This is a genomic window from Streptomyces sp. NPDC059398 (genome assembly GCF_042751845.1).
In the GTDB taxonomy this organism is placed as follows: Bacteria; Actinomycetota; Actinomycetes; order Streptomycetales; family Streptomycetaceae; genus Streptomyces.
Genome location: NZ_JBHYWP010000049.1, coordinates 8,975 through 56,896, shown reverse-complemented (window position 1 = coordinate 56,896; position 47,922 = coordinate 8,975). Strand labels below are relative to the sequence as shown.

Sequence of the window (47,922 nt, the reverse complement as noted above, 5' to 3'; positions counted from 1 at the left end):
GGCCCCTGACCCGGTGCACGGCGGCGGGTGCAGTACACCAACGACCTTTCAGAATGCAGAGGTTGACGCCCAGTCATCCCTGGCCGTTGGCTCCTTCGCCGCCGAAGATGCTCCCGGCCGCCGAGCGCCGCATCGTCTCCAGCGCGTCGATCTGCCGCTGTGCCCGGCCGAGGAGCGTGTTCAGCCGGTCCGTGTCCAGTCGGCTGTCCTGCGGAGCCATCGCGAGCAGCGTGCGCCAGACCAGCGACTTCCCCTCGACGCCCAGCCGCAGGGTCTCCAGCTCGATGAGGGTGCTCAGCCCCGAGCGGCGGTACACGGCACCGTTCGGTTTGAGGCGTCCCAGCAGCTCGGCGGCCCGGCCGCCGTAGATCTTGTAGCGACGGGCGGGCACGCCGAGTGCGCCCATGAGTGCGAGCAGGCTCTCGCGGTCCTCGGCGATCTCCTCGGCGATGCGCCGCAGCTCCGGGCCCCGAACCGAGCGGCGGTGCTGGTCGGCGATACGCCGGGCGAGCCGGGTGCCCGCCGAGGCACCCATGAGGTGATCGTTCAGATAGATCCCGAGCTTGTCGGTCCGCATCCTGGCTCCTTTCCCGGCTGCTTCTTCCTGGCGCAGCCTTTCGCGCTGAGGTACCACCGTGTACGCGGGGTCCTCGGCAGAGGCGATACCGGCGGCGAAGACGCCGAACCGGGTGCAGGCCGAGCCCGCGAGCAGCAGCGCACCCGCGCCCAGTGCGGCGGGGCGGCTCCGGTGCCCGATGAGCGCGGCGCAGGCCGCCCCGCCGACGGTGAGGCCGCGCGCGGCCCGCAGCAGGGTGCCCGCGCGGCCGGTGCGGTAGGTCTCGGCGACCATGCCGAGCCGGCGCTCCGCCAGTCTCATCGAGGTCACATCGGCGACCGCCGCCAGGACGGCCGCACACCGGGCGGGAGCCGTCTCATGGACCGGCGACACCGCGAGGGCCATGCCCGATGCGGCCGCCGTCGCCGATGCCACGAAGACGTAGGGCAGTTCACGGTGGGCGCCGTGCCACGCGGGTACGGCGGTGTCCGCCGCGAGCACCGCCGTGTAGGCGGCCACGGCAGGCCCCAGGAGCGCGGCGCCGCCCGTCGCCGCCGCACCCGCGGCCGGCAGTCTCCTGGTCACCGAAGTCGCGGCGGCCGCGCCCGCGCAGGAGCCGTATCCGGCGAGCAGCCAGGAGCCGACGCTCATCGGGGAGGTCGGCTTGAACACGCGCAGCATGTGGTGGAAACGGCCGGGCCTGCCGAGGTCGTGGATGAGCGCGGCGGTGGAGAGCGAGAGCGCTCCGACGGAGGAGAGCTTCATGGCCCTCGTCATGGTGGTGCGGCCTGTCGCCTGGGCCGCGGCCGCCATCACCGACCCAGCACCCGCGAGACCGCCGAAGAAGAAGTACCCGGCGATGTCCGTCGCCGACCAGGACGGCGCCTTGATGACCGGCCGCCCGTAGTACGAGTCGAACTCGGCGCGCGGCACCATGAGTTCCTCGCCCCGCCGCCTGCGGCCGCCACGGCGCCCGCCGTCCGGCTGGAGACCGCGCGGGGACGCGGTGCGGCCGGGGCGCTCCCCGTGGGTGCCGTCCCTGGTCACGTCGGAGCCGTTCATCGGCGGGCCTTCCTTCCGGCCGTCGCCGCGAACGGCACGGCCTTTCTGCCGGCCGCCGCCGCGGCAGCGAACGACACGGCCACACCGCCGGCGAGGGAGAGTGCGGCGGTCGCGGCGTGCTTCCACATGGCGGGCAGATCGCGGGTGGTGACGACGGGCGCCGGCGGAAGCCCGTACACCTCGGGTTCGTCGAGCAGGAGGAAGAACGCCCCGTCACCGCCGACTCCGTCCCCGGGGTCGTCGCCGTAGAGCCGGGCGTCGGTCACGCCCGCCTCGTGCAGCTGGCCGACGCGCAGTGCCGCCCGCTCCCGCAGCTCGTCGAGCGGCCCGAACTGGATGGATTCCGTCGGGCAGGCCTTGGCGCAGGCGGGCTCCTGCCCGGCGCCGAGCCGGTCGTAGCACATCGTGCACTTGAACGCCCGTCCGTCGGTGGGGCGTTGCTCGATCACGCCGTACGGACAGGCGGGTACGCAGTAACCGCAGCCGTTGCAGATGTCCTCCTGGACGACGACCGTGCCGAACTCCGTGCGGAAGAGGGAACCGGTCGGGCAGACGTCCAGACAGGCGGCGTGGGTGCAGTGCTTGCAGACGTCCGACGACATCAGCCAGCGCACCCCGTCTCCCGGAGCGGGCTGTTCCGCTCCGCGTTGAGCCGCCGCGGGGGGAGTCTCCGTGCCGAGCAGGGGCAGTTCGGTGCGTCCTTCGGGCGACGGCACCGGCTGCTCGATGAAGGCGACATGGCGCCAGGTGGACGCCCCGAGCCCGAGGGTGTTGTCGTAGCTCATCCCGGACAGCGCGATGCCGTCCTCGGGAATCGCGTTCCACTCCTTGCACGCCACCTCGCAGGCCTTGCAGCCGATGCACACGGAGGTGTCGGTGAAGAACCCGACGCGGGGCGGTGCGTCGTCGTGCCCCGCGTCCCGGGCCGGGTCCGGCTCGGGGCCGCTGAGCAGATGGCGTGACTGGCCGGTCACCTCGGTCACTTGACGGTCTCCGTTCCGGTGCGGTCCGTGATGCCCGCCCTGACCCGGTACTCCTCCACCAGCTTCGGCAGCGCGGGCCCGCGTGGTCTGCGGCCCTCGATGATGTCGGCGGTCAGGGCCTTGTCCTCCTGGATGTGGGCGTTCGGGTCGAGCGACATCGCGACGAGTTCGTTGGCGGCGTCCCCGGTGGCCACCCCGTTCGGGCCCCAGTGGAAGGGCAGCCCGATCTGGTGGACCGTGCGGCCGTGGACGGTGAGGGGCCTGATCCGACGCGTCACCAGCACCCGCGCCTCCACGGCGTTGCGGGCGGTGATGATGGTGGCCCAGCCGCCGTTCCGCAGCCCTCGCTCGGCGGCCAGTTCGGGGGAGACCTCGCAGAAGAACTCCGGTTGCAGCTCAGCGAGATAGGGCGACCAGCGGCTCATACCACCCGCCGTGAAGTGCTCCGTGAGGCGGTGGGTCGTCACCACGTACGGATACACCCGGGCGCCCGGCTCGTCGCCGCTCGGGTGGTAGCGGTTGCCCTCGTGCGGCATCAGACGGCGCACGGGCGATCTGGGAACGTTCGGATGGAGTGCGTTCGGGAAGGGCGAGTCCTGGGGCTCGTAGTGGGTCGGCATCGGGCCGTCCTCCAGGCCCGCGGGGGCGTAGAGCCACCCCTTGCCGTCCGCCTGCATGATGAACGGGTCGTCACCGCGCAGCGCGTCCGGGCCGGTCGCCCCGTCCGGCGGCACATGGCCGGGCGCCCGGTCGGCGATGAAGTCCGGGACGTCGTGACCGGTCCAGGAGCGCCGGGCCTCGTCCCACCACACATAGGCCTTCCGCTCGCTCCAGGGCGTCCCGTCGGGGGCGGCCGACGCGCGGTTGTAGAGGATGCGCCGGTTCGCCGGCCATGCCCAGGCCCACTCGGCGGCCACCCAGTCCTGCTCGGTGTGGGGCTTCCTGCGGGCCGCCTGGTTGACGCCGCCGGCCCGGACCCCGCAGTAGATCCAGCAGCCGCACCGGGTGGAACCGTCGTCCCTGAGCTGGGTGTAGGCGCTCAGCGGGGAGCCGTCGGCCGCGTGTCCGTTGATCTCGGCCAGCACGGCTTCGGCGGAGGGCTCGGCGAGATCACCCTCGACGGGGTAGTCCCAGGTGAGGTCCTGGACGGGCCGGTCCGCCGGGTCGGCCGACCCCGCGAGCCGTTCCTTGATGCGCCGTCCGAGGTGGTACGTGAACCACAGGTCGCTGCGTGCGTCGCCGCCGGGTTCCACGGCGGCGTGGTGCCACTGCACCCAGCGGTTGGTGTTGGTGAACGAACCGGACTTCTCGGTGTGCGCCGCGGCGGGGAAGAAGAACACCTCCGTGGCGATGTCCTCCGTGCGGAGTTCCCCGGTCTCGGTCTCGGGGCCGTCCTTCCACCAGGTCGCCGACTCGATCAGCGAGAAGTCCCGCACCACGAGCCACTCCAGATTGGCCATCCCGAGCCGCTGGAGACGTGTGTTGGCCGATCCGACGGCCGGGTTCTCGCCCATCAGGAAGTAGCCCTTGCAGACCCCCTCCAGCTGCGCGAGCACGGTGTCGTACGTGGCGTGGGAGCCGGTGAGCCGCGGCAGGTGGCCGAAGCAGAAGTCGTTGTCGGCGGTGGCCGCTTCCCCGTAGTACGCCTTGAGGAGGCTGACGAAGTAGGCCCGCATGTCGCCCCAGAAGCCCTTGTCGGTCCTGGTCGCGTCGACGAAGGCGTCCAGGTTCTCGTGGGCGTGTGCGTGCGGCATGGGCAGATAGCCCGGCAGCAGGTTGAAGAGGGTGGGGATGTCGCTCGACCCCTGGATGGAGGCGTGCCCGCGCAGCGCCTGGATGCCACCGCCCGGCCGGCCGATGTTGCCGAGGAGGAGCTGGAGGACACTGGCCGCGCGGATGTACTGCGAGCCCACGGTGTGCTGGGTCCAGCCGACCGCGTAGCAGAAGGCGCTGGTGCGGTCGCGTCCCGAGTTCGATGTGAGGGCCTCGCAGACCTCAAGGAACGTCTCGCGGGGGACACCGCAGGTCTGCTCGACCAGTTCGGGTGTGTAACGGGCGTAGTGGCGCTTCAGCACCTGGTAGACGCACCGGGGGTGCTGGAGCGTCTCGTCACGGGGAGCGCTCGCGCGGGTCTGCGCGCCGCCCGAGCCGTGCGCCTCCGACCCGCCCGCCTCGCCGAGCCGCCGGCCGGTGTCGGGGCGCTCCTCCCGCGCCGCGTACTGCTGGTCGGGGTCGCCGGCCGGGGCCTGCACCTGCGCGCCCTCGTACTGCCAGCTCGCGGGTGTGTAGCGGTGGGCCTCCTCGTCCAGGCCGGAGAAGACGCCGTCCAGGTCCTCGGTGTCCCGGAAGTCCTCGCTGACCAGCGTGGCCGCGTTGGTGTACGAGAGGACGTACTCGCGGAAGTCCTTCTCCTCGGTCAGTACGTGGTTGATGACGGCGCCGAGGAAGGCGATGTCGCTGCCCGCGCGGATGGGGACATGCAGATCGGCGAGGGCGCTCGTCCGGGTGAACCGCGGGTCCACATGGATCACCTTCGCGCCGCGCGCCTTGGCCTCCATCACCCACTGGAAGCCCACCGGGTGGGCCTCGGCGTAGTTCGAGCCCTGGATGACGATGCAGTCGGCGTGCTGGAGGTCCTGCATGAAGGTGGTGGCGCCGCCCCGCCCGAACGACGTCCCGAGCCCCGCCACGGTGGAGCTGTGGCAGACGCGCGCCTGGTTCTCCACCTGCACGACGCCCAGACCGGTCAGCAGCTTCTTGATGAGGTAGTTCTCCTCGTTGTCGAGGGTGGCGCCCCCGAGACTCGCGATCCCCAGTGTCCGTGCGGTCCGCAGTCCGTCGAACTCCCACTCCCAGGTGCGGCGCCGGGTCTCCACCACCCGCTCCGCGACCATGTCCATGGCCGTCTCCAGGTCCAGCCGCTCCCACTCGGTGGCGTACGGACGGCGGTACAGGACTTCGTGGCGGCGGGCGTCACCCGTGGTGAGCTGGAGGGTCGCCGAGCCCTTGGGGCACAGCCGGCCCCGGCTGACGGGGGATTCGGGGTCGCCCTCGATCTGCACGACGGCGTCGTCCGTGACGTACACCTGCTGGCCGCAGCCGACCGCGCAGTAGGGACAGACCGACTTGACGACACGGTCCGCGGTCTCGGTTCGGGCCCGGAGGCCGGCGGTACGGGGAGAGGCGGCTGCGCTGCCCCGGCCGAGCGGGTCGGAGCCGGTGAGCTGCCGGTAGACGGGCCAGTCCCGGACCAGCCTGCGGATCCCCATCGTTGCCTCCTGCGGCTCTCGGTTCCCGTCATCAGCCTCACCTGACGGATCCGGTTCGGCAACGCGGACCGGTGGGAGCGGGGGGACGGGAACGGGGCCGTTCCCCCGGCTCGGGGGGACCGGCTACGCGTCGCTGTCCACCGTTGCGCCCGGGGTGTGTGCGACGACCCGGCCGTTCTCGATCAGCCGCCTGATCCCGTACGTGGCCACCGCGGCCACCGCCATCGCGGCGACCAGGAACCACAGTCCGGCGACCGCGGACCCGGTGCGGTCCACGATCACGCCGATGCCCATCGGGCCGAAGCCGCCGCCGAGGTTGCCGACGGCGTTGATCATGGCGATGCCGGAGGCGGCCTGCACCCCGGTCAGAAACCGTGACGGCAGGGACCAGAGCACCGGCTGACCGGCGAAGATGCACATCGCCGCGAGGCTGATGAAGGCCATCTGGAGCACATGGGCGCCGGAGGGGACCAGCGCGGAGCCCGCGAGGCCGAGGGCGCCGACGGCGGCGGTCCCGGCGATCCACGGGTAGCGGGAGCCGCTGCGGTCGGCGAGCTTGGGCACGGCGTACAGGCCGATGGCCACGAAGACGTACGGGACCGCGGTGACGAAACCTACGGCGGTCCCGGACAGACCGCCGAAACCGTCCACGATCGTCGGCAGCCAGAAGCTCAGCCCGTAGGCACCGAGCGGGAAGCACAGGTAGTACAGGGACATCAGGACCACGCGCCTGTCCCGGAGGGTCCGCAGCGGGGACTCGTGGGCCCCGTCCAGCGCGGTGCTCTCGGCAGCCAGTTCGGTGGCGATCCACTCCTTCTGGCCGGTCCTGAGCCAGCCGGTCTCCTCGGGGCCGCCGGGCAGGACGCGCAGGGTCACGAAGCCGAGGAGCACCGCGGGCACACCGGTCGCGACGAAGATCCACTGCCAGCCCTTGAGGCCGAGCACGCCATCGAGACCGCCGAGCGCGCCCATCAGCGGGTTCCCGATGATGAAGGCGAGCGGGGTGGACATCATGAACCAGCCCGTCATCCGGGCGCGGTAGCGGTACGGATACCACTTGGTCAGGAAGTAGAGGACCCCCGGATAGAAGCCGGCCTCGGCCGCGCCCAGCAGAAAGCGGGCGGTGTAGAACTGCCAGCCGCTGCTGACCAGCGCGGTGAGGGCGGTGACCAGGCCCCAGCTGATCAGGATGCGGGCGAACCAGCGGCGGGCCCCGAACCGTTCGAGGAAGATGTTGCTGGGCACCTCGAAGATCGCGTAGGCGACGAAGAAACACACCTGGCCGAGGGTGAACGCGGCGTTGGACAGGCCCAGTTCGCTCTGGAGGGTCAGCTTGGCGAAGCCGATGTTCGAGCGGTCCACATAGGCGACCAGATAGAGCAGGACCAGGAACGGCATCAGCCGCCAGGTCACCGCCTTCATCGTGGTGCGTTCCGTCGTGGTCTCCATGGCTTTCCTCCTGGGTGCGCTGGTCATCATCGACCCTTCCGACGCGTCCTCCGGACACGCCTGGACCGTATCGTGATTTGATAGCACCATTAAGGGGCGGCGGGACACGACTAGGTCACAGCCGCTGCCCACCGCACGGATCACGGCCCAGCACGGATCACGACACAGCACCGGCATATGGCCCAGCACAGGCTCACCACACTGAAAGGACCACCACATGGCACCGCAGCTACGCAGCGCCGCCTGGTTCGGGGACGGCGGCAAGAACGGCTTCATCGCCCGCCATCATCTGCGGGCCATGGGGCGCGGCGGCCACAATTTCGACGGCCGCCCGGTCATCGGCATCTGCAACACCTTCTCCGAGCTGACGCCCTGCAACGGCCATCTCCAGCTCATCGCGGAGGCGGTGAAGCGCGGGGTGCTCCAGGCCGGGGGCTTTCCGCTCGAATTCCCTGCGATGTCGCTCGGCGAGCCGTTCCTGCGCCCGACCTCCATGCTCTACCGCAATCTGGCCGCGATGGAGATAGAGGAGCAGATACGGGCCAACCCCATCGATGCCGTCGTCCTGCTCACCGGCTGCGACAAGACGACCCCCGCCGCCCTGATGGGGGCGGCCAGCGCGGGCGTGCCCGCGATGGTCTTCACCGGCGGCCCGATGCTCAACGGCCGCTTCCAGGGCCGAGCCGTGGGCTCCGGCACCGATATCTGGCGGATGACGGAGGAGCTGCGGGCCGGGACCATCACCCAGGAGGAGTTCACCGAATTCGAGTCATCGCTGAACCGCTCGGCCGGCCACTGCATGACCATGGGCACCGCGTCCACCATGGCCTGTCTGACCGAGGCCCTGGGCATGATGGTCCCCGGCGGCTCGGGCCTGCCCGCGGTCGACGCCCGGCGCGGCACGCTCGCCGAGGAGACCGGAGCCCGCGCCGTGGAGCTGGCGACCAGCGGCCTCACCCCGCAGCGGATCATGACGCGTGCGGCCTTCGAGAACGCCGTCCGCGTCAACGCGGCCATCGGCGGTTCCACCAACGCGGTGGTGCATCTGCTCGCCATCGCGGGACGCCTGGGCGTGCCGCTCACCCTCGGCGACTTCGACCGGCTGGGCGCCGAACTCCCGCTGCTGATCGATCTGATGCCGTCCGGCCGCTTCCTGATGGAGGAGTTCGCCTACGCGGGCGGGCTGCCCGCCCTCATCAACCAGCTGCGCGAACACCTCCACCCCGACACCGTCACGGTGACCGGCCGCTCGCTCCTGGAGAACTGCGCGGGTGCCGAGGTGTACGACCGCGAGGTCATCCGGCCCTTCGCTGACCCGGTGCTGCCCGCGGGCAGTGGTACGGCCGTGCTGCACGGCAATCTCGCCCCGGACGGCGCCGTCGTCAAGCAGTCCGCGGCTGACCCGCGGCTGCTCAGCCATACCGGTCCGGCCCTGGTCTTCGACTCGCTCGACGCCTATCTGGAGGTCGTCGAGGACCCGGACCTCGATGTCACGGCCGACACGGTGCTCGTCGTACGGAACACCGGCCCCCGGGGCTACCCCGGGATGCCGGAGGTGGGCAATCTCGCCCTGCCGAAGAAGCTGCTCGACGCGGGTGTGCGGGACATGGTCCGGATCTCCGACGCCCGGATGTCGGGGACCGCATTCGGTGCCTGTGTGCTGCATGTGGCACCCGAGGCGGCCGTGGGCGGCCCGCTCGCCCTCGTACGCACCGGGGACCGGGTCCGTCTCGACGTCCCGGGCCGCCGTCTCGACGTCCTGGTGGACGATGCCGAGCTGGAGCGGCGCAGGGACGGGTGGACAGCGCCCGAACCGCCCGCCGAACGCGGCTGGACCTACCTCTACACCCAGCATGTGACCCAGGCGGACACCGGTGTCGACCTGGACTTCCTGGTCGGCTCCACCGACTCCGCCCCGCCGCGCCACGCCTTCTGAGGAGCTGTTCGCCATGACCGACACACCCGAGGCCGGTACGTCCACGGCCGACAAGGCCAGGGCCGGCGCAGCCAGGACTGGTACGCCAAGGACGGGCACGCCCAAGAACGCAGAGGCCCTGGTGCGCGGTGTCTCGCCCGTGCTCGAAGTGCCCTTCCACGACAACGGCGAGCTGGACCCGGAAGGCTTCACGACCGTGGTCGACCGGGTGCTGGCCACCGGGGTCAGCTCGGTGATGTTCCCCGGATTCGCCGGAGAGTTCCACAAACTGGACGGCGCTGAGAGGGAGTTGCTCACCGGGCTGCTGCTCGGCCGCACCCGGGACGAGCCCGGCGTCGCCGCCATCGTGTCGGTGCCCGACCATGCGACCCGGCATGCGGTCGCCCAGGCCGAGTCCGCCGCCGGGCGCGGCGCCGACGCGCTCAATCTGCTGCCACCGCATTTCCTCGGCCCTTCACGCGAAGCCGTACTGGCCCATGTACGGGCGGTGCTCGCCGCGGTCGATCCGCTGCCGGTCGTCCTGCAGTACGCCCCCGCGCAGACCGGGACCGCTCTGGACGCCCCGACCCTGCACCGGCTCGCGGCCGAGCACGCCAACCTGCGCTGGGTGAAGGTCGAGTCCGCGCCACCCGGCCGCTTCATCGCGGCCCTCGCGGCGGGTGAGCGGCCGCTGCCCGCGCTCGTCGGCTACGCGGGTCTCCAACTGCCGGACGCACTGCGGCGCGGCGCGGTCGGAGTGCAGCCCGGCTGCTCCTTCACCGAGCTGTACGTCGAGCTGTGGCGCCGCTGGGAGGCCGGCGACGAGGACGGATGTGCCGCCCTGCACACCCGGATGACGCCCTTTCTCTCGTACTGGATGCAGAACGTGGAGCTGATCGTCGCCGCGGAGAAGGAGATCTCGGTGCGCCGCGGCTGGTTCGGCTCGGCGCACTGCCGGGCTCCCGGGCACCGCCTCGACCAGGAGGAACTGCGCATGATCGACCGCTTCTGCGCGGAATTCTCCTCTCTGATACCGGAGTTGGCACGATGAACGGGACCGGGGTCGTCACCTGCGGGGAGGCGATGCTGCTGATGGTCGCCGAGCCCGGCATCCCGCTGGAGCGGGCCACCGCCTTCCGGCGTTCGGTCGCGGGCGCGGAGTCCAATGTCGCGGCCGGTCTGGCCAGGCTCGGCCACCCGGTGCGCTGGCTCGGCCGGGTCGGCGACGATCCGGCCGGGCGGGCGGTACTGGCCCAGCTGCGGGCCGACGGCATCGACACCTCGTACGCCGGGACTGACCCCGGCGCGCCCACCGGGCTGCTGCTGCGCGACAGCCACCCGGCGAGGGCGATCGACGTGCAGTACCACCGGGCGGGCTCCGCCGCTTCGCTCCTCGGGCCCGAAGGGCTGACCCGGGAGATGCTGGGCGGCGCGGGCATCGTCCACCTCACCGGCATCACCCCGATGCTCTCGGACTCCGCACACCTCGCCACGCTCCGGCTCTTCGAGCTGGCGCACGAGGCGGGGGCCACGGTCTCCTTCGATCCGAACGTACGGCTGAAACTCGGCAGTCCGCAGCGGTGGCGCGAGGTCGTCGGGCCGCTCCTGGACCGGGCAGACCTGGTCCTCGCCGGCGAGGACGAGCTGGAGGTGCTCGGCGGGACGGGCCCGGAGCGGCTGCTGGCGGCCGGGGTGCGGACCGTGGTGGTCAAGCACCGCGACAAGTCGGCCTCCTGCCGTACGGCGGACGGGGCGTGGGAGCAGCCGGCCTTCCGGGTCCCGGTGACCGACCCGGTGGGCGCGGGGGACGCGTTCGCCGCCGGGTTCCTCTCCGGGGTGCTGCGCTCCGAGCCGTACGACGTGTGTCTGCGGACGGCTGCCGCCGTGGCGGCGCTCGTCGTGCAGTGCGTCACAGACACCGACGGGCTGCCCGGCCGGACGGGTCTTGACCGGGCGCTCGCCGCGTTCTCCGGCGGCGCCGAGGCCGTCCACCGCTGACCGTCGTTCCCAGGACCGTTCCGTACCCCTCTCGTCAGTCGTCTCTTCTTCCCAGGAGCAACACACCATGGACCACATGTACCGCTGGGAGACCGTCCGGGCCGTCACGGCTCAGCGCGTCTTCGGCATCGTCCGCACCGCCGGCCCCGATGAGGCGGTCGCCGCCGCCGACGCCGTACTCGACGCCGGGCTGCACGCGGTGGAGGTCGCCCTCACGACGCCGGGCGTGCTGAGCGCGGTGGCCCGGCTGACCGGACGGCGCCCCGGCGCCCTGATCGGAGCGGGCACCGTGCTCGACGCGGCCGCGGCGCGGGCGGCCGTCGAGGCGGGCGCCCGCTTCCTGGTCTCGCCCAGCCTCCACCCGGAGGTCATCCGTACCGGACACCGCTACGGCGTCCCCGTCCTCCCCGGCGTGACCACCCCGACCGAAATGGTGCGGGCCCTGGAGGAGGGCGCCGACGCCCTGAAGCTCTTCCCCGCATCGGCGGTGGAGCCGTCCTGGCTGCGCGATGTACGGGCCGCGCTGCCCCAGGCGCCCGTAATTCCCACGGGAGGTGTGACAATCGAGAACGCACCGGAGTGGATCGCGGCCGGTGCCGTCGCCTGCGGTATGGGCTCGGCACTGACATCGGGCGGGCCACAGGCGGCGGGGGAGCGGATCGCCGCCCTCCTGGGCCGCCTCGCGGCAGCCCGCTGACCACACCGGACCGGACACATCGGCAGACGGGGAACGACGTGGAGCTTCAAGGCCTGCACGGCCAGGTGGTCGACCGGATCGGCCAGTCGCTCGCGGCGGAGGAGATCCGTGCGGGCGAGGTGCTGCGCCTGGAGGACGTACAGGAGCGGTACGGCGTCTCCCGCACCGTGGCCCGGGAGGCCGTACGGGTCCTGGAGTCGAAGCGGGTCGTCACCAGCCGTCCCCGCGTCGGCATCACCGTACGGCCCGTCACCGACTGGAATCTGTACGACCCCCAGGTCATCCGCTGGCGGCTGGCCTCCCCGCGCCGGGAGACCCAGCTGCGCGAACTGGCCGAGCTGCGGGCCGCGGTGGAACCGTCGGCGGCCGCGCTCGCCGCGACGGGCGCGGGTGACGGGGAACGCCGCGCCCTGAGCGCGCATGCGCAGGCGATGGCCGGCGCGGCCCGCGCGGGGGACAGCCGGGGCTTCATCGCGGCCGACGCGGCGTTCCACCGGGCGCTGCTCACCGCGTCGGGCAATGGGATGTTCGCCCAGCTCTCCGAGGTGACCGAAGAGCTGCTCGTGGCGCGGCGGGAGCTGCTGCTGATGCCCGATCAGGTGGAGACGGACACGGTCCGCCGCCACCAGGAGGTCGCCGACGCCATCGCCGAGGGCCGCGCAGCGGATGCCGCCCGTGCGGTGAGTGCGGTCGTGGAAGCCGCCCGCAGCGAGGTCGAGCAGCTCCTGGAGGGCGGCTCGGCCTGTGCCTTGGGCGGCTGACGGCTCAGCTCCGGGACGCACGGCGGTCCGGCCCCGGGCCGCACGACGGGTCGGCGCCCGGGCCCTACGGCGGCTCAGCCCTACGGCGGCTCAGCCCTCGGACCGCACGGCCACCGGCGCCGCATCGGCGCCGGTGGCCTCCGACGTCTCGGCGGCCAGCCGGCCCGGCGTGGTGAAGCGGCCGGCCACGACCGCCACCACCGCACCCAGCAGCATCGCGCCGGCGATCACGAGCAGCGGCGCGTCGAAGGACCCGGTGGCGTCCTTGACGACACCGATCAGCGGGGTGACCGCGAGCCCCGCGACATTCGCGAAGGCATTGATGAAGGCGACCCCGGCCGCCGCCGCGACGCCGGTCATGAAGGCCGTCGCGCTGCCCCAGAGCGCGGGAACCGCGGCCCACGCCGCCCCGGTGGAGAGCGCGAGAAGCCGGCCACTCCCGGACCCGCCGCCACACTCGCGACGAGCAGCACACCCGAGACGGCCATCGGCACCGCCATGTGCAGCGCGTGCTTCCCGCGCCGGTCGACGGAGCGTGCGACGACCACCATGGCGACCACGGCCAGCGCATAGGGGACCGCGGTGAGCAGGGTCGTCACGAAGTCGCTCGGGTCACCGAAACCGCCCTGGATCACCTGCGGCATCCACAGGGTCAGACCGATGCTGTCGAACGAGTAGAGGAAGAAGAAGAGGGCGAGCAGCAGCACCCCGGGACTGGTGAGCGCCTCGCGTACGGAGACCGAGCGCCGCCCCGCGACCTCGGCGCGCTCCTGGTCGAGCCGGTCGGTGAGCCAGCGCCGGTTGCGCTCGGGCAGCCAGGCGGCGTCCTGCGGGGTGTCGGTCAGTGACTTCAGGACGATGAACCCGAGCAGTACGGCGGGCACCGCCTCGACCACGAACAGCCACTTCCAGCCCGGCGTGGAGAGCACGCCGTCCATCTTCATGACCAGACCGCTGAGCGGGGAGCCGATGACCGTGGCGAGCGCGGCGCCCACGTAGAAGCGGCCCATCGCCCGGCCCCGGTGGCTGACGGGGAACCAGCGGGCGAGGTACCAGATGATGCCCGGCGTGAAGCCCGCCTCGGCGGCGCCGAGGAACAGCCGTACGAGATAGAAGGACTGCGCACCCCCGACCAGGGCCATACAGCCGGAGACGACGCCCCACGAGATCATGATGCGGGCGATCCAGCGGCGCGCGCCGAGTCTGGCGAGCAGCACATTGCTGGGTACCTCGAAGACGACATAGGTGGCGAAGAACAGACTGGCGCCGAGCCCGAACTGAGCCGCGGTCAGCCCGATGGCCCGGTTCATCGTGAGGGCCGCGACCGACAGATTGGAACGGTCGATGTAGGCGACGAGGTAGCAGATGACGATCAGGGGCATCAGCCTCCTGGTCACCCGGCTCATCGTGTCGTGCTCCAGGCCGCCGTCGTCCCTGCCGACCGCGCTGTCCTGATCGGGGTTCATCGGCCCCCTCCGTCCGGGCTGCCGGTGTGCGACATATGCACACCGGATTCCAATGGTGCTATGATCGGCCTAATGGTGCGGGTGTGGGCCGCCCGTGTCAACGGCCGGGGTGCTCATGGAGGCCGACGGCTGACCGATGGCAGACGGAAGACAAGGGGCCGGGGATGTCGCAGACCGTGCAACGCGCCATGGAGATAGTGGAGTTCACCAGTGCGTCCCCGCGCACCCTCGCGGACATCTCCGAACGCCTCGGCGTCCACCGCACCACGGCCCTGCGTCTGCTCCAGACCCTGCACGCCGGCGGCCTCGCCCGGCGCCTGCCCGACGGCCGGTGGGGCGCGGGCGCCCGGCTCGCCTCGCTCGCCGCCCGCTCGTCCGGTCAGTTCGGGCTGCGCGACACCGCCCGGCCGCATCTCGCGGCGCTCCAGGAACACACCGGCCACACCGTGCATCTGGCCGCGCTCCGCGACGACTCGATCGTCTACATCGACAGCGTCTCGCCGCCCGGCCCGGTCCGCCTCTACGCCAGGATCGGCCGGGCCGTACCGCTCCACACGGCGGGCGTGAGCAAGGCGATCCTCGCGCACCTTCCGCCCGCCCACACCCAACAGCTCCTCGACGGCTGGGAATTCACCCTCCACACCGCCACCACACTCACCACCCGGGCCGCCCTCGACGACGAACTGGCGGCGGTCCTGGAACGCGGCTGGGCCGTGGACGACGGGGAGTTCGAGGAGTTCGTGCACTGTGTCGCCGTCCCGGTGCGCAACGCCCACGGCGAGGTGACGGCCGCCGTCTCGCTCACCGCGCTGCGCGCCCAGGCCGACCGTGCGGAACTGCACGGCCTGCTGCCCGAGGTGCGCCGGTGCGCCCGGCTGGTCTCGGCGGATCTCGGGTTCCTGCCCTGACGCTCCCCTTCCGCATACCCCGATCGCGACTCCCGGAGGATCCACGATGACCGCGCCCACCTGCGCAGCGCCCGCCGTCCATGTAGGCCCCGAGCCGGTGCCCGTACTGCTCGAAGCGGTACGGGCCGGGGGCGGGCGGCCCGTACCCCTGGCGGAGGCCGAGGCCATCGTCTACTTCGGCAGCGACGACCCGGCCGAGCTGGACGGAATGCTCCATGAACGCATCCGCTGGGTGCAGTTGCCGCATGCGGGGGTGGAGCGCTGGGCGGACGCGGGAGTGATCCGCGCGCAGCCGGTCTTCACCGCGGCCACCGGTTCGTACGGGGAGGCCGTCGCGGAACACGCCCTCGCGCTGATGCTGGCGGCGGCGCGCGGGCTGCACCGGCTGGCGCGGTCCCGCGAGTGGAGCGCCAACCTCACCCGGGAGTTCGCCGGTTCGGCCGTCGCCGTCGTCGGCTGCGGCGGCATAGGCCGCTCACTGATCCGGCTGCTGGAGCCGTTCGGCTGCCGGATCCTGGCGGTCTCCGACCGCGGCGAGGTCCCGGGCGCGGAGCGTACTGTGCCGCGTGCCGCCTTCCGGGAGGTGCTGCCCGATGCGGACTTCGTGGTGGGTGCGGCGCCCGCGACCCCCGACACCCGCGGTATGTTCGGGGCGGCGGAGTTCGCCCTGATGCGTCAGGACGCCTGGCTGGTCAATGTCGCCAGAGGCGGTCTGGTCGTCACCGCTGATCTGGTGGACGCGCTGAAGAACGGCACGATCGGGGGAGCGGCACTGGATGTCACCGACCCCGAACCGCTGCCCGCCGGACATGAGCTGTGGGGGCTGGAGAACGCGCTGATCACGCCGCACTGCGCCAACCCGCGCTCCTCGTACTGGCGTGGGCTCGCCGAACGGGTCGAGGCCAACGTCGCCGGGTTCGCAGCCGGCCGCCCGCTGGCGGGCACCGTCACCCCGGTGCGGGGCTTCTGAGACCGGGCTGGGTCCGGGGCCGATCCTGGGGCCCAGAGTGCAGGCGGACCGCGCCCACCCCATCGGCGTCGGCCGGCTGCGGACTTCTGCGGCAGGGCACAGCCTCAGCGGCGCCGACGCCGTACCAGACGGCGGAACGCCCGCGCTCCGCCCTCCGGTGTGGGCAGTGTGCCGGCGACCGCGTCCGCCAGGAGGGTGCCGACCGTCTCGGCCGCGCAGGTGCGGTTCGCGCCGATGCCTCCCGAAGGCCCGCGTTTGATCCAGCCCACGACATACGTCCCCGGTCTGCCGGGAACCCGGCCGCCCTCGTGGGGAACGGTTCCGGTGGTCTCGTCGAACGGCAGCTCCGCCTGGGGCACTCCGTGGTACCCGATGGCCCGCAGCGCCAGCCCGGCCGGTATCTCCGTCTCGCCGCCCCCGCCCCCGTCGCCGTCGCCATGGTCGCGGCCGTCGGTCACACGCACCGCGCGAAGGCTCCCGTCCCCGCGCATCTCCACCGGCGCGGAGTGGAAACGGAGGACGATACGGCGGCGCCCTGCCGGGTCCGGTGGCCGGGACCAGTCGACGGGCTCCCTCGCCACGCCCTGGAGCACCGCGGCCTTGTCCCCGGGCCCGGCCGCGTCGATCACGGCCCCGATCCGCTCGTCGTGGGCGTCCACGACCAGGTCCACTCCGGGAAGGTGCTTGAGCGCGAGCAGTTCGGAGCGGGTGTAGGCGGCGTCCCCGGGGCCGCGGCGCCCGAGCAGTACGACCTCGCGCACCTTGCTGCGGCGCAACTCGGCCAGCGCGTGCCCGGCGATGCCGGTACCGGCCAGCGACCCGGGGTCGGATGCCAGGATCCGTGCGACATCGAGCGCGACGTTGCCGTTGCCGACCACCACGACACGTTCGGCGGAGAGGGCGACGGCGTCCGGTGCGACCTCCGGATGCGCGTTGTACCAGGCGACGACCGTGGTCGCGGAGAGGCTGCCCGTCCGGTCCTCGCCGGGGATGCCGAGCCGCCGGTCGGTGGCGGCGCCCACGGCGTAGATCACCGCGTCGTGGTGCGCGGCGAGTTCCACGGCGGTGACGTCCTCACCCACATCGACGCCGAGGTGCAGTCGCACACGCGGGTGGGTGTGGAAGCGGGCGAAGGTGTCGCCGATCTTCTTGGTCGCCGGGTGGTCGGGAGCCACCCCGTAGCGGATGAGTCCGCCGGCCACCGGAAGCCGGTCGACGAGTGTCACCTCGGCCCGGGTGTGCAGCAGCAGATCCTCTGCGGCGTACATGCCGGCCGGCCCGGTGCCGACGATCGCCACCCGCAGCGGCCGGAAGTCCGCCGGCAGGACTCGCTCGAAGGACGGCCGGCCCCAGGCGTGGAAGTTCGGCCCGAAGCCGGACGCCCCGGGGGCCTCCGCTGTCTCAGCCTCCTGCGCCGGCCGTGTCCCGGGTCGTTCGAAGTAGGCCGCGTTGATGTCGGCGTACTCCTGCTGCCCGTTGGTCAGACTGTCCACCGGCAGGACGGCGTCCACGGGGCAGGCATCGACGCAGGCACCGCAGTCGATGCAGGTCTTCGGGTCGATGTACAGCATCTCCGTGCTGCCGAAGGCCCGCTCGTCGGGCGTGGGGTGGATGCAGTTGACCGGGCAGACGGCCACACAGGTGGCGTCGGCGCAGCAGGTCTGGGTGATCGCGTAGGCCATGTCGTCCGCTCGGCTGAAGGTCGTCAGATCAGGTGGGCGCGCTTGTAGAAGAAGAGTGCGGGCCTGGTGAGCAGCCCCGCCGAAGTCAGGAACTCCATCAGGCCCGAACAGCTCGACCGCATCATCGACTTGTGGTGCTCGTTCGCCTTCGCCTCACGGATGCCACGCTCCTCGTCGAGACCGGCGTTCGCGTAGACCTTCCGGTTCACCATGCTGGTGACGATGACGTAGGACGCCACCGCGATCAGGAGCGAGTGGATCTCGCGGCGCACCCGTCCGGCGCGGGCGAGGCGCTTGCGCGTCTCGTCGCGGGCGAACTTCATGTGCCGGGATTCCTCGACGACATGGATGTTGTTGATGGTGCGGACGAACGGCACGACCCGCTCGTCGCGCATCCAGTCGCGCTGCATGACGTCGAGTACCTCCTCGGCGACCAGGATGGCCGCGTACGCCGCCTCACCGAACGCGACCGTCTTGAAGAACCTGCCGAGTTCGACCGCGAGGCGGTGCGGGCGGTACGCCGGGGCCCGCAGTTTCTTCGCACCCCGGGCGAACATGATCGAGTGACGGCACTCGTCGGCTATCTCCGTGAGCGCCCACTGGAAGGTGTCGTCCGTCGGGTCCTTGGTGTAGATGTCCCGGAGCACCATCTGCTGCAGGATCATCTCGAACCAGATCCCGGTGCTGGCCACCGACGCCGCCTCCTGCCGCGTCAGCGCCTTGCGCTGCGCGTCGGTCAGCTCGTTCCAGTACTCCGTCCCGTACAGGGTGCTCCACTCCGGGCTCGCGCCGTGGAAGTCCTCGTCGAGCGGGGTTTCCCAGTCCACCTCGGTGAGCGGGTCGTACGAGAGCTGTGCGGAGGAGTCGAGAAGGCGCCGCGCGATGCTGTCCCCGGGGGCGGCATCGTCGGTCCCGGGCCGCGGGATGCTGAGGGTCATGCGGGGGCTCCTCGTCGGTCGAGTGCGTGAAGTGCCTCATCCACTGCTGCCTGCTGCCTGCTGCCATTACCACTAGTAACAGCATCGCTTGTTGACGGACCATATAACAAGAGTCGTCGACTGCCTACCCCTTGGTAACTGCGGTGTTTCCGCCGGAAGTCGGTTGATCCGGAGGTGAACTCCCGGCGTCCGCAGGGACTGCTCCCGGACTCTTCTGCGTACCGACCGGTCGGTACTGACCTGGCGTGCGGCGGGCACGCGGCAGGGCGTGCGGCTGACCGGCCGAAGGGAGGCACGGTGCTGATCGCACTCAGTGCCCAGCTGGAGCAGGTATGCCCAGGGGCGGGACCGGTACACGCCCCTGCCGGCACGGGCGTGACGGCGCGGTGGCCCCGTCCGCCTACAGATATCTGCTGAGCGCGGACCGGTGCTGCTGGAGAGCGGGGGACATGGCGACGCGGTCGTCCTGGAGGAGATTGCGCGCCATCGGACCGGCCGCCTTCTCGCCCTTGCCGAACGCCTCGGCGATGTGCTGTGCGTGGGCGGGCTTGAGGCTTTCGCCGAAGGGTGCTTCGTAGGGGTCGGTGACCGCCTCGATCAGGCACGGACCGTCGTGGGCCATCGCCTCGGCGAACACCTCCGCTGCCTGGGCGGGCTCCTCGATACGGAACGCCCGCAGGCCGCAGGCGAGGGCCACGCCCTGGAAGTCGATGGGATGCAGTTCACAGCCGTACTGCGGGTTGCCGAGCAGGGCGGTCTGCTCCCACACCTCAAGGGCGAGGGAGTTGTTGTGGAGCACGACGACCTTGATGGGCAGGTCGTACTGGGCGAGGGTGGCCAGCTCGCCCAGGCCCATCGAGAGCGACCCGTCCCCGGTGAAGGCGATCACCGGGCGGTCAGGGTACGCGAACTGGGCCCCGATGGCATAGGGGAGGGCCGCGCCCATGGTGCACAGGGTGCCGGAGAAGGAGTAGTTCATCCCCTTGCGCAGCCGCAGCCGGCCGCCCCAGGCGGTGACGCTGCCCGCGTCACCGGTGACGATCGCGCCGTCGGGCAGGGCTTTGGACAGCTCCCAGGTGACCACCTGCGGACGCATCGGGGTGCCCGATGAGGCGGCCTGCTCGCCGATCAGGTCCCACCAGGCCCGGTAGCTCTCCTGGGAGCGTTCCAGGAACGCCCGGTCGTCCTTGCGCTCCAGATGGGGGAGCAGGGCCTCCAGGACCTTCCCGGCGTGGCCGACCAGGCCGGTCTCGACGGGGTAGCGCATGCCGATCCGGTCGGCGTTCAGATCGATCTGCACGCCCCGGGCCTGGCCGGGCTGGGGCCAGAAGTCGTAGTAGGGGGTGGAGGATCCGACGATCAGGAACCCGTCGCACTCCTCGAAGGCCTGGTGCGAGGCACGGGTGCCGATCAGGCCCATGCCGCCGGTGGTGAAGGGGCTGTCGTCCGGCACACAGTCCTTGCCCAGACCGGCCTTGACGATCGGCGCCCCCAGTACGTCGGCGACCCGCTCCAGCACCTCGCCGGCGCCACGGGCACCGGCACCGGCACAGATCGCCACCCGGCGGCAGGAGTTGAGGACCCCGGCTGCGGCGATGATCTGCTCCTGCGGTGGCATCACCTCGAACGTCTGCGGAGCCAGGGAGGTGTGGCCGGGCACGTTCTTGTCCGAGGGGGTGTCCTGGTCCAGGGTCCAGGACTGCACGTCGATGGGGATCGCCAGATGTGACGGCGTGCGGTTCATCAGGGCGCTGCGTACCGCCAGGTCGGTGGCGGTGACCGCATGGGCCGGACCCATCACGCGCTCCGAGTACATGCACGCCTGCTCGAAGAGCCGGTCCGACGGCACATCCTGCAGGAAGTGGGCGCCGACCGTGTCGTGGTACGAGAGGCCGGTGATCGCGATGACCGCGGCCCCGTCGATGCGTGCGTCGTACAGGCCGTTCAGGAGGTGGAGCGCACCCGGCCCCGCGGTCGCCACACACGCGGCCGGCCGGCCGGTGAACTTCGCGTAGCCGACACAGGCGAGAGCCGCGTTCTCCTCATGGCGCACATGCACGAACGTCATCTCGGGGTGTGTGCGCAGCGCCTCGAAGAACCCGTTGACCTGGTCACCGCAGATGCCGAAGCAGGTATCGACACCCCAGGCAAGCAGCCGCTCGACGATCAGATCGGACGTGGTCTTCTCTGCTTTCGCCTGCGCCACGACGAGCCCTTCCGTTGTCGCCCGGCACACCGCTGCGGCGGGGCGCTCTCCTGCTCACGGTCGGCCAGGCAGGCGGTGGCCGCACCTGCAGAGCGCCCGTTCGGGCCGCGGCCCGCGTCGGGGGCACGGGCGCGGGGCGGTCAGCCCGCGGATGTCCGGGATGCGCCGAGGGGGGAACGGTAGTGGGCCAGGATTCCCTCGACGATTCCCATCAGGCGGCCCCCTGCCTGATCGATGCTTCCGTTGTGCGTGCTGACCTGCGCGCCTTCCAGTACGAAGGTGATCGCTGCCGCGGCCTGCCCGGGATCGCTCAGCCCGGCCTCGGTGCACATGCCGACCAGCCTGCGGGTCTGATGAGCCTTGTGCTTCTCGATCACTTGCCGTGCGGGATGGGAGCGGTCGGGCAGTTCGGCGATGGAGTTGATGAACGGGCACCCCCGGTGCGAAATCGCCGGCAATCCCTCGGCGATGAAGCGGGCCAGGCCAAGGATCTGCTCCTCGGGCCGGCCGGGATGCTCGGCCTCGACCCGGTCGAAGGCCGCCTGGTAGTCGGCGGCGACGATCCGGAGCCACTCCGCGACCAGCGCGTCCTTGGTGTCGAAGTGCCGGTAGATCGCCATTTTGGTGGTCTCGGCCCGCTCGGCGATCGTCTGCACACCCACCCGCCGGATCCCCTCGCTCTGGAAGAGCTCTTCCGCGGCGTCGAGGATGCGCTCACGAGGCGGAAGTTTGGCCACCCTGCTCGGTCTGCCGGCGCTTGCTGCCATGACTACTCCGTGACTTCCGGTCCGTTGTGGGGTCACCGATCTCTGCTGTTACGGTACCAGCCAGTGCCGCACGATACCGATGGGTATCGTATGGGACTCAAAGGTACCGTTTTCCGATGGGAGTGGCAGTGAGAATCACTGAGTACGTGGGCTTCGACGCGGTCGGGCTCGCGGAGCTGGTGGCCGGCGGCGAGGTGACCCCCGCCGAACTGGAAGCAGCCGCACGGGAGGCCACGCAGGCGGTCAATCCGCAGATCAACGCCATCGTGGAGACATGGCCGGCCGACGACGAGCCCAGTCCCGGCAGCGCACCGCTGGCCGGCGTCCCTTTCCTGATCAAGGACATCGCGGTCGCCATGGCCGGGAAGCGGATGGAGCTGGGCAGCCGTCTCACGGCCGGCAATGTCTCCGGCGCCGACTCCTCCCTGATGCGGCGCTTGCGTCGCGCCGGGCTCGTGACGTTCGGGCGTACCGCGACACCGGAGATGGCCTACAGCAACACGACGGAACCAGTGCTGTACGGCGCGACCCGCAACCCGTGGGACCCGGCGCGCAGCGCGGGCGGATCCAGCGGGGGCGCCGGTGCGGCTGTCGCGGCCGGCGTGGTCCCGATCGCGCACGCCACCGACGCCGCCGGTTCGATCCGCGTCCCCGCCGCCCATAACGGCCTGTTCGGATTGAAGCCCACCCGTGGCCGGGTCTCCGTGGGCCCCTACTTCGACGAGCTCTTCAACGGCCTGGTCGTACACGGCAGTGTCAGCCGCACCGTACGCGACAGCGCGGTCCTGCTCGACCAGATCCGCGGTCCGGAACCGGGTGACCCGTACTTCGCCCAGGAGCCGTCCCGGCCGTACGCGGAGGAAGTCACCCGCCCCCCGGGCTCGCTACGGATCGGTGTCCTCACCCAGGCATGGGGTGGGCGTCGCACGACCAGGCCGGTGGCCGACGCGCTCTCCCGCACCGTGCGTCTGCTCGAATCCCTCGGCCACCAGGTGGAGGAGGCCGAGGTCGGCCTCGGGGTCGACTGGGAGGAGTTCGTCCTGGCCAGCGCCCGTCAGTGGACGGCGAATCTCACGGCCTCGGTCGACGAGCTGGCCGCCGCCTTCGGCCGGCCCATCGACTCCTCGACCCTGGAGCCGCCCATCCTGGCCAGCTACCACTACGGGCAGCGGGTCACCGGCGCCCAGTTCGTCACCGCTCTTGAGATCCGCAACCGGATCGCCCGAAGCCTGGCCGGGTACTTCGGCACCCACGACATATTGCTCACCCCGACCGTGCCGGAGCTTCCCCTGCTCCTGGGCACTCATGCGGAGGGCGCGGAGGCACTGGACGGCCTCGGCTGGCTTCGGCACCTCCTGGATCTTTCGCCGTTCACCGCGGCGTTCAATGTGGCGGGCGCGCCCGCCATGTCGGTGCCGGTGACGGCCGACGCGGAGACGGGACTCCCGGTCGGCATGCAGTTCGCCGCCGGGTACGGGCTCGAAGGCCGCCTCTTCCGCCTCGCCGGACAACTCGAACAGGCAAGCCCCTGGGCGGGCCGGATCCCCACGGTGTGGGCAGGGAACCACACCGGCCACTGAGGAGTATTTCTGGATCCGGGAGGCCATGGGCTGGGCCATGCACTGAGCACGTGGGAGCCTCAGGTCGTGCATGCCGTCCGGCGCTCCCGGAATCCACTTCGCTCCCTCTCCACCCGCCCGATGGCCGCAGCGCCGCACATGTCCGCGACGCCCTCGTGGGAACAGCCGGGTTTTCTTGTGGAAGACGTATCGGTCGGACCCCCTCAAGGGGCCGTCGCGGACGGGGCCGCCGCGGATCACTGCCCCGGTCGCCCTCCCCGCGCTGTGCCGGGGAGCGGCCCGGAGAGCATACGGGCGGGATTCTGCCGGGTGAGGGTGCCGATCAGATCGCGGTCGACACCCCGTGCGACGAGCATCTCGGTGAAGACGGTGGGCACATGGATGAATCCGTTGCCGCCGTGCTGGGTCCACATCTGCTTGAGGAAGAGGTCGTGGCTGAGCAGGAGCTGTCCGGCGTGACCGTGGCGGACATGGCCGGCGACGGCGTCCGCGGTGGCGGTGGACGCGGGCGACTCGCCTTCCTTGGGGAACGTGACATCCATCCCGATCATGTCGAATTCGAGCCAGACGCCACGGTCCGCCACCGCCCGCTGGTAGCCGACGTCGGCGCCGGAGGGATCCATGTGCGCGAGGACGACCTTCCCCGGCGCGACACCGATCTCGTCGAGCACGATGTCGAGCACCTCGTGTGCCCGCCGCTGCCAGCCGGGCAGATGGACCATGAGCGGGACGGCGGGGTGGTCGAGCTGGGCGAGAGCGGCCGCGCGCAGCGATCCGCGCTCGGCCTCGGTGAACTGGGGGGACACTCCGATCTCGCCGATGACCCCGGGCCGTACACCGGAGTCCCCCACACCGTGGGCCAGCTCGTCCCGGATCGCGGCCGCCTGTTCCTCGACCGTACTGGCCGTGATCCGGCCGGCCTCGAACTTCTCCAGATAGGCACCGCAGCCCATGACGACGCCGATTCCGCTGCGGCGCGCCAGATCGAGGAGGCGCCGCGGGTCACGTCCGATGGCGGCGCTGGAGGTCGCGTCGACGATGGTGCCGCCGCCGACGGCCTGGAAGGCGGCGACCTCGCGGAGCACGTCGTCGACCGGCTTGGCCGCGATGTTGTCGGCGCAGCAGTACGGGTCGTGCCGCAGCGCCCAGGCGGACGCCGCGCTGACCGGCTCGTCCTTCAGGGCGGCGGAGAACCGGTAGCTCGGTTCGTCGAGAACGCCCGAGAGGTTGTTGAAGAGGTGTTCGTGGGGCAGTACGAGACCCAGCTCGGCCGCGGGCACCGCGCCGGTCACGGTCTGTACGTACGGCCGTCCTCCGGTGCCGGTCATGAGGCGGGCACCGGGGGCACGGAGCGGGAGGGGATCATCCCGATACCGGCCGCGACGAGGGCGATGACGGTGCCTATGACGGTCACGACGTGCAGGGGCTGGCCGACGGACGGGCTGATCAGATCGAGGATGAGCGAGCCCACCAGCTGCCCGGCGATCGAGGCGAGCCCGAGGAGGAGCAGGCCGAGGCCGCGTACGAGCAGGGCCATGAAGGCGATGGAGAGCAGGCCGAGTACACCGCCGGTGTACATCCACCAGGTGCCGGGGAGCGAGAAGCTCACCGAACCGGTGGAAGCGCGCACCAGCAGCCCGATCCCCAGGACGACGAATCCGACGAGGAAGTTGAGGCCGATCGAGACCAGCATGGATCCGCTGCCCTGGGCGACGGCGGAGTTGCCCGCGGGCTGCCAGCCCGCGAGCAGCCCGGCGGCGAACGGCAGGACCGCGAGCGCGATGGTTCCGGGGACCTGGAAGTTCGGCGAGATCGCGACGGCCGTCGCGACGATGGCCAGCAGGGCGCCCAGCCCGCGGGGGAGCGTGATGGGCTGCTTGAGCGTGGAGGTGGCCCCGAGACGGTCGCAGACCACGCCCGAGATGACGAGCCCGGAGATCAGCGCGATCTGGAAGACGGCGACGCCCAGGGTGCCCACGGTGATGCCTTCGGAGAGCACGACCGCCGCGCCGCACAGGCCCGCCAGACAGTTCCACCAGGGAATGGTGCCGTCGCGGAGCTTGCCGGGTACGTTCAGCGCCTGCCGGCGGGTCCCGGGGCGGGCGAAGATGATGACCGCCATGAGGATCAGCCCGGACCCGAAGGAGATCACGGCCGCGGCGTTGCCGTCGTCGATGTTCTTGCCCAGGGCGCCGTTGACGGTGGACTGCAGCGGGCTGAGCAGTCCGGCCAGGATGGTCGCCAGGACCAGTACGGCCGTGGTGGCGCGACGTGCGGTGCTGGCGGGTGGCGGGGGCAGTGTGTCCGGTCCTGGTCCTGTGGTGTTGAGGTTTGCCATCGTGTAATCGCTCTCCTTTGAGCCAGTATGTCCGACGGAACCGATGCGGTCTGGGGGCGTGTGGGCTGTCTCATAACGGGCGGTGGCGGGTGCCGCTGCCGCCCGGCGGTGTGCCGGATGGGCGGATGGCCCGGCGGGCGGTGGCCCGGCGGGCCCGGCCCGTCAGTGCTGCCGGTCCGCGGAGCCGGCGAGCCAGGTGACGGCCTGGTCGAAGAGCTGCCGGTAGCCCTTCCACTCCAGGAACTCGTTCGGGGCCCAGTGCGGTGAGATGTCCGATGCGAAGGCGAGCGTGCGCCCGGCGCCCTCCTCACGGACCGAGACCAGCGGGTGCGACTCGATCGTGGCGAGCACGCGTGCGTCCGGCTTCGCGGTGAGCCGCTGGTAGCCGAGGAGGATCGGCCACTCGGCCGCCAGCCCCGCCGTGACCTCGTGCGTCTCATCGGTGAGTGCGCCGCCGATGCCTTCGGGGCACTCCACGCGGTCGTCGTACGGGAGGATCTGCACCGGCAGGATGTCCTCGATCGGCGTCGCGTGGTAGTTGGCCTTGGCCTGGAAGCCCTGGAAGCTCAGATAGCCGCCGGCCATGGCGAGACCGCCGCCCTGCCGGACCCACTGGGCGAGGAGCTTGAGCCGGTTGGGGAACGGGCGCCCCTGGGCGAACACCTGCGGGTGGAGCAGCATCGAGTTGGCGCCGATGTCCGAAAGGATCACCACGTCGTAGGCGTCCAGCTTCTCCAGGGTCTCCGGGAAGTGGACCGCGACATCGTGCGAGAGCAGATGCGTGACCTCGTGACCCGCTTCCTGCAGGGCCTGGAGCAGCGGGGTGACGCCCACCTCCAGCTGGGCATGGGGGAAGGCGTCGTAGCCCTTGAAGTCGGTGGATGCGTTGATCCAGGACTCGCCTGCGATGAGTACGCGGCTCACACGTACCTCCTCAGAAAGATCGTGCGCAACGTTGCGCTGGTTTTGCGCAACCATAGAAGCGGGTCGATCCGACGTCAATGCCCTACCGTGAGCGCACTAGACTGCGGGAAAAGCGAGAGGGGTTCGGATGACGTTGACCAGCGTTGCGCAACATGCGCAGGTATCGGCCTCGACGGTGTCGCGGTACTTGCGCGGGCAGCTGAAGGTGCAGCCGGAGACGGCGGCCCGGATCGATGCCGCCGTGCGGGAGCTGAACTACGAGGTACCGGTGCCCGCCCCGTCCGGCCCGCGCGCCGGGCGCCCGCTCATCGCGCTCGTGGTGCCGGACCTGATCAACCCGTTCTTCGCGGACCTGGCCGAGGAGGTCGCCGCGGCGGCCGCCGCCGGGGGAGTGGCCCTCGTGGTGGGCATCACCGGCCAGCAGGCCCGGCGCGAGTCGCTCTTCAGCGACTTCGCCGCGTCGACCGAGGCCGTCGACGGGTTGATCTACGTCGGAATGCACCGCCAGAACCCCCGGCTGACCCGGGCGATCGCCGAAGGTCTCCCCGTGGTCCTCCTGGACGAGGAGGTCGCCAGCCCCTCCGAGCTGGACACCGTCGCCGTCGACAACTACAGCGGCGCCTACCAGGCCACGTCCTACCTCGTGCAGCTCGGGCACCGGCGCATCATGCACATCGCCGGCCCCCGTGAACTGTCCACCACCCGCGACCGGCTGCGCGGTTACCGGGACGCCATGGAACACGCCGGACTCGACGTCGACGAGGACCTCGTCCTGCACGGCCCGTACACCGAGCAGTTCGGCGCCAGCACCTTCCCCTACCTGGCGCGCGCAGCCCAGCCGCCGACAGCCGCCTTCGTGGGCAGTGACATCGTCGCGGTCGGCATTCTGGGCGCGGCGGAACTGCACGGACTGCGTATCCCGGAGGACCTCTCCGTCATCGGCTGCGACGGCATCCGTGTCGGTGAGTGGCTCCGCCCCAAACTCACCACGCTGCAGCAGCCCGTCGCCGACCTCGCCCGTACGGCACTCGAAGTGGTCCAGAACCGGATCGAATCCCCGGACGGCGCCCGGGTGACGAAGTCCTTCCCCCTGCACCTCGTGATCCGCGGCTCCGCGGTTCCCCCGCAGAACTGACGCGCAGCACTGATCCGCGGCACTGATCCGCGCCCCGCCCCGCAGTACCGACAGGAGACCTTCGCGTGCTTGACCCCGTTTCGCTGACCCAGCAGCTCGTCCGAGTGGACACCAGGGGCGGGAACGAGACGCCCGCCGCCGCACTCATCGCCCCGCTGCTCGCCGACGCCGGCTTCAGCGTACGGACCGAGGAACCGGAGCCAGGACGGACCAATCTCGTCGCCCGCTTCGGCAGCCGCACCCCCGTCACCCTGACCGGACACCTGGACACCGTCCCCGCCGATGCGTCCGGCTGGTCGTTCGACCCGCTGAGCGGCGACATCCGGGGCGGCCGGCTCCGGGGGCGCGGCAGCAGCGACATGAAGGCCGGTGTGGCGTGCATGGTGGCCGCCGCGGCCCACCGGGCCACGACCCACCCCGCCGAAACCGACGTACAGCTCGTCCTCACCTTCGGCGAGGAGACCGGCTGCGAGGGAGCGGCCCGGCTGGAGGGGCTGACGGCGAGTCCGGTGCTGCTGGTCGCCGAACCCACCGCGAACCGGATCGTCCTCGGTCACAAGGGTGTGCTGTGGCTGCGGCTCACCGCCGAGGGCCGCAGCGCCCACGGATCCCGGCCCGAACTCGGCGACAACGCACTGGCCAGGCTCGCCGCGGCGGCGGTACGGATCCATGACCACCAGGACTGGCCCCGTAGTGCGACCCACGGCGCGGCCACCGTCAACGTGGGCACCTTCCACGCCGGTGTCCAGCCCAACCTCGTCCCCGACCGCGCCGAGCTGATGGTCGACATCCGTACCGTCCCCGGCTTCAGCTCCGACGACGCGCTGCGGGCCATCGGACAGCTGGCCGGGCCCGGCACCAGGATCGAGCGGGTACTCGACCTGGACGGCGTGGACACCGACCCCGGCACCGCACTCGTCCGTGACGTGTCGGGCGCCCTGCGCCCCGCGCAGGACGCCGGGCAGCCGCAGTACGCCACCTACTTCACCGACGCCTCGGTACTGGCCGCGAAGGTGGACGCCCGTGCGGTCGTCATCTACGGCCCCGGCGACCCCGACCAGGCGCATGTCACCGACGAGACCTGCTCCGTGGCCGCGATCCCCGAGGCCGCCGAGGCCATCCACCGCCTGCTCGCCTCCTGGAGCCAACGGGAGGACGGCGCGCCGGGGCCCCGCTGAGCCGGTCCTGACATCCGCCCGGGGCGTAGGGGCGCGGGCCGTCGCGGATGCGCCCCGCGGAACGCGGCCGGGGCCCGGTCCGCGCGTAGGCGATCATGGTTCACCCGCACCCTGGGCCCCACTCGCCCGCTCCCGTAGCATGCCGGTGTGACCAGGCCCATTGAACTCGTGATATTCGACTGCGACGGCGTTCTGGTGGACAGCGAGCGCATCGCGGTCCGTGTGGACGCGGTGAGCCTGGCGGCGCTCGGCTGGCCGCTCAGCGAGGCCGAGGTCGTCGAACGCTTCGTCGGCCGCTCGCACGCCGACATGATCGCCGACATCGAGCAACACCTCGGGATCCGGATCCCGGATGGCTGGGAGGCGGAGCAGAAACAGCTGTACCGCACCGCCATGGAGGCCGAACTCACCTCTGTAGACGGTGTGGTGGAGGCCCTGGACCGGATCGGGCTGCCCACCTGTGTGGCATCGAGCAGCGGCCACAACGGCCTCCGCCACACCCTCGGTCTGACCGGGCTCTACCCCCGCTTCGAAGGCCGCATCTACAGCGCGTCGGAAGTCGCCAACGGCAAGCCCGCACCCGACCTCTTCCTGCACGCGGCACGGCAGATGGGCTTCGCCCCCGAGGTCTGCGCCGTGATCGAGGACAGCCGCTACGGCGTACACGCAGCCCGCGCAGCCGGGATGCGCGCGTTCGGCTACTGCGGCGGTCTCACCCCCGCGGAGTGGCTGCACGGGCCGGACACCGTGGTCTTCGACGACATGCGTGAGCTGCCCGCCCTCCTCGCCGCGGGATGAACGGCGGGACCGAGCCGCGGACCGCCGTGCCGGCCTCACCGCCCCGGACGGCGGGACCGCCGGGGTGCACGGCCGGGCCCCCTCACCGCGGACGGCCCGACGCCGCGCGTTAGCCTTGCAGACGTACCGGACACGGGGTGCCCCGCCCAGGGGCTGAGATCACACCCGCCGAACCTGAACCAGTTAGCACTGGCGGAGGGATGTCGCTCATGTCATTGCCACCTGCTCCGAGCAGCACGTCGGCCACAGAGAACCGGTCCGTCTTCGACGGCCGGATGCCCGCCGCCCCCGGCGACCTGCGGATCGAGGCACGCGGTATCGCGCCGGTGCCCGAGCAGCACCGCTACGGCCGCCCCGGCCGGCTGTTCACCGTATGGTTCGCGCCGAATCTGACCATGACGGGAGTCTTCACCGGCACCGTCGGAATCGCGCTCGGCCTGGACCTGCCCACCGCCCTGCTGGCCGTGGTGCTGGGCACCCTCGTCGGCGCCGTCCCCACCGCGTACCTCGGAACCTGGGGCAGCCGCACGGGGGCGGGCCAGCTGCCGCTGGCCCGGCTCGCGTTCGGCCGGTCCGTCGCGGTGCCCGGCCTGCTGCAGTGGCTCTCGTCGGTGGCCTGGGACGCCCTCATCGGGCTGTTCGGCGGTGACGCGCTCGCCCGGCTCTGCGGCTGGCCCTTCTGGCTGGGGGTGCTGGTGATGATGGCCGGACAGGGGTCACTCGGAGTACTGGGCTACGAGGCGATCCACCGGATGCAGAAGCTGATGACCTTCGTGCTCGCCGCCGCCTTCGTCGCCCTGGCGCTCCGGCTCCCCGGCAGCGTCCACAGCTCGTCCGGGAGCGTCCACGGCGCCGACCGCGCCGGTGCGTTCGTCCTGACGAGCACCATCGCCCTCAGCCTGGCCCTTTCGTGGGCGCCGTACGCCAGTGACTTCAGCCGTTACCTGCCGAAGAACACCTCCCGTACCCGTATGTTCTGGTACACGCTCCTCGGCGTCAGCGTCTCCTTCGTGGCCGTCCAGTCGCTGGGGCTGTGGGGGGCCTCCGTCTTCACCGACCAGACCGCGCGCGGGGTCGACGAACTGCTGGGCGGCGGTGTACTCGGCGCGCTGGGGCTGCTGGCGGTGGCGCTGGCCGCGCTGTGCAGCAACGCCATGAACGACTACAGCGGTTCGCTGGCCCTGCAGACCATCGGACTGCGCGTACCGCGCCCGCTGGCCGCCGCGCTCGCCGCCGTTCTCGGTTTCCCGCTGGTGCTGTGGATGCATGCCGCCGACACCGCCGCCCGCTTCCAGAACGTCCTGCTGTTCGTCGGCTACTGGATCCCCGGCTTCGTCGCCGTGGTGGCTGTCGACTGGTTCGCGCGGGCCCGTGCGGGCGAGCCGGTCGACCCGGTGGCGGAGAGCGGTCACCGGCGGTACGGCCTGTCCGCGCTGGTGGCGTTCTGCGCCGCCTTCGCGGCGGCGGTCCCCTTCATGAACACCGGCCTCTACACGGGTCCGGTGGCCGCGGCCCTGCACGGCGCCGACCTCGCCTACTACGTGGCGTTCCTCACCGCGCTCGCCGTCTACGCACCCCTCAGGCTGCGCCGCCCGGCCGCTCGGTAGCCGCCCGCGGAGCTGAAGTGCGGTGCGCGGACGGGCTGTTCGGGGAGGCGACCGGACGGGGCGCTGCGGCCCGCATCCCGCTGTCGGCCCCGGCCGGGAGGGGAACATGACAGAATCGGCAGCGTGTTCGGGATGGGGGATCCGGCTCCACGCCTGCGGGCGGGGCGGTTCATACGTGCGCGGCTGCTGCCGCTGCTGCTGTGTTTGTCGGCCGTCGCGGGGGCCACCTGCTTCGCCGTGGGCGGGGTGTCGTCCGAGGAGCGGCGGGACCGGGACTGGCGGGCGGCGGCACCGTGCCCGGCCTCGGCACCTGCCGATCCGCGCGCCGACTGCGTCACCACGCTGCCCGCGGTGATCGAGCGGACCAAGGCCGAGCTGGACCACGACAACCACAACGACTGGCTCTACTTCCGCGGCGATGAGCCGGTGGACCGGCTGAGCGTCGCCTACGACACCGCAGCCGCCTTCGGCCCCGGTGACCACGTCACCCTGACCTGGTGGCGCGGCGACCTGATGAAGGTCGCGAGCCGGCAGCACACTGCGAACGAGGACCTGCCACGTCCCGGCGGGATCGCCGGAGGCGTGGTCTTCCTGATCCTCGCGGCCGGTCTCCTCGCCGTCCTGCTGCTGGTGCGCCGGCCGCGCGACGGACGCCCCGTCACCCCCGGCGAACCGGCCCGGCCGGGCGTGTTCTTCTTCCCCGTTCCCCTGGCCGCCGCCGCTCTGTGGGCGGTACCGCTCGGCGGACTGCGCCCGGGGCGGGCCGTCGCGGTCCCAGTGGCCGCCGTCGGGGTGCTGACGGTGATCGCGCTCCTGGTCTGGGCCTGGCGGGCGACCGGCCGGATCAGACCGGTCGAACCGCGCCCGCTGCCCGAGGGGAAGGACGTCTTCCTGCCCGCCCGCTTCCTGCAGGACAGGCCGTACGATCCGGACCTCCTGGGCAGCCATGTCGTCCTCGGCGCCGGCCCGATGGCGGTGCTGCCGCACGGCGGGCCCGGCCGTCTCGTCGGCAAGGAGATACCCGAGGGGCGCTTCACCGTACAGGGGCTGCGGCGCCCGAAAAGCTCGGAGCGCAGAACACCGGCAAGCTGGTACGTCGCCGAACTCCTCGACTCCGGTACCCGGGTCCGCCTCACCGCGGCCCCCGCCGATCTGCTCCTGCTCGTACAGGAGTTGGAGCGCACCAGGCCGGCGCCGACCCGTACGGGGTGAGCTCAGGCGCGGATCCTCCGGGCCTCCGGCGCCGCGCTCAGCGGGCGGTCGCGGTGTGCGCGTTCTTCCTGCGCGCACGGTAGGCGGCAGCCTTGATCTTGTTGCCGCACGAGTCCATACCGCACCACTGCCGCCGCACCCCGCGGGACCGGTCGATGTAGACACGGGTGCACTGGGGATTGCCGCACTCCTTGAGCAGGGGGACGTCCGGCCCGCTGAGCAGCTCGACGGCGAGCCGGGCGACGGTCGACAGGGCCTGTTCGGGCGTGGCTTCGGTCCGGCGCCCCGCCCCGGTGAGCTGCGGTGTCGCGGGGGGCCTGCGGGCCGCCTCGTTCAGCACGTCGAGCGGGTCCCGGCCGAACGGCTCCCCGAGGCGGCGAGCCGTGATCAGCTCGTAGACGGCCTCACGCACGGCCGTCGCCTGCTGTACGTCGTCCTCGTCGCCCGGGGCGATCGCGTCGACGACGCCGGACTCCAGATACCAGGCGTCCAGCCGCTCCGGCGTCACGAACATCTCGAAGCGCGCGGAGCGGCGGGCCCGCAGGGTCGCGGCGAAGTCGAGCGCCGGGTTGCCGCAGACGAAGACATGGGTCAGGTTCACGTCACCATGCTGACAGGTGACTGCGTGAGGCCGCAAGGAAGTCACCTGTTGAGGCGGTGATGATGTTTCATGCCGTGTGTCCCGCTCCCGGGGCCGGCGGTGTGGCCGTCGGTGGGTGTCAGAGCCCCAGATCGAGAGCCAGACAGGCGTAGTGGCTCCAGGCGGCCTCGGGGCTGTAACGGTTGCCCGTCCCTTTCCCCGGGGTGGCCGCCCTCTCCTCGACCAGGTCCTCCTGTCGGACGCGCTCGGGCAACTTCCCGTAGCGGGCGCGCCGTTGCTGTGCCGCAGGATCGTGGTCCCACGCCTCTTCGCTCTTCATGGCCGGTCTCCGCTCGTTCGGTGGCGGACTGCTCCCTGATGCCCTGCGGGTTCAGAATGCGCCCTGATGCGTCACCGGTCAAGGCGGTGACGCGTAAAGGGGCGGGACGGCGCGCCGGCGCCCCGCGGGCCCCGGAGCGACCCCCCCGGGCCCCGGCGCCCGCGGGGGGGCGCCCCCCCGGGGGGGGGGCGGGGTCCGGGGGGGGGGGCGGGGGCCGTCGGGGGGGCGGGGGGCTAGGGGGCCGACTGGTCCTAAACCCCCCGTACCCCGGTACTCACAGTTCGCCCGTGAGCTCCACGGTCACTCCGTCACGCGCGGAGGTCCGTGCCGCTTCGATCACATCAAGGGTCGCCGCCGCCTCCTCCGCCGTGACCGGCGGCCGGCCACCCTCGCGCAGGGCCTTCGCGACACCCGCGTAGTACGCCGGATAGTCACCGGGCAGGGTCGGTACGGGCGAACCGCCGCCCGTCAGCGGGGACTCGCCCGCACCGATGCGGCCCCACAGCGACTCGGGCTCCTCGCCCCAGTGTGCCGAGGCCGAGGGGCGCGCACCCTCGCGCAGGGCCGCCTCCTGGGGGTCGAGGCCGTGCTTCACATAGCCGGCCGCCGAGCCGAGCACCCGGAAGCGCGGGCCGAGTTGGGCGGTGGTGGCGGAGGCGTACAGATGGGAACGGACGCCGTTCGCATGGGTGAGGGCGATGAAGGTGTCGTCGTCGGCGCGGGCGCCGGGGCGCCGGACGTCCGCCTCCGCGTACACCCGGACCGCCGGGCCGAAGAGGACGAGCGCCTGGTCGACGATATGGCTGCCCAGGTCGTAGAGGAGCCCGCCGATCTCCGACGGGTCCCCGGACTCGCGCCAGCCGCCCTTGAGCTGCGGCCGCCACCGCTCGTAGCGGGACTCGAAGCGCTGGACCTCGCCCAGTCGGCCCTCGTCGACGAGCGAGCGGAGGGTCAGGAAGTCGTTGTCCCAGCGCCGGTTCTGGAAGACGGAGAGCAGCAGCCCGCGCTCAGCGGCGAGCGCGGCCAGCCCACGGGCCTCGGCGGCCGTCCCCGCGAGCGGCTTGTCCACGACCACCGGCAGCCCGGCCCTGAGCGCGGCGGTCGCGAGCGCCACATGGGTCCGGTTCGGGGACGCGATCACGACGAGGTCCAGCTCGTCCGCGTACGTCCAGAGCTCGTCCGGGGTGGCGGCGAACCGGACGCCGGGGAACTCGGCGCGTGCCTGCTCCCGGCGCTCCTCGTTCGAGGTGACGATCGTGTCGAGGACCAGCCCTTCGGTGGCCGAGATCAGCGGTGCGTGGAAGACGGAACCCGCGAGGCCGTAGCCGACGAGTCCGACGCGGAGCGGGTGCGCAGTCATGCGAACCACTTAAGCAACGCTGTTTCCAAAGTGCAAGTGTGGCGCACAATAGGGACGTGAACAGGAGCGAAGCCGCCGGGTCCGGCGCCAATCTGCCCGTGCTGCGCAGCCATAACGCGGCGCTCGTGCTGGAACTGCTGCGTACGGCAGGGGAGGCGGGAATCAGCCGTCTCGAACTCGCCGGGCGGACGGGGCTCACCCCGCAGGCGGTCAGCAAGATCACCGCCCGGCTGCGGGCGGACGGCTTCGCGGCGGAGGCGGGTCGCCGGGCCTCGACGGGCGGCAAACCGCGCACGGTGCTGCGGCTGGTGCCGGGCGCCGCGTACGCGGTGGGGCTGCATCTGGACCGGGACCGGGTGAGCGCGGTGCTGGTGGACCTGGCCGGGGAGGTCGTCGCCGGACGGAGCGCGGAGCTGGACTTCGGGGCGGGCGCGGACGTGGTGACGGCTGCGGCGGCCGATGCGGTGTCCGGTGTGGTGGCGGGTGCGGACGGGGTGGCGGCGGGCGTCGGGTCCGGGGTGGCCGGTGCGGGAGGTGCGGGAGGTGCGGGAGGTGCGGGTCCCGTCCGGGGTGGGCCGCCCCGTGTCCTGGGGGTCGGGGTGGCGGCCCCCGGCCCGCTCGACCACGAGGCCGGGCTGCTCGGCCGGGTCACCGGCTTTCCGCAGTGGGACGGCTATCCACTGCGCGACGCGCTGGCGGAACGCCTCGGCCTGCCCGTCGTCCTCGACAAGGACACCAACGCGGCAGCTCTCGGGCCTGCGTTGCGCGGGCCCGGCGACTCGTTCGCGTATCTGCACCTGGGGACCGGGCTCGGTGCCGGGCTGGTGCTCGGGGGCGCGCTCTACCGGGGGCCCCGCACCGGCGCCGGGGAGTTCGGGCACCAGACCGTGCAGCTCGACGGGGAGCCCTGCGGCTGCGGTGGCCGTGGCTGCGTCGAGGCGCTCTGTCTGGCCGCCGTCGCCAGGGGCGACCATGCGGCGGCCGCACGTTTCCTCGGGGTGGGCGCGGTCAATCTCGTGCGGCTCCTCGATGTCGACCGGGTGCTGCTCGGGGGCCGTACGGTCGATGCGGACCCGGACGTCTTCGTACGGGGCGTGGCCGCCGTCATCGCCGAGCGCGCCCGGCAGGGAGGCGGCGGGGGACCGGTCCCCGTGGCGGCTGCGGGCGGGGGGCGGTGGTTCGTCGCGGAGGGGGCGGCACAGCTGGCGCTGGCCCCGGTGTTCGGCCGTTTCGGCCGGGCGGCGGCGCCGTTCAGCATCCGTCGTACCTGAGGGTGACGACAGTGGTACTCGGCAGCCATCAGCGGTGCTGTGGAGCACCGGTGGTCCGTCCGGCCGCTGCCGGCGGGACGGACCACCGTCAGGCCGGTGGAGGCCGGCGTGTTGCGCGTGCAGGCGGTCGCTCAGGCTGTGCCGAGCGGATTGAGTACGGCGAACCGCCAGTAGCCGTCGACTCCTCGGCACGCGACGTTGGCGGTGGTGCCGGTCGGGGCGACACGCTCGCCGTCCGGAGCGGTGACTTCGAGGGTCCAGTCGGTGACCAGCAGCGCGGCATCGGCGCCGAGCAGGGTGTGCCGGGGGGTGTTGGTGAGCCGCCCACGGGCGGCGACGGTCCCGCTGATCTCCCGGCGCAGCGCCTCGTGACCGGCGATGACCTCGCCGGCCGGCGTGCGCATGGTGGCGCCGGGTGCGAACAGGGCCAGCACGCCCTCGACGTCACCGCCGTTCAGGGCGTCCTCGAACGCGCCGGGCAGCAGTGCGGGATCGGTGATCGCAGACTTCACAGTGGTGGGTCCTTACCTGGTAGGTGCCATCGGGGGCAGGGATGCACGAGCGCGCCGCGGGTCTGGGTGGCCAGGCCGGCAGCACGCGGCGACGCCTCCACGATCCCCGCCAAAGGCTCCCGGCAACGAGGTAGAGTCGGGACCTGCCATGATCAAAATTGGACAACACGACGTCATCGACATCGCCTACCTCAATCCCGACCGGCCGCAGTTGGGCATCGAGGTCCTGACGTTCGACGTCCTGCGCCGCCGCATGAAAAGGGCGGTCGCCCGTACCGCGAGCCGGACCGACTTCCACCAACTGCTCCTCGTACGAGGCGGTGAGGCGACGATGATGGTCGATTTCGTCTCTCAGCTCTGTGCACCAGGCAGACTGCTGCATCTGCGGCCCGGCCAGGTCCAGCGGTTCCCGGCCGATGCGGAGGGCCGTCTGGCCGAACTGGATGCCGTGATGGTGCTGTTCACCGCCGCCTTCCCACCGCGCCTGCCTCAGCTTGCGTCCCTCCTCGACGGCTTCGGTCCGGAGGGCTGGACGCTGTCCCCGGACGACCATCAGGTCCTCGACCGGGCCCTGGCCGAGATCGCGGCCGAGTACCACACCCTGCAGCGCCATAGGGAGGACACGGACACCGACCTCACCACCACACTGCTTCGCCAGCTTCTCGGCGCGGTGCTGCTGCGCCTGGCCCGGCTGCCCCATCCGGCCCTTGTCGCCTCGGCGAGGACCGGCGGCGAGATCTTTTGTGCCTTCCGGTACGAGCTGGAGCGCTCCTTTGCCGCCACCCGCTCCGTGCAGAGGTACGCCGACCGACTCGGCTACTCACCACGCACCCTGACCCGGGCCTGTCAGGCCGCCACCGGCCGCACCGCCAAAGAACTCATCGACGCCCGCGCCGCCCTGGAGGCGCAGCGCCTGCTCGTGCACACCGACCTGCCCGTCGCAACGATCGGCCGGACGCTCGGATTCTCCGAACCCGCCAACTTCGGGAAGTTCTTCACCCGCGAGACCGGCGACACCCCCGGTGGTTTCCGCACCCGCTGGCGCTGAGGGCTGTCCCGTGATCCCTGGTGGAGCAGCGCGCGGCGTCAGATGCGGTGCATCGCAAGGCGGAGGGGCATCCGCATACTGGATGTATTCGGGCGTCCCGACAACGCGGCGAGGCGCCGTAGCTGTCGTCGTGCGCCCGCCAGGGATTACGGGACAGCCCTCAGCCAAGAACCAGTTCCGCCATGAACTCCCCGGTTCGGCCTTCCCTGCCGGAGAGTACGAAGGGGCCACCATCCGAGAAGCGATTCCCGCAGAACGTGCCCGTGACGGACGATCACCTGCCAACGATCTCGCTCCCGGCCAGCACGAGCTTCTCATCCCCGAGCCACACCAGCCCCCGTGACCTGCAAATTTCAGGATGGCGGATCTTCAATGAATTCGTACCTGATGACAATGGGCTGATCGGGCGGGAAGGCGGGTGGCATTCGGCGGTACGCGGTCGTGGCGGGCCCGGCCGTGCGGGGCGGTGCGGTTCCGTGTGCGGAGCCCTGACCCACATGAGCAGCAAAGGCCCCCCATGCGACTGCGCACTGCCCTCGCCACCGGGGCGGCCCCGGCCGCCGCCACCTCCGCTCTGGCCGCCCTGCTGCTGCTCGCGGCCGTACCGCCGGCCATCGCCCGGGGCGCCACCGCGCAGAGCTTCGCCGCCCGGTCCGGCCGGCCCGGGGCCGCGTCGGCGCCTCCCGGCTGCGCCGACCGGGGCGGCTCGGCCTTCCCCGTCGAGGCCCGGATCGAGGGCGGCCCCGACTCGTATCGGCCCGGGGACGACTTCGCCACCTGGTCGCTCGAACTGACCAACACATCCGATGGCGCCTGCCGGGACATCCACCCGGTCGTCGTCCTCGTCGACCGGCACCGGCAGCTCCAGGACCGCCAGATCCGGCTGGAGTTCGAGGACCCCGCCGCGCACCGCTGGCGGCCGGTGCCCTTCACGACCACCGACGAGGACGAGCACATCGGCCCGTTCGGCGACGGCCCGGCCGGGCCCGCCGCGAACGACGGCGCCGCCAGGTCCGACGAGGCCGATGAGGGGGATACGGCAGCCGAGGCCGACGGGACCGGGGGGTTCGACGTCCCGGCGGGGCGGACCGTCTCGGTGCCGGTCCGGCTCGCCTTCGCCGGGGACACCGTCGCGGACGACATCACCGCCGACGCCGCCGTCGTCAGGCGGCACGGCGACGACGGCGACTGGGTCGGGGACTCCGGTGCCTACCGCTTCGCCGTCTCCGCCACCCCGCCGTCCGACGCCACCCCGCCGTCCGATGCCGCCGGGACGGACGTCCCCGGCGGGCAGGCTCCCGGGGAGCGCGTCCCCGGCCGGGACCACGACGGCGCCACCGGAGGGCGTACCGGGGGCGGCCCCGCGGTCGGACCCCGTACCGGTGCGCACGAGTTCGCCGGTGAGCTCGCCAGGACCGGTTCGCACCGGCTGCGCACCGTGTCGGCCATCGCCTGTACCTGTGTGCTGCTGGGCGCTGCCCTGGTCATCGGATCACGGCGCCCGAGGATCCAGCGCCGCCGGTAGCACCCCGGAGCACCACCGCGAGCCACGGACCGCCGTGAGTCCGGGAGCGCGGATCGGGTCATCGCCGTGAGTCCGGGAGCGAGGGCCGGGTCACCGCCGTGAGTCCGGGAGCACGGGCCGGGTCACCGCCGTGAGTCCGGGCACGGGCCGGGTCATCGCCGTGAGTCCGGGAGCGCGGGCCGGGTCCGCCACCGCGAGCCCGGTACCGTCACGCGGATCTGCGACCATCACCCCGTGGACTACCCGCACAGCCAGGCACCTGGCGCACCGATCCGCTCCGGTATCCCGGAGCACGGCCGCATCCCCAAGTACTACGCGGTCAAGGCCCATGTCTCGCTGCTGATGGCGGAGTTGGGCGAGGGCGAACCACTGCCCACCGAACGCGATCTGGCCGTACGGTACGAGGTGTCACGCGAGACCGTACGGCAGGCGCTGCGCGAACTGGTCCTGGAGGGGCGGCTACGGCGGCAGGGGCGGGGCACCGTCGTCGCGGGCCCCAAGCTCGAACAGCCGCTGTCGCTGGTGAGTTACACCGAGGGGGTGCGACGCCAGGGCCGCACCCCCGGACGGCATCTCATCTCGCTCGACCGCTTCCCCTGCCCGGACGCGCTCGCCGCCGAGACCGGGCTCGACCGGGGCGAGCCGGTCTGGCATCTGGAGCGGGTGCTGCTCGCGGACGACGAGCGGGTCGGCCTGGAGAGCACCTATGTCGCGGTGGCCCGAGTCCCTACCCTGGAGAGCGAGTTCGAGCCCGACTCCTCCTTCTACGGCTTCCTCCGCGAACGGCTGGGCATCCGTTTCGGTGACGCCGACGAGCGGATCGAGACGGTCCTGGCCACCCCGCGCGAGGCGCTGCTCATCGGGACGCCGCCCGCGCTGCCGATGCTGCTGATCCACCGGGTCTCCCGTGACGCGCGGGGGCTGCCCCTGGAACGCGTACGGACTCTCTTCCGGGGCGACCGGTTCAGCTTCACCACCCACCTCGCGCCGGACTGACCCCGGCGCCGGGGCGGTTGGAACCACCCGTTGATGTCACGAGAACATAACGGGTCTAGTCCAGTCTTGTGAGGCTGTTCACCGTGCCGTTGCCTCCGGGTCGGCGCCGGGCCACCCGCCCCCAGCAGCGTTGCCGTCGTGAGAGTCATCGTCGTAGGAGCCGGCGTGCTGGGCACCATGCACGCCTGGCACGCAGTGGAACGCGGCCACGAGGTCGTACAGATCGAGCGCGAGACCGAGGCCCGGGGTGCCTCGCTCCGTAATTTCGGGCAGGTGTGGGTCAGCGGCCGGGCCGGCGGGGAGGAGCTGGCGACCGCGCTGCGCGCCCGGGAGCTCTGGGCGGAGATCGGGGAGCGGGTGCCCGGCATCGGGTTCCGCGCCACCGGTTCGCTCACCCCTGTACGGAACGCCCTGGAGTGGGCCGTCGCCGAGGCCGCGCTGGAGCGGGACGACGCGGCCGCGCGCGGGTACCGGCTGCTGTCGCCGCAGGAGGTACGCGAGGTCAACCCGGCCCTGCGGGGTGAGTTCGAGGCCGCGCTCTGGTGCGGTCAGGACGCGGCCGTGGAGCCGCGCACCGCCCAACTGGAGCTGAAGCAGGCGCTGCTGGCCTCGGGGAGGTACCGCTACGTCGGCGGGCGGGAGGTCCGTGAGGTCGTCGGCGCGGGCTCGGTGCGCGACGATCACGGCGATGTGCACACCGGCGACGCCGTCGTCCTCTGCACCGGTGCCTGGCTCGGCGGTCTGGTGCGCGAACTCGCCCCAGGGCTGCCGGTCCGCCGGGTCCGCCTCCAGATGATGCAGACCGAGCCGCTCGGCGAACGCCTCACCACATCGGTGGCCGACGCCGACTCCTTCCGCTACTACCCGGCGTACGCGTCCGACGCCCTCGACGCGCTCAATGCGCGGCAGCCGCAGGACCCGGTGGCCGCCGGACACCGGATGCAGCTGCTGATGGTGCAGCGTGCGGACGGCGGGCTGACCATCGGGGACACCCACGAGTACGAGCACCCCTTCGCCTTCGATGTGCGCGAGGAGCCGTACGAGCACGTCGCCCGGGTCGCCGCGTCCTTCCTCGGGCGCCCGCTGCCGAAGATCCGCCACCGCTGGGCCGGGGTGTACGCGCAGTGCACCGACACCACCCGCGTCGTCCACCGCGAGCAGGTGCGCGACGGGGTGTGGCTGGTCACCGGGCCCGGCGGGCGCGGCATGACCTGTTCCCCGGCGATAGCCGAAACGACCGCGAACGACCTTGGCTGGTGAGTGAGTTGACCTTGCGGAATCCGATCAATCTGGTGGTGCTCGACATGGCGGGCACCACCGTCGCCGACGGCGGTCTCGTCGAGCGGGCGTTCGCCGCCGCCGCGCGGCGGATGGGCGTCGAGCCCGAGACGATGCTCGGCCATGTGCGCGCCACCATGGGCGAGTCCAAGATCTCCGTCTTCCGGCATCTGTTCGGGGACGAGGAGAAGGCCCGGCAGGCCAACACCGCCTTCGAGGAGGCGTACGGCGAACTGGTCGGCGCCGGGCACATCGCGCCGGTACCGGGTGCCCGCGAAGCCGTCGAGCGGATGCGGGACGAGGGCCGGACCGTGGTGCTGAGCACCGGTTTCGCCCGGCCCACGCAGGACGCGATCCTTGACGCGCTCGGCTGGCGTGACCTGGTCGGGCTGACGCTGTGCCCGGCTGACGCGGGCGGTCGCGGGCGCCCCTGGCCGGACATGGTGCTCGCCGCGTTCCTGCGGACCCGGGCCGTGGACGGCATGGACCAGGTCGCGGTCGTGGGCGACACCGCGTACGACATGCTCAGCGGCGTACGGTCCGGGGCCCGGGCCGTGGCCGGTGTCCTGACCGGCGCCCATGACCGGGAACGGCTGGAGCGGCACGGTGCCACCCATGTCATCGGCTCGGTCGCCGAACTGCCCGGACTGCTGGGCCGGTTGGACCGCGCGGTGCCCCCGGTGCGGATATGACCACCGGTACGGACACGGCCGGCGGTACGGATACGACCGGCGGCATCCGCTTCGACGGGGTCTCGGTCGCGTACGGTGCGCAGGGCAGGAACGCCGGGACCACCGTCCTCGACTCGCTCGACCTCACCGTCGAACCCGGCGAGGTGATGGCCCTGCTCGGCCCCTCGGGTTCGGGCAAGACCACCGCGCTGCGCGCCGTCGCCGGATTCGTCCGGCCCTTCGCCGGACGGGTCCTCATCGGTGGCCGCGATATGACCCACCTGCCCCCGCACCGCCGGGGTGTCGGCATGGTCGTCCAGCAGTACGCGCTCTTCCCGCACATGCGGGTCGAGGAGAACGTCGCCTTCGGACTGCGGGCGCAGAAGGTGCCCAGGGCCGAGATCCCGGAGCGGGTCGCCGGGGCGCTCGGGATGACGGGCATGGACTCCTACGCCAAGCGCTACCCGCGTGAACTCTCCGGCGGCCAGCAGCAGCGCGTCGCCATCGCACGGGCCCTGGCCATCCGGCCCGGGGTGCTCCTGCTCGACGAACCGCTCTCCGCGCTCGACGCCCGGCTGAGGTCCGGGATGCTGGCCGAACTCGCCAGGCTGCACCGTGAGTTGCCCGAGGTGTCGATCCTCTACGTCACCCACGACCAGGTCGAGGCGCTCACCCTGGCCGACCGCATCGCCGTGATGGACCGGGCCCGCCTCCAGGACTGCGGCACCCCGCAGCAGCTCTACCGGCGCCCGCGCACCGAGTTCACCGCCTCCTTCGTCGGCAACGCCAACCTCCTGCCGGTGACGGTACGGAGCACCGCGCCGGGGGCGGACGGCGGAGCGGGGGCCGCCGGAGCGGTGGTCGGCAGCGCGGTGGTCGCCTTCGCCGGTACGGAGCTGACGGTGACCGGCGCGGACGGCGCCGTCGCGGGAGCCACCGCCACCCTCTGCGTACGCCCGCATCTGGTCGGGCTCGGCGAGGGCCCGAACGGTCTGCGCGGCAGGATCTCCGAGGTCCAGTGGCGCGGCTCCACGCACCGGCTGCTGGTCGATGTGGACGGCCACCCGGTCAAGGCCGATGTCCGCGAACTGCGCGAGACACCGGCGCTGGGGGACACGGTGACGCTGCACTTCGCCCCCGATGACGCGGTGCTGCTCACGGCGGGCGTGACCGGGCACGAGACGGCGGGCGTGACCCTGCACGACACGATGACCGGGACACCGGTCGACGCGGCGGCGGGAGCGTCCGATGGCTAGCGCCACCCGGGCCGCTCAGACCGCGGCCACCGCGCCGGCCCCGCAGACCGGCGGAGTCCCGCCGGCCCGCCGGACCCCGCCCCGCTCACTGCCCCACTCCCTGCCCCGTCTGCTCTGGGCGCTGCCGCCCGTCGCGGTACTGGCGCTGGTCTTCCTCTACCCGCTGGCCCTCGTCGTCCAGCAGTCCTTCACGCCCGACACGGGCGGTACCTCCATCGCCCCGTACACCCAGGTCTTCGCATCGAACGCCTTCCGCGAGGCGCTGACAACGACCGTCTGGCTGGCCGCCGGTGCCACCGCCGGCTGTCTCGTCCTCGGCTTCGTGCTCGCCGTGGTGATCGCCTTCGTACCCTTCCCCGGCGGACGGGCGGTGGCCCGGTTCATCGATGTCTTCCTCTCCTTCCCGTCCTTCCTGATCACCCTCGCGCTGCTCTTCGTCTACGGCTCGGCGGGCATCGCCAACGGCGCGTGGACGGATGTGACCGGTGCGCACCAGGGGCCGTTCCAGTTTCTCGGGACGCCGTGGGGCGTACTCCTCGCGGAGATCACCTACTTCACCCCGTTCGTGATGCGGCCGCTGCTCGCGGCCTTCTCGCAGCTCGACACCGCGCAGATCGAGGTGGCCTCGTCCCTGGGGGCGGGCCCGGCCCGGATCGTACGGCGGATCGTGCTGCCCGAGGCGCTGCCCGCGCTCGCCGCCGGCGGCAGCCTGGTGCTCGTGATGTGCCTCAACGAGTTCGGCATCGTGCTCTTCACCGGGGCCAAGGGCGTGACGACCCTGCCGATGCTCGTGTACGGCAAGGCGATCCTCGAATCCGACTACCCGGCCGCGTGCGTGGTCGCCGTCGTCAATGTGGCGATCTCCGTCGGGCTCTACTCCCTCTACCGGTTGGTGGCCCGCCGTGCTGGTGCATAGCCGTACAGGCAAGTGGACCGTCTGGGTCCTCTTCTTCGCCCTCTTCCTGCCCCTGTTCGCCCTGCCGCTCCTGGTGATCCTGCTGGCGTCGTTCGCCACCAACTGGTCGGGCGTCCTTCCCTCGGGGCCGACCCTGGGCCACTACGCGACCGCCACCGGCGGGGACTCGCTGCGGGCCCTGACCACCAGCCTGGTCACCGCCGGATGTGCGAGCGTGCTCGCGCTGACGGCCGGGACCTGGGCAGCGCTCGCCGGGGCCGCGCTGAAGAAGCGCGGACGACGCTTCATGGATGCGCTGTTCATGCTGCCGGTCGCGGTGCCTTCGGTGGTGGTGGGCCTCGCCGTGCTGGTGGCGTTCAGCAAGCCGCCGGTCCTGCTCAACGGCACCTCCACGATCGTCGTCCTGGCACACACCATCCTGGTCACGGCCTTCGCCCACCAGTCGGTCTCGGCCGCGATCCGCCGGCTCGACCCGGTGTACGAGCAGGCCGCGGCCTCGCTGGGAGCCCGCCCCTGGTACGTGCTGTGGCGGGTCAGGCTGCCGCTGCTGCTCCCGTCACTGACCGCGGCGGCCGGGCTCTGCTTCGCCCTGTCGATGGGGGAGCTGAGCGCCACGATGATGCTCTACCCGCCCGACTGGACCCCGCTCCCCGTCCAGATCTTCGCGGCCACCGACCGGGGCTCGCTCTTCACGGGCGCCGCTGTCGCCGTGGTCCTCATGGCCGCGACGCTGCTGGTCCTCTCCGCGGTCTCCCGTATCCGCACCCGCGCGTCCTACCGCTGAACCACCGACGCCGACCACCACCGCTGAACCACCACGGCTCAGTCACCACCGCTGAACCACCACCGTCACCAGCCGGTCCCCACCGGCTTCAGCCCCACTCCAGGAGACACGACACGTCATGCGCCACCCCATCAAGCCGCTCGCCGCCGTCGCCGGGGCCCTGGTCCTCGCCGGTTCCCTCTCCGCCTGCGGCGGTTCGTCCGCCGCCTCCGACGCCAAGGTCGTCACCGTCTACAGCGCCGACGGCCTCAAGGGCGAGAACCACGACGGCTGGTACGACCGGGTCTTCAAGGACTTCCAGAAGCAGACCGGCATCAAGGTCGAGTACGTGGAGGGCGGTTCGGGCGAGGTCGTCCAGCGCGCGGTCCGCGAGAAGTCCAACACCCAGGCCGATGTCCTCGTCACCCTCCCGCCGTTCATCCAGCAGGCCGACGCCAAGGGCCTGCTCCAGAAGTACGCGCCCAAGGGCTCGGGCCAGGTCGCCCCGGCCGACAAGGGCGCCGACGGGACCTGGACCTCGGTCGTCAACAACTACTTCGGCTTCGTCTACAACAAGAAGGAGCTGACGAAGGCCCCCACGACCTGGGACGAACTGCTGGGCGCCCGGTACCGGAACAAGCTCCAGTACTCGACGCCCGGCGTCGCGGGTGACGGCACCGCCGTGATCATCAAGGCGATCCACGACTTCGGTTCGAAGGAGGCGGCCATGGCGTACCTGGGGAAGCTCCAGGCGAACAACGTCGGCCCGTCCGCCTCGACCGGCAAGCTCGCCCCCAAGGTCGACAAGGGCGAACTCCTGGCCGCCAACGGCGATGTGCAGATGAGCTACGCGCAGACGAAGACCATGCCGAACCTGGGCATCTGGTTCCCCGCGAAGTCGGGCGGCGGCAGGCCGACCACCTTCGCACTGCCGTACGCAGCCGGTCTGGTCAGCAAGGCGCCGCACTCGGCGAACGGTAGGAAGCTGCTGGACTTCATGCTCGCCGAGCAGGCCCAGAAGCAGGTCAGCGAGATCGGCGGCGGCTTCTCGTCCCGCCAGGACGTCAAGGCCACCGACGCCAACGCGACCGCGCTCAGTGCGCTGATGAAGGGTGTCGACGTCTTCGCACCCGACTGGGACGACATCTCCAGGAACCTCAGCTCATACGTCGAGGACTGGAAGTCCGCCACGCACAGCTGAGCACCCGGGCCGAGCACCCGGGCCGCACGCGGTGAGAACGTCACCGCACGCCTCTGGCAGTCCGCGGACTATTGCGAAAGGATAACGGGTCTAGTCCGGCTCGTTCGAAACCGTCAACGCCTCTGCCCCGGCAGGGGCGTTGAGCCGTGCGCCATCCGCACGGCCATCCCACCCCGTACCGGAGGATCACGTGTCTTCGCAGCTGTCCCGCCGCTCCCTCCTCATCGGCGCCGCCTCTCTCGCCGTCGCGGCGGGCCCCCTCGCCCAGAGCGCCCACGCCGTCAGCAGAAAGCCCAAGGTCCTGGTCATCGGCCTGGACGGCACCCTGCTCAGCAAGATCGAAGTGGCGGACGCACCGCATCTCAAGGCGCTCCGGGCGGCGGGCCTGACCGCCGCCAGCCCGCTGTACGCCGCACCCTTCGCCCCCACGCTCTCCGGACCCGGCTGGTCGACGATCATCACCGGTGTCTGGCCCGACAAGCACAAGGTGATGGACAACACCTTCGCCGGACAGAACTTCGCCCAGTACCCGGACTTCCTGACCCGCGTCGAGAACGCCAGGCCCGCGCTGGGCACCTACGCCATCGCGTCCTGGAACCCGATCACCACCACCGTCTTCTCGCCGAAGGTGGACACCCGCGTCAACACCCCGAGCGCCGAGTACGACACCGGGACCACCTCACGGCTCGTCAGTCAGCTCGCCACCGGCAGCGCCGACGCGCACTTCGTGCAGCTCGACGGGGTGGACGAGGCGGGCCACGAACACGGCGCCGCCAGCCAGGAGTACCTCGACGCCATCCACGCCGTGGACACCTCGGTCGGACAGTTCGTCGCCGCCATCGAGTCCCGGTCCGCGTACGCGTCGGAGAACTGGCTCATCATGGTCACCGCGGACCACGGCCACACCGACCCGGGCGGCCACGGCGGTTCCAGCTGGCAGGAGCGCCAGACCTTCCTGATCGCGCGGGGCGCCGGGATCGGCGCGGGTTCGACGCGGTACGACATCCGGATGCCGGACGTCGCCGCCTCCGCGCTCGCCCACCTCGGAATCGCCATCGACCCCGCCTGGGGCCTCGACGGCAGGCCGCTCCAGCAGCCGGGCGACGACGCGTTCGACGCGCTGCGCCCCCGGCTGACCGGGCCGGTCGACGAGAGCGGCATCGGGGCCGGCGTCATCGGCTTCACCCACACCCCGCCGCCCGGCTGGTCGGTCGACAACTTCGCGATGGGCACCGGCGGGGTCACCGAGTGGCGCGGCTGGTCCTTCACCACCGACGAGTTCTGGACGAAGGCCGAGCCCGACCAGCAGCGCGAGTCCAATGTCAGGGCGCGCGGTGTCTTCGCGGTCGCCGACGGGGACGAGTGGTCGGACAAGTCGTTCAAGGGGAGCTTCGACTCGACCCTGGTCAGCCCGGCCTACCGGGTGCGGGGCGGCCGCCCGGCGACCCTCACGTACACGACGTACTACCGCCAGGAGGCCCCGCAGCGCGGCGAGGTGCTGGTCAGCTATGACGGCGGGGCCCCGGTGAGCGTACGGACGTACACCGCGGACACCTCGTCCCGCACCGAGAACATCACCCTCCAGGTCCCCGCCGGGGCCACCAGCGCCCAGGTGCGGTTCCGCTACACCGGGGGCAACAACTGGTTCTGGACGGTCGACGGGGTCGGTATCAGCGCGGGGTGACACGGGCGGGGGGGGGGGGGGGGGCCGGGGCGGGGGCCGCCCCCCCCGCCCGGCGCGGGCGCGGGGGCCCCGCCGGGGCGCCCGGGGCGCGCCGGGACGGCTGTGAGAGCGAGAGACTCAGG

At 71.8% G+C, this 47,922-nt stretch carries 40 protein-coding genes, 1 pseudogene and 1 riboswitch; of the genes and pseudogenes, 24 read left to right on the top strand and 17 right to left on the bottom strand.

Annotated elements, in window-relative coordinates; all coding sequences use genetic code 11:
* Positions 1-607: 607 nt before the first annotated feature.
* The 4 genes and pseudogenes from nrfD to ACFXBC_RS18950 form a co-directional block, all read right to left on the bottom strand.
* Positions 608-1,618, bottom strand: a pseudogene (nrfD, locus tag ACFXBC_RS18965) (NrfD/PsrC family molybdoenzyme membrane anchor subunit); the annotation flags it as partial.
* Positions 1,615-2,601, bottom strand: a complete 987-nt coding sequence (locus tag ACFXBC_RS18960; protein WP_385025131.1) for a 4Fe-4S dicluster domain-containing protein — start codon at positions 2,599-2,601, stop codon at positions 1,615-1,617. The gene ACFXBC_RS18960 and the pseudogene nrfD, both read right to left, overlap by 4 nt.
* Positions 2,598-5,870 carry a formate dehydrogenase gene (gene fdh / locus ACFXBC_RS18955; protein ID WP_385025128.1) on the bottom strand — a complete coding sequence of 1,091 codons (3,273 nt, stop codon included), beginning with the start codon at positions 5,868-5,870 and terminating at the stop codon, positions 2,598-2,600. The genes ACFXBC_RS18960 and fdh overlap by 4 nt, the downstream gene beginning before the upstream one ends.
* A 123-nt stretch (positions 5,871-5,993) precedes the next feature.
* A complete protein-coding gene (locus tag ACFXBC_RS18950) occupies positions 5,994-7,319 on the bottom strand; it encodes an MFS transporter (RefSeq protein WP_385025125.1) in 1,326 nt (441 codons plus the stop codon).
* A 217-nt stretch (positions 7,320-7,536) separates the two neighbouring features.
* Between ACFXBC_RS18950 and ACFXBC_RS18945 the strand changes: the two genes are divergently transcribed.
* The 5 genes from ACFXBC_RS18945 to ACFXBC_RS18925 all read left to right on the top strand — a co-directional run bounded on the left by ACFXBC_RS18945 (position 7,537) and on the right by ACFXBC_RS18925 (position 12,690).
* Positions 7,537-9,255, top strand: coding sequence for an IlvD/Edd family dehydratase (locus ACFXBC_RS18945; protein WP_385025122.1), 1,719 nt, complete (start codon positions 7,537-7,539; stop codon positions 9,253-9,255).
* A 13-nt stretch (positions 9,256-9,268) separates the two neighbouring features.
* On the top strand, positions 9,269-10,285 hold the full coding sequence (locus ACFXBC_RS18940) for a dihydrodipicolinate synthase family protein (protein WP_385025119.1): 1,017 nt from the start codon (positions 9,269-9,271) through the stop codon (positions 10,283-10,285).
* Entirely contained in the window at positions 10,282-11,232 is a 951-nt protein-coding gene (locus ACFXBC_RS18935; RefSeq protein ID WP_385025116.1) for a sugar kinase, read from the top strand. Before ACFXBC_RS18940 ends, ACFXBC_RS18935 begins: the two co-directional genes overlap by 4 nt.
* Positions 11,233-11,308: 76 nt before the next feature.
* Positions 11,309-11,929, top strand: a complete 621-nt coding sequence (locus ACFXBC_RS18930) for a bifunctional 4-hydroxy-2-oxoglutarate aldolase/2-dehydro-3-deoxy-phosphogluconate aldolase (RefSeq protein WP_385025134.1) — start codon at positions 11,309-11,311, stop codon at positions 11,927-11,929.
* Between the two features lie 38 nt (positions 11,930-11,967).
* Complete coding sequence (locus ACFXBC_RS18925; RefSeq protein WP_385025113.1) at positions 11,968-12,690, top strand: FadR/GntR family transcriptional regulator; 723 nt, start codon at positions 11,968-11,970, stop codon at positions 12,688-12,690.
* Positions 12,691-12,780: 90 nt separating this feature from the next.
* Here the strand turns inward: ACFXBC_RS18925 and ACFXBC_RS18920 are convergent, their stop codons facing one another.
* Together ACFXBC_RS18920 and ACFXBC_RS18915 are read right to left on the bottom strand one after the other, a co-directional pair.
* Positions 12,781-13,050 carry a hypothetical protein gene (locus ACFXBC_RS18920; RefSeq protein WP_385025110.1) on the bottom strand — a complete coding sequence of 90 codons (270 nt, stop codon included), beginning with the start codon at positions 13,048-13,050 and terminating at the stop codon, positions 12,781-12,783.
* Positions 13,047-14,156: an MFS transporter gene (locus tag ACFXBC_RS18915; protein WP_385025107.1), complete on the bottom strand. Its 1,110-nt coding sequence runs from the start codon at positions 14,154-14,156 to the stop codon at positions 13,047-13,049. Before ACFXBC_RS18915 ends, ACFXBC_RS18920 begins: the two co-directional genes overlap by 4 nt.
* A 164-nt stretch (positions 14,157-14,320) precedes the next feature.
* Between ACFXBC_RS18915 and ACFXBC_RS18910 the strand changes: the two genes are divergently transcribed.
* Positions 14,321-15,064 carry an IclR family transcriptional regulator gene (locus ACFXBC_RS18910; protein ID WP_385025104.1) on the top strand — a complete coding sequence of 248 codons (744 nt, stop codon included), beginning with the start codon at positions 14,321-14,323 and terminating at the stop codon, positions 15,062-15,064.
* Between the two features lie 46 nt (positions 15,065-15,110).
* The gene (locus ACFXBC_RS18905) at positions 15,111-16,034 is read left to right on the top strand and encodes a D-isomer specific 2-hydroxyacid dehydrogenase family protein (RefSeq protein WP_385025101.1); all 924 of its coding nucleotides are present in this window, start codon (positions 15,111-15,113) and stop codon (positions 16,032-16,034) included.
* Positions 16,035-16,138: 104 nt separating this feature from the next.
* Here ACFXBC_RS18905 and ACFXBC_RS18900 read toward each other — a convergent pair whose 3' ends face one another.
* From ACFXBC_RS18900 to ACFXBC_RS18885, 4 genes are all read right to left on the bottom strand, one after another.
* Entirely contained in the window at positions 16,139-17,716 is a 1,578-nt protein-coding gene (locus tag ACFXBC_RS18900) for an FAD-dependent oxidoreductase (protein ID WP_385025098.1), read from the bottom strand.
* 23 nt (positions 17,717-17,739) lie between these two features.
* Positions 17,740-18,654 (bottom strand): diiron oxygenase, encoded by a 915-nt coding sequence (locus ACFXBC_RS18895; protein ID WP_385025095.1) that lies wholly within the window; start codon positions 18,652-18,654, stop codon positions 17,740-17,742.
* A gap of 400 nt (positions 18,655-19,054) precedes the next feature.
* Positions 19,055-20,860, bottom strand: a complete 1,806-nt coding sequence (locus tag ACFXBC_RS18890) for a thiamine pyrophosphate-dependent enzyme (RefSeq protein ID WP_385025092.1) — start codon at positions 20,858-20,860, stop codon at positions 19,055-19,057.
* A 140-nt stretch (positions 20,861-21,000) separates the two neighbouring features.
* Positions 21,001-21,627, bottom strand: a complete 627-nt coding sequence (locus tag ACFXBC_RS18885; RefSeq protein WP_385025089.1) for a TetR/AcrR family transcriptional regulator — start codon at positions 21,625-21,627, stop codon at positions 21,001-21,003.
* A 128-nt stretch (positions 21,628-21,755) separates the two neighbouring features.
* On the opposite strand from ACFXBC_RS18885, the gene ACFXBC_RS18880 reads away from it, so the two are divergent.
* Entirely contained in the window at positions 21,756-23,207 is a 1,452-nt protein-coding gene (locus ACFXBC_RS18880) for an amidase (RefSeq protein ID WP_385025086.1), read from the top strand.
* Between the two features lie 236 nt (positions 23,208-23,443).
* On the opposite strand, the gene ACFXBC_RS18875 is transcribed toward ACFXBC_RS18880, so the two are convergent.
* The 3 genes from ACFXBC_RS18875 to ACFXBC_RS18865 form a co-directional block, all read right to left on the bottom strand.
* Positions 23,444-24,535 carry a phosphotriesterase gene (locus ACFXBC_RS18875; RefSeq protein WP_385025083.1) on the bottom strand — a complete coding sequence of 364 codons (1,092 nt, stop codon included), beginning with the start codon at positions 24,533-24,535 and terminating at the stop codon, positions 23,444-23,446.
* Positions 24,532-25,545 (bottom strand): DMT family transporter, encoded by a 1,014-nt coding sequence (locus tag ACFXBC_RS18870; protein WP_385025081.1) that lies wholly within the window; start codon positions 25,543-25,545, stop codon positions 24,532-24,534. Before ACFXBC_RS18870 ends, ACFXBC_RS18875 begins: the two co-directional genes overlap by 4 nt.
* A gap of 162 nt (positions 25,546-25,707) precedes the next feature.
* Positions 25,708-26,469, bottom strand: a complete 762-nt coding sequence (locus ACFXBC_RS18865; RefSeq protein WP_385025078.1) for a glutamine amidotransferase — start codon at positions 26,467-26,469, stop codon at positions 25,708-25,710.
* A 127-nt stretch (positions 26,470-26,596) separates the two neighbouring features.
* Here ACFXBC_RS18865 and ACFXBC_RS18860 point away from each other — a divergent pair, with 127 nt between their 5' ends.
* The 5 genes from ACFXBC_RS18860 to ACFXBC_RS18840 all read left to right on the top strand — a co-directional run bounded on the left by ACFXBC_RS18860 (position 26,597) and on the right by ACFXBC_RS18840 (position 32,399).
* Entirely contained in the window at positions 26,597-27,604 is a 1,008-nt protein-coding gene (locus ACFXBC_RS18860) for a LacI family DNA-binding transcriptional regulator (protein WP_385025075.1), read from the top strand.
* 65 nt (positions 27,605-27,669) lie between these two features.
* On the top strand, positions 27,670-28,782 hold the full coding sequence (locus ACFXBC_RS18855; RefSeq protein ID WP_385025072.1) for a M20/M25/M40 family metallo-hydrolase: 1,113 nt from the start codon (positions 27,670-27,672) through the stop codon (positions 28,780-28,782).
* Positions 28,783-28,929: 147 nt separating this feature from the next.
* Positions 28,930-29,580 carry an HAD family hydrolase gene (locus tag ACFXBC_RS18850; RefSeq protein WP_385025069.1) on the top strand — a complete coding sequence of 217 codons (651 nt, stop codon included), beginning with the start codon at positions 28,930-28,932 and terminating at the stop codon, positions 29,578-29,580.
* A 123-nt stretch (positions 29,581-29,703) separates the two neighbouring features.
* Positions 29,704-29,798: riboswitch (TPP riboswitch) on the top strand.
* Positions 29,781-31,187, top strand: coding sequence for a purine-cytosine permease family protein (locus tag ACFXBC_RS18845; protein ID WP_385025066.1), 1,407 nt, complete (start codon positions 29,781-29,783; stop codon positions 31,185-31,187). (Overlaps the previous riboswitch by 18 nt.)
* Before the next feature lie 123 nt (positions 31,188-31,310).
* A complete protein-coding gene (locus ACFXBC_RS18840) occupies positions 31,311-32,399 on the top strand; it encodes a hypothetical protein (protein ID WP_385025063.1) in 1,089 nt (362 codons plus the stop codon).
* 37 nt (positions 32,400-32,436) lie between these two features.
* Here the strand turns inward: ACFXBC_RS18840 and ACFXBC_RS18835 are convergent, their stop codons facing one another.
* From ACFXBC_RS18835 to ACFXBC_RS18825, 3 genes are all read right to left on the bottom strand, one after another.
* Positions 32,437-33,000: a CGNR zinc finger domain-containing protein gene (locus ACFXBC_RS18835; RefSeq protein WP_385025060.1), complete on the bottom strand. Its 564-nt coding sequence runs from the start codon at positions 32,998-33,000 to the stop codon at positions 32,437-32,439.
* A gap of 118 nt (positions 33,001-33,118) precedes the next feature.
* Complete coding sequence (locus ACFXBC_RS18830) at positions 33,119-33,319, bottom strand: hypothetical protein (RefSeq protein ID WP_385025057.1); 201 nt, start codon at positions 33,317-33,319, stop codon at positions 33,119-33,121.
* Between the two features lie 274 nt (positions 33,320-33,593).
* Positions 33,594-34,679 (bottom strand): Gfo/Idh/MocA family oxidoreductase, encoded by a 1,086-nt coding sequence (locus ACFXBC_RS18825; RefSeq protein WP_385025055.1) that lies wholly within the window; start codon positions 34,677-34,679, stop codon positions 33,594-33,596.
* A 56-nt stretch (positions 34,680-34,735) separates the two neighbouring features.
* Here ACFXBC_RS18825 and ACFXBC_RS18820 point away from each other — a divergent pair, with 56 nt between their 5' ends.
* Positions 34,736-35,950: an ROK family transcriptional regulator gene (locus ACFXBC_RS18820; protein WP_385025052.1), complete on the top strand. Its 1,215-nt coding sequence runs from the start codon at positions 34,736-34,738 to the stop codon at positions 35,948-35,950.
* Between the two features lie 131 nt (positions 35,951-36,081).
* On the opposite strand, the gene ACFXBC_RS18815 is transcribed toward ACFXBC_RS18820, so the two are convergent.
* Complete coding sequence (locus ACFXBC_RS18815; RefSeq protein WP_385025049.1) at positions 36,082-36,462, bottom strand: YybH family protein; 381 nt, start codon at positions 36,460-36,462, stop codon at positions 36,082-36,084.
* A gap of 148 nt (positions 36,463-36,610) precedes the next feature.
* On the opposite strand from ACFXBC_RS18815, the gene ACFXBC_RS18810 reads away from it, so the two are divergent.
* The 10 genes from ACFXBC_RS18810 to ACFXBC_RS18765 all read left to right on the top strand — a co-directional run bounded on the left by ACFXBC_RS18810 (position 36,611) and on the right by ACFXBC_RS18765 (position 47,800).
* Entirely contained in the window at positions 36,611-37,510 is a 900-nt protein-coding gene (locus ACFXBC_RS18810; RefSeq protein WP_385025046.1) for a helix-turn-helix domain-containing protein, read from the top strand.
* A 517-nt stretch (positions 37,511-38,027) separates the two neighbouring features.
* Positions 38,028-39,035 carry a hypothetical protein gene (locus tag ACFXBC_RS18805; protein WP_385025043.1) on the top strand — a complete coding sequence of 336 codons (1,008 nt, stop codon included), beginning with the start codon at positions 38,028-38,030 and terminating at the stop codon, positions 39,033-39,035.
* Positions 39,036-39,269: 234 nt separating this feature from the next.
* Positions 39,270-40,031, top strand: a complete 762-nt coding sequence (locus ACFXBC_RS18800; RefSeq protein ID WP_385025040.1) for a GntR family transcriptional regulator — start codon at positions 39,270-39,272, stop codon at positions 40,029-40,031.
* A gap of 138 nt (positions 40,032-40,169) precedes the next feature.
* On the top strand, positions 40,170-41,291 hold the full coding sequence (locus tag ACFXBC_RS18795; protein ID WP_385025037.1) for a TIGR03364 family FAD-dependent oxidoreductase: 1,122 nt from the start codon (positions 40,170-40,172) through the stop codon (positions 41,289-41,291).
* On the top strand, positions 41,288-42,001 hold the full coding sequence (locus ACFXBC_RS18790) for a phosphonatase-like hydrolase (protein ID WP_385025034.1): 714 nt from the start codon (positions 41,288-41,290) through the stop codon (positions 41,999-42,001). The genes ACFXBC_RS18795 and ACFXBC_RS18790 overlap by 4 nt, the downstream gene beginning before the upstream one ends.
* Positions 41,998-43,236 carry an ABC transporter ATP-binding protein gene (locus ACFXBC_RS18785; RefSeq protein WP_385025031.1) on the top strand — a complete coding sequence of 413 codons (1,239 nt, stop codon included), beginning with the start codon at positions 41,998-42,000 and terminating at the stop codon, positions 43,234-43,236. The genes ACFXBC_RS18790 and ACFXBC_RS18785 overlap by 4 nt, the downstream gene beginning before the upstream one ends.
* Positions 43,229-44,152, top strand: coding sequence for a 2-aminoethylphosphonate ABC transporter permease subunit (locus ACFXBC_RS18780; protein WP_385025028.1), 924 nt, complete (start codon positions 43,229-43,231; stop codon positions 44,150-44,152). The genes ACFXBC_RS18785 and ACFXBC_RS18780 overlap by 8 nt, the downstream gene beginning before the upstream one ends.
* Positions 44,139-44,936 (top strand): ABC transporter permease subunit, encoded by a 798-nt coding sequence (locus ACFXBC_RS18775; protein ID WP_385025025.1) that lies wholly within the window; start codon positions 44,139-44,141, stop codon positions 44,934-44,936. The genes ACFXBC_RS18780 and ACFXBC_RS18775 overlap by 14 nt, the downstream gene beginning before the upstream one ends.
* A 118-nt stretch (positions 44,937-45,054) precedes the next feature.
* Positions 45,055-46,116 carry a 2-aminoethylphosphonate ABC transporter substrate-binding protein gene (locus tag ACFXBC_RS18770; RefSeq protein WP_385025022.1) on the top strand — a complete coding sequence of 354 codons (1,062 nt, stop codon included), beginning with the start codon at positions 45,055-45,057 and terminating at the stop codon, positions 46,114-46,116.
* Positions 46,117-46,306: 190 nt separating this feature from the next.
* Positions 46,307-47,800, top strand: coding sequence for an alkaline phosphatase family protein (locus tag ACFXBC_RS18765; RefSeq protein WP_385025019.1), 1,494 nt, complete (start codon positions 46,307-46,309; stop codon positions 47,798-47,800).
* Positions 47,801-47,922 lie beyond the last annotated feature (122 nt).

Excerpts from the sequence above, each read along its gene's own strand:
- fdh (WP_385025128.1), bottom strand. The coding sequence starts at position 5,870 with ATGGGGATCCGCAGGCTGGTCCGGGACTGGCCCGTCTACCGGCAGCTC.
- ACFXBC_RS18950 (WP_385025125.1), bottom strand. The coding sequence starts at position 7,319 with ATGGAGACCACGACGGAACGCACCACGATGAAGGCGGTGACCTGGCGG.
- ACFXBC_RS18945 (WP_385025122.1), top strand. The coding sequence starts at position 7,537 with ATGGCACCGCAGCTACGCAGCGCCGCCTGGTTCGGGGACGGCGGCAAG.
- ACFXBC_RS18940 (WP_385025119.1), top strand. The coding sequence starts at position 9,269 with ATGACCGACACACCCGAGGCCGGTACGTCCACGGCCGACAAGGCCAGG.
- ACFXBC_RS18935 (WP_385025116.1), top strand. The coding sequence starts at position 10,282 with ATGAACGGGACCGGGGTCGTCACCTGCGGGGAGGCGATGCTGCTGATG.
- ACFXBC_RS18930 (WP_385025134.1), top strand. The coding sequence starts at position 11,309 with ATGTACCGCTGGGAGACCGTCCGGGCCGTCACGGCTCAGCGCGTCTTC.
- ACFXBC_RS18920 (WP_385025110.1), bottom strand. The coding sequence starts at position 13,050 with ATGACCGGCGTCGCGGCGGCGGCCGGGGTCGCCTTCATCAATGCCTTC.
- ACFXBC_RS18915 (WP_385025107.1), bottom strand. The coding sequence starts at position 14,156 with ATGAACCCCGATCAGGACAGCGCGGTCGGCAGGGACGACGGCGGCCTG.
- ACFXBC_RS18910 (WP_385025104.1), top strand. The coding sequence starts at position 14,321 with ATGTCGCAGACCGTGCAACGCGCCATGGAGATAGTGGAGTTCACCAGT.
- ACFXBC_RS18905 (WP_385025101.1), top strand. The coding sequence starts at position 15,111 with ATGACCGCGCCCACCTGCGCAGCGCCCGCCGTCCATGTAGGCCCCGAG.
- ACFXBC_RS18900 (WP_385025098.1), bottom strand. The coding sequence starts at position 17,716 with ATGGCCTACGCGATCACCCAGACCTGCTGCGCCGACGCCACCTGTGTG.
- ACFXBC_RS18895 (WP_385025095.1), bottom strand. The coding sequence starts at position 18,654 with ATGACCCTCAGCATCCCGCGGCCCGGGACCGACGATGCCGCCCCCGGG.
- ACFXBC_RS18885 (WP_385025089.1), bottom strand. The coding sequence starts at position 21,627 with ATGGCAGCAAGCGCCGGCAGACCGAGCAGGGTGGCCAAACTTCCGCCT.
- ACFXBC_RS18875 (WP_385025083.1), bottom strand. The coding sequence starts at position 24,535 with ATGACCGGCACCGGAGGACGGCCGTACGTACAGACCGTGACCGGCGCG.
- ACFXBC_RS18870 (WP_385025081.1), bottom strand. The coding sequence starts at position 25,545 with ATGGCAAACCTCAACACCACAGGACCAGGACCGGACACACTGCCCCCG.
- ACFXBC_RS18860 (WP_385025075.1), top strand. The coding sequence starts at position 26,597 with ATGACGTTGACCAGCGTTGCGCAACATGCGCAGGTATCGGCCTCGACG.
- ACFXBC_RS18845 (WP_385025066.1), top strand. The coding sequence starts at position 29,781 with ATGTCGCTCATGTCATTGCCACCTGCTCCGAGCAGCACGTCGGCCACA.
- ACFXBC_RS18830 (WP_385025057.1), bottom strand. The coding sequence starts at position 33,319 with ATGAAGAGCGAAGAGGCGTGGGACCACGATCCTGCGGCACAGCAACGG.
- ACFXBC_RS18825 (WP_385025055.1), bottom strand. The coding sequence starts at position 34,679 with ATGACTGCGCACCCGCTCCGCGTCGGACTCGTCGGCTACGGCCTCGCG.
- ACFXBC_RS18810 (WP_385025046.1), top strand. The coding sequence starts at position 36,611 with ATGATCAAAATTGGACAACACGACGTCATCGACATCGCCTACCTCAAT.
- ACFXBC_RS18805 (WP_385025043.1), top strand. The coding sequence starts at position 38,028 with ATGCGACTGCGCACTGCCCTCGCCACCGGGGCGGCCCCGGCCGCCGCC.
- ACFXBC_RS18785 (WP_385025031.1), top strand. The coding sequence starts at position 41,998 with ATGACCACCGGTACGGACACGGCCGGCGGTACGGATACGACCGGCGGC.
- ACFXBC_RS18780 (WP_385025028.1), top strand. The coding sequence starts at position 43,229 with ATGGCTAGCGCCACCCGGGCCGCTCAGACCGCGGCCACCGCGCCGGCC.
- ACFXBC_RS18770 (WP_385025022.1), top strand. The coding sequence starts at position 45,055 with ATGCGCCACCCCATCAAGCCGCTCGCCGCCGTCGCCGGGGCCCTGGTC.